Annotated in this window: 52 protein-coding genes and 1 tRNA gene (1 of these 53 running past the window's edge); 33 read left to right on the top strand and 20 right to left on the bottom strand. The window is 40.3% G+C overall.

Features of this window, described 5'->3' with window-relative positions; genetic code table 11:
- The 11 genes from cmk to B2906_RS11480 form a co-directional block, all read left to right on the top strand.
- Positions 1-556: the 3' portion of a (d)CMP kinase gene (cmk, locus tag B2906_RS11530; protein WP_286939754.1), read on the top strand. Its footprint begins 152 nt before the window's first position; 556 of the gene's 708 nt are visible here — the last part of the coding sequence; its start codon lies beyond the left edge, outside the window; the stop codon is at positions 554-556.
- Positions 537-1,433: a 4-hydroxy-3-methylbut-2-enyl diphosphate reductase gene (locus tag B2906_RS11525; protein WP_219957884.1), complete on the top strand. Its 897-nt coding sequence runs from the start codon at positions 537-539 to the stop codon at positions 1,431-1,433. The genes cmk and B2906_RS11525 overlap by 20 nt, the downstream gene beginning before the upstream one ends.
- Before the next feature lie 138 nt (positions 1,434-1,571).
- Entirely contained in the window at positions 1,572-2,927 is a 1,356-nt protein-coding gene (locus tag B2906_RS11520; RefSeq protein ID WP_219957885.1) for a Na(+)-translocating NADH-quinone reductase subunit A, read from the top strand.
- A 5-nt stretch (positions 2,928-2,932) separates the two neighbouring features.
- On the top strand, positions 2,933-4,147 hold the full coding sequence (locus B2906_RS11515) for an NADH:ubiquinone reductase (Na(+)-transporting) subunit B (RefSeq protein WP_286939752.1): 1,215 nt from the start codon (positions 2,933-2,935) through the stop codon (positions 4,145-4,147).
- Entirely contained in the window at positions 4,134-4,901 is a 768-nt protein-coding gene (gene nqrC, locus B2906_RS11510) for an NADH:ubiquinone reductase (Na(+)-transporting) subunit C (RefSeq protein WP_286939750.1), read from the top strand. The genes B2906_RS11515 and nqrC overlap by 14 nt, the downstream gene beginning before the upstream one ends.
- Positions 4,902-4,935: 34 nt before the next feature.
- Positions 4,936-5,619, top strand: a complete 684-nt coding sequence (locus B2906_RS11505) for an NADH:ubiquinone reductase (Na(+)-transporting) subunit D (RefSeq protein ID WP_286939749.1) — start codon at positions 4,936-4,938, stop codon at positions 5,617-5,619.
- A gap of 15 nt (positions 5,620-5,634) precedes the next feature.
- Positions 5,635-6,246 (top strand): NADH:ubiquinone reductase (Na(+)-transporting) subunit E, encoded by a 612-nt coding sequence (gene nqrE, locus B2906_RS11500; RefSeq protein ID WP_286939748.1) that lies wholly within the window; start codon positions 5,635-5,637, stop codon positions 6,244-6,246.
- Between the two features lie 208 nt (positions 6,247-6,454).
- Positions 6,455-7,081 (top strand): 3-keto-disaccharide hydrolase, encoded by a 627-nt coding sequence (locus B2906_RS11495; RefSeq protein WP_286939747.1) that lies wholly within the window; start codon positions 6,455-6,457, stop codon positions 7,079-7,081.
- Between the two features lie 60 nt (positions 7,082-7,141).
- A complete protein-coding gene (locus B2906_RS11490) occupies positions 7,142-7,699 on the top strand; it encodes a DUF502 domain-containing protein (protein WP_091654951.1) in 558 nt (185 codons plus the stop codon).
- Positions 7,700-7,925: 226 nt separating this feature from the next.
- Positions 7,926-9,002, top strand: a complete 1,077-nt coding sequence (locus B2906_RS11485) for a hypothetical protein (RefSeq protein ID WP_286939746.1) — start codon at positions 7,926-7,928, stop codon at positions 9,000-9,002.
- Positions 9,003-9,066: 64 nt separating this feature from the next.
- Complete coding sequence (locus B2906_RS11480; RefSeq protein ID WP_286939745.1) at positions 9,067-10,281, top strand: DUF4221 family protein; 1,215 nt, start codon at positions 9,067-9,069, stop codon at positions 10,279-10,281.
- A 2-nt stretch (positions 10,282-10,283) separates the two neighbouring features.
- Here B2906_RS11480 and B2906_RS11475 read toward each other — a convergent pair whose 3' ends face one another.
- From B2906_RS11475 to B2906_RS11440, 8 genes are all read right to left on the bottom strand, one after another.
- A complete protein-coding gene (locus B2906_RS11475) occupies positions 10,284-11,183 on the bottom strand; it encodes a TolB family protein (RefSeq protein ID WP_286939744.1) in 900 nt (299 codons plus the stop codon).
- Between the two features lie 46 nt (positions 11,184-11,229).
- Positions 11,230-12,270, bottom strand: a complete 1,041-nt coding sequence (selD, locus tag B2906_RS11470; RefSeq protein WP_286939743.1) for a selenide, water dikinase SelD — start codon at positions 12,268-12,270, stop codon at positions 11,230-11,232.
- Positions 12,242-13,297, bottom strand: a complete 1,056-nt coding sequence (gene mnmH / locus B2906_RS11465) for a tRNA 2-selenouridine(34) synthase MnmH (protein ID WP_286939742.1) — start codon at positions 13,295-13,297, stop codon at positions 12,242-12,244. The genes selD and mnmH overlap by 29 nt, the downstream gene beginning before the upstream one ends.
- 65 nt (positions 13,298-13,362) lie before the next feature.
- Positions 13,363-13,683: a thioredoxin gene (trxA, locus tag B2906_RS11460; RefSeq protein ID WP_091654947.1), complete on the bottom strand. Its 321-nt coding sequence runs from the start codon at positions 13,681-13,683 to the stop codon at positions 13,363-13,365.
- Between the two features lie 126 nt (positions 13,684-13,809).
- Positions 13,810-18,096 carry a DNA polymerase III subunit alpha gene (gene dnaE / locus B2906_RS11455; RefSeq protein ID WP_219957895.1) on the bottom strand — a complete coding sequence of 1,429 codons (4,287 nt, stop codon included), beginning with the start codon at positions 18,094-18,096 and terminating at the stop codon, positions 13,810-13,812.
- A gap of 199 nt (positions 18,097-18,295) precedes the next feature.
- Positions 18,296-18,940, bottom strand: coding sequence for a 16S rRNA (guanine(527)-N(7))-methyltransferase RsmG (rsmG, locus tag B2906_RS11450; RefSeq protein ID WP_219957896.1), 645 nt, complete (start codon positions 18,938-18,940; stop codon positions 18,296-18,298).
- On the bottom strand, positions 18,940-19,551 hold the full coding sequence (locus B2906_RS11445) for an RNA polymerase sigma factor (protein ID WP_091654944.1): 612 nt from the start codon (positions 19,549-19,551) through the stop codon (positions 18,940-18,942). Before B2906_RS11445 ends, rsmG begins: the two co-directional genes overlap by 1 nt.
- Complete coding sequence (locus tag B2906_RS11440; RefSeq protein ID WP_219957897.1) at positions 19,542-20,678, bottom strand: glycosyltransferase; 1,137 nt, start codon at positions 20,676-20,678, stop codon at positions 19,542-19,544. Before B2906_RS11440 ends, B2906_RS11445 begins: the two co-directional genes overlap by 10 nt.
- Positions 20,679-20,799: 121 nt before the next feature.
- Between B2906_RS11440 and tgt the strand changes: the two genes are divergently transcribed.
- The 3 genes from tgt to B2906_RS11425 are packed head-to-tail and all read left to right on the top strand — an operon-like array spanning position 20,800 to position 23,920.
- Positions 20,800-21,930 (top strand): tRNA guanosine(34) transglycosylase Tgt, encoded by a 1,131-nt coding sequence (gene tgt, locus B2906_RS11435; protein ID WP_219959371.1) that lies wholly within the window; start codon positions 20,800-20,802, stop codon positions 21,928-21,930.
- A 1-nt stretch (position 21,931) separates the two neighbouring features.
- A complete protein-coding gene (locus B2906_RS11430; RefSeq protein WP_144607344.1) occupies positions 21,932-23,005 on the top strand; it encodes an LptF/LptG family permease in 1,074 nt (357 codons plus the stop codon).
- Positions 23,006-23,920, top strand: coding sequence for a DMT family transporter (locus tag B2906_RS11425; protein WP_144607343.1), 915 nt, complete (start codon positions 23,006-23,008; stop codon positions 23,918-23,920). It begins immediately after the preceding gene.
- On the opposite strand, the gene B2906_RS11420 is transcribed toward B2906_RS11425, so the two are convergent.
- From B2906_RS11420 to ispE, 3 genes are all read right to left on the bottom strand, one after another.
- Positions 23,917-24,174 carry a type II toxin-antitoxin system PemK/MazF family toxin gene (locus B2906_RS11420; RefSeq protein ID WP_255590459.1) on the bottom strand — a complete coding sequence of 86 codons (258 nt, stop codon included), beginning with the start codon at positions 24,172-24,174 and terminating at the stop codon, positions 23,917-23,919. The genes B2906_RS11425 and B2906_RS11420 overlap by 4 nt on opposite strands.
- 223 nt (positions 24,175-24,397) lie before the next feature.
- Entirely contained in the window at positions 24,398-24,652 is a 255-nt protein-coding gene (locus B2906_RS11415) for a ribbon-helix-helix domain-containing protein (RefSeq protein ID WP_144607341.1), read from the bottom strand.
- A gap of 202 nt (positions 24,653-24,854) precedes the next feature.
- Positions 24,855-25,664, bottom strand: a complete 810-nt coding sequence (gene ispE / locus B2906_RS11410; RefSeq protein WP_144607340.1) for a 4-(cytidine 5'-diphospho)-2-C-methyl-D-erythritol kinase — start codon at positions 25,662-25,664, stop codon at positions 24,855-24,857.
- Positions 25,665-26,192: 528 nt separating this feature from the next.
- On the opposite strand from ispE, the gene ilvD reads away from it, so the two are divergent.
- From ilvD to leuB, 9 genes are all read left to right on the top strand, one after another.
- Positions 26,193-27,872: a dihydroxy-acid dehydratase gene (gene ilvD, locus B2906_RS11405; protein ID WP_219957898.1), complete on the top strand. Its 1,680-nt coding sequence runs from the start codon at positions 26,193-26,195 to the stop codon at positions 27,870-27,872.
- A gap of 4 nt (positions 27,873-27,876) precedes the next feature.
- The gene (gene ilvB, locus B2906_RS11400; protein WP_286939739.1) at positions 27,877-29,571 is read left to right on the top strand and encodes a biosynthetic-type acetolactate synthase large subunit; all 1,695 of its coding nucleotides are present in this window, start codon (positions 27,877-27,879) and stop codon (positions 29,569-29,571) included.
- A 6-nt stretch (positions 29,572-29,577) separates the two neighbouring features.
- Complete coding sequence (gene ilvN / locus B2906_RS11395; protein ID WP_144607338.1) at positions 29,578-30,078, top strand: acetolactate synthase small subunit; 501 nt, start codon at positions 29,578-29,580, stop codon at positions 30,076-30,078.
- A gap of 39 nt (positions 30,079-30,117) precedes the next feature.
- On the top strand, positions 30,118-31,161 hold the full coding sequence (ilvC, locus tag B2906_RS11390) for a ketol-acid reductoisomerase (RefSeq protein ID WP_144607337.1): 1,044 nt from the start codon (positions 30,118-30,120) through the stop codon (positions 31,159-31,161).
- A gap of 13 nt (positions 31,162-31,174) precedes the next feature.
- Positions 31,175-32,683, top strand: coding sequence for a 2-isopropylmalate synthase (locus B2906_RS11385; RefSeq protein WP_286939738.1), 1,509 nt, complete (start codon positions 31,175-31,177; stop codon positions 32,681-32,683).
- Between the two features lie 2 nt (positions 32,684-32,685).
- Complete coding sequence (gene leuC / locus B2906_RS11380; protein WP_286939736.1) at positions 32,686-34,092, top strand: 3-isopropylmalate dehydratase large subunit; 1,407 nt, start codon at positions 32,686-32,688, stop codon at positions 34,090-34,092.
- A 110-nt stretch (positions 34,093-34,202) separates the two neighbouring features.
- Positions 34,203-34,793 carry a 3-isopropylmalate dehydratase small subunit gene (leuD, locus tag B2906_RS11375; RefSeq protein ID WP_286939734.1) on the top strand — a complete coding sequence of 197 codons (591 nt, stop codon included), beginning with the start codon at positions 34,203-34,205 and terminating at the stop codon, positions 34,791-34,793.
- A gap of 33 nt (positions 34,794-34,826) precedes the next feature.
- Positions 34,827-36,452, top strand: coding sequence for an alpha-isopropylmalate synthase regulatory domain-containing protein (locus B2906_RS11370; protein WP_422652861.1), 1,626 nt, complete (start codon positions 34,827-34,829; stop codon positions 36,450-36,452).
- On the top strand, positions 36,421-37,494 hold the full coding sequence (gene leuB / locus B2906_RS11365; RefSeq protein ID WP_286939733.1) for a 3-isopropylmalate dehydrogenase: 1,074 nt from the start codon (positions 36,421-36,423) through the stop codon (positions 37,492-37,494). Before B2906_RS11370 ends, leuB begins: the two co-directional genes overlap by 32 nt.
- A 36-nt stretch (positions 37,495-37,530) precedes the next feature.
- Here leuB and B2906_RS11360 read toward each other — a convergent pair whose 3' ends face one another.
- The 5 genes from B2906_RS11360 to B2906_RS11340 are packed head-to-tail and all read right to left on the bottom strand — an operon-like array spanning position 37,531 to position 45,251.
- Positions 37,531-39,075 carry a hypothetical protein gene (locus tag B2906_RS11360; RefSeq protein ID WP_286939731.1) on the bottom strand — a complete coding sequence of 515 codons (1,545 nt, stop codon included), beginning with the start codon at positions 39,073-39,075 and terminating at the stop codon, positions 37,531-37,533.
- Positions 39,072-40,991, bottom strand: coding sequence for a glycosyltransferase family 2 protein (locus B2906_RS11355; protein WP_286939730.1), 1,920 nt, complete (start codon positions 40,989-40,991; stop codon positions 39,072-39,074). Before B2906_RS11355 ends, B2906_RS11360 begins: the two co-directional genes overlap by 4 nt.
- The gene (locus B2906_RS11350) at positions 40,988-41,830 is read right to left on the bottom strand and encodes a hypothetical protein (RefSeq protein WP_286939729.1); all 843 of its coding nucleotides are present in this window, start codon (positions 41,828-41,830) and stop codon (positions 40,988-40,990) included. The genes B2906_RS11355 and B2906_RS11350 overlap by 4 nt, the downstream gene beginning before the upstream one ends.
- Positions 41,820-43,883 carry a cellulose biosynthesis cyclic di-GMP-binding regulatory protein BcsB gene (locus B2906_RS11345; RefSeq protein WP_286939728.1) on the bottom strand — a complete coding sequence of 688 codons (2,064 nt, stop codon included), beginning with the start codon at positions 43,881-43,883 and terminating at the stop codon, positions 41,820-41,822. Before B2906_RS11345 ends, B2906_RS11350 begins: the two co-directional genes overlap by 11 nt.
- Before the next feature lie 12 nt (positions 43,884-43,895).
- Positions 43,896-45,251, bottom strand: a complete 1,356-nt coding sequence (locus B2906_RS11340; RefSeq protein WP_286939726.1) for a sensor histidine kinase — start codon at positions 45,249-45,251, stop codon at positions 43,896-43,898.
- Between the two features lie 130 nt (positions 45,252-45,381).
- Here B2906_RS11340 and B2906_RS11335 point away from each other — a divergent pair, with 130 nt between their 5' ends.
- Positions 45,382-46,392 carry a glycoside hydrolase family 5 protein gene (locus B2906_RS11335; RefSeq protein ID WP_287060674.1) on the top strand — a complete coding sequence of 337 codons (1,011 nt, stop codon included), beginning with the start codon at positions 45,382-45,384 and terminating at the stop codon, positions 46,390-46,392.
- Between the two features lie 13 nt (positions 46,393-46,405).
- Here B2906_RS11335 and B2906_RS11330 read toward each other — a convergent pair whose 3' ends face one another.
- Positions 46,406-46,987 (bottom strand): hypothetical protein, encoded by a 582-nt coding sequence (locus B2906_RS11330; protein ID WP_219957910.1) that lies wholly within the window; start codon positions 46,985-46,987, stop codon positions 46,406-46,408.
- Positions 46,988-47,069: 82 nt separating this feature from the next.
- Between B2906_RS11330 and B2906_RS11325 the strand changes: the two genes are divergently transcribed.
- From B2906_RS11325 to B2906_RS11295, 7 genes are all read left to right on the top strand, one after another.
- The gene (locus B2906_RS11325; protein WP_219957911.1) at positions 47,070-47,855 is read left to right on the top strand and encodes a tRNA pseudouridine(38-40) synthase TruA; all 786 of its coding nucleotides are present in this window, start codon (positions 47,070-47,072) and stop codon (positions 47,853-47,855) included.
- Between the two features lie 103 nt (positions 47,856-47,958).
- Complete coding sequence (gene rimO, locus B2906_RS11320) at positions 47,959-49,272, top strand: 30S ribosomal protein S12 methylthiotransferase RimO (RefSeq protein WP_286939725.1); 1,314 nt, start codon at positions 47,959-47,961, stop codon at positions 49,270-49,272.
- A gap of 77 nt (positions 49,273-49,349) precedes the next feature.
- A complete protein-coding gene (locus tag B2906_RS11315; RefSeq protein ID WP_286939724.1) occupies positions 49,350-50,402 on the top strand; it encodes a toxin-antitoxin system YwqK family antitoxin in 1,053 nt (350 codons plus the stop codon).
- A gap of 111 nt (positions 50,403-50,513) precedes the next feature.
- On the top strand, positions 50,514-51,383 hold the full coding sequence (locus B2906_RS11310) for a glycerophosphodiester phosphodiesterase (RefSeq protein WP_286939722.1): 870 nt from the start codon (positions 50,514-50,516) through the stop codon (positions 51,381-51,383).
- 51 nt (positions 51,384-51,434) lie between these two features.
- A complete protein-coding gene (locus tag B2906_RS11305; RefSeq protein WP_286939720.1) occupies positions 51,435-52,598 on the top strand; it encodes a hypothetical protein in 1,164 nt (387 codons plus the stop codon).
- Positions 52,573-52,767 (top strand): hypothetical protein, encoded by a 195-nt coding sequence (locus B2906_RS11300; protein WP_286939718.1) that lies wholly within the window; start codon positions 52,573-52,575, stop codon positions 52,765-52,767. The genes B2906_RS11305 and B2906_RS11300 overlap by 26 nt, the downstream gene beginning before the upstream one ends.
- 188 nt (positions 52,768-52,955) lie before the next feature.
- Complete coding sequence (locus B2906_RS11295; RefSeq protein WP_219957919.1) at positions 52,956-53,951, top strand: adenosine kinase; 996 nt, start codon at positions 52,956-52,958, stop codon at positions 53,949-53,951.
- A gap of 43 nt (positions 53,952-53,994) precedes the next feature.
- Here the strand turns inward: B2906_RS11295 and B2906_RS11290 are convergent, their stop codons facing one another.
- Both B2906_RS11290 and B2906_RS11285 read right to left on the bottom strand, forming a co-directional pair.
- Positions 53,995-54,141 carry a hypothetical protein gene (locus tag B2906_RS11290; RefSeq protein ID WP_219957920.1) on the bottom strand — a complete coding sequence of 49 codons (147 nt, stop codon included), beginning with the start codon at positions 54,139-54,141 and terminating at the stop codon, positions 53,995-53,997.
- A 59-nt stretch (positions 54,142-54,200) separates the two neighbouring features.
- Entirely contained in the window at positions 54,201-54,932 is a 732-nt protein-coding gene (locus B2906_RS11285) for a nitroreductase family protein (RefSeq protein ID WP_219957921.1), read from the bottom strand.
- A gap of 91 nt (positions 54,933-55,023) precedes the next feature.
- On the opposite strand from B2906_RS11285, the gene B2906_RS11280 reads away from it, so the two are divergent.
- Together B2906_RS11280 and B2906_RS11275 are read left to right on the top strand one after the other, a co-directional pair.
- A complete protein-coding gene (locus B2906_RS11280) occupies positions 55,024-56,511 on the top strand; it encodes a DUF5687 family protein (protein ID WP_219957922.1) in 1,488 nt (495 codons plus the stop codon).
- Positions 56,508-57,203, top strand: coding sequence for an ABC transporter ATP-binding protein (locus tag B2906_RS11275; RefSeq protein ID WP_219957923.1), 696 nt, complete (start codon positions 56,508-56,510; stop codon positions 57,201-57,203). The genes B2906_RS11280 and B2906_RS11275 overlap by 4 nt, the downstream gene beginning before the upstream one ends.
- A 252-nt stretch (positions 57,204-57,455) precedes the next feature.
- On the opposite strand, the gene B2906_RS11270 is transcribed toward B2906_RS11275, so the two are convergent.
- Positions 57,456-57,539 (bottom strand) — tRNA-Leu (locus B2906_RS11270).
- Between the last annotated feature and the right edge of the window lie 132 nt (positions 57,540-57,671).

Raw genomic sequence — 57,671 nt, 5'->3', positions numbered from 1 at the left:
CCCATCCAACCCTCAGGATGTTTCAAAAGGATTGAAATCACTTGAAATCGAATTTCATCCCAATCCTGATACAGGAAAACAAGAAACCTATTTGAATGGAGTCAACGTAGAATCTAAAATACGTAGCATGCGCGTTTCCGAAAAGGTTAGCGAGATAGCTAAAATCAAGGAAATCAGAAAGGAACTGGTAGCGCAACAGCAACGTTTAGGTAAATCAAAAGGTGTGGTGATGGATGGAAGGGATATAGGTTCTGTAGTATTTCCTGATGCTGAATTAAAAATATTTATGACGGCAGATTTGGAGACTAGAGCTTACAGAAGGCAACAAGAAATGCTGGAAAAAGGCGACATGATTGACCTGGATGATATTCAGCAAAACCTAGCCGAAAGAGATAGAATAGATTCTTCCAGAAGTGAAAGTCCTCTGATCCAAGTGGAGGATGCCGTCGAAATAGACACCAGTAATCTCAGCTTTGTGGAGCAAGTTGCACAAATTGTGTATTTGGCCAAGCAAAAAATTAATCCTAGAGAAGATTATGCAAGTAACCATCGATAAGAATTCAGGCTATTGCTTTGGAGTAGAATTTGCCATCAAAATGGCAGAGGATGAAATGGAGCAATCAGAAAAACTCTATTGCCTGGGAGATATCGTTCATAATGATATGGAGGTCAAGCGTCTCGCAGAAAAGGGGCTGGTGGTGATAGATAGAGATCAATTGACTGAACTGAGTGATTGTAAAGTTTTGATCCGTGCCCACGGTGAACCCCCGGAGACTTATAAAACTGCCATAGAAAACAACATAGAGCTGATTGATGCATCTTGTCCTGTAGTCCTAAAATTGCAGCATCGTGTCAAAACCGCCTTTGATAAAATGGAGCGGGAGAATGGCCAAATTGTAATTTATGGAAAAAAAGGACATGCAGAAGTGATTGGCTTGACTGGTCAAACCTTGGAAAAGGCCATCGTTGTGATGGAAGATGCAGATTTGGAGAAAATCGATTTTAATAAGCCGGTTACACTGTTCAGTCAGACCACCAAAAGTACCAAAGGCTTTTATGAGCTTTCTCAAAAAATTGAAGAGAGAATTAAAGCGGCCAAAGGTGAATTGACAGAAGTGGATTTCAATGCAAATGATTCAATCTGTCGACAGGTATCCAACCGAGAGCCTCAGCTTCAGCGATTTGCGCAAGAAAATGATGTGATTTTATTTGTTTCCGGTAAAAAAAGCTCAAATGGTAAAGCACTTTACCAAGTTTGTTTGAGTGAAAATCCCAGAAGTTATTTCATAGAAAACGAAACAGAAATGAATCCAGACTGGTTTCAGCCAACAGATAAAGTTGGAATCTGCGGAGCCACTTCTACTCCCATGTGGCTGATGGAGCAAGTCAAAAGCCACTTGGAATCTATGGAAGAGAATGCATTGCTTGCTTAAACCATAAATCAACCTTTTGGAATCAAAGGGAAACTTTCTATAAGAAATTCAAAGATAAACTTCCAGATACTCTATAAATAAAGAGGTTATTTATTAGATTTGGGGCGTTTTTCAAAAGCTCATAGTTCAAAAACAGATATGTCTAAAATAGTGAAGCTTAAGAAAGGTTTTGACATCAACCTGGCAGGAAAGGCTAAGCAAGAGCTGGCTGATTTTGCTCCCGCTCAAACCTTCGCAATTAAGCCGACAGACTTTATTGGTCTTCAAAGACCAAAAGTACTTGTCAATGAGGGAGATGCAGTGAAGGCTGGTACTCCAATCCTGTTCGATAAGGCCTTGGATCAAGTCATGTACGTGGCGCCGGTATCAGGTGAAATCGTTGAAGTCAAAAGGGGTGAAAAGCGAAAGCTGCTCGAAATCAAAATTTTGGCGGATAAAGAAAACTCTTTTGAAGATCTGGGTAAAATCAACCTAGCCTCTATCGATAGAGATTCTCTAGTCCAAAAACTAACCCAAAGCGGAGTTTGGCCAAATTTGATTCAGCGTCCATTTGGAGTTGTAGCTAATCCGGCAGATACTCCAAAGGCTATTTTCATTTCTGCTTTTGATACGCATCCATTGGCTCCTGATTTGGGATTCACCCTTCAAGGTGAAGATTCCTATTTTCAGGCAGGTTTGGACGCTTTGGCGAAATTGACTGAAGGAAAAATTCACCTCAATGTGGATGGCTCTAATTCAATTCCTTCGATTTTCTCACAGGCTAAAGGTGTTCAGATCAATCAATTCTCCGGTCCACATCCTGCAGGCAATGTGGGTGTGCAGATTCATCACCTAGACCCTATCAACAAGGGTGAAATTGCTTGGACTATTTCTCCGGCAGGGGTGGTACAGATCGGTAAATTGATAGTGAATGGTGTGTTTGATGCTTCTAAAGTCATTGCCATCACTGGTTCAGAATTGACTAAAACTGCCTACGTGAAAACAAAGGCTGGAGCTTGTGTGTCCACTTTTGTAAAAGGAAATTTGAACAGTGGGCATGTTAGAGTGATCTCTGGCAATGTTTTGACAGGAGAAAAAATCTCTATGGAAGGTTATTTAGGTTTCTATCACAACCAGATCACTGTAATCCCTGAAGGAGATTATTATGAGTTCTTAGGTTGGGCAAAGCCTACCACCGAAAAGCTAAGCTATCACAGAGCTTTAGGCTTACTTTCCTTCCTAAAACCAAACAAAGAATATGTACTTGACTCTAATGCTAGAGGAGAGGAAAGAGCATTTGTTCAAACCGGTGTGTTTGAATCAGTAACTCCGATGGATATTCTTCCAGTTTATTTATTGAAAGCCATCATGGCTGAAGATTTTGATGAAATGGAAGAATTGGGAATCTATGAGATCGTAGAAGAGGATTTGGCACTTTGTGAATTTGTCGATGTGTCCAAGCATCCTGTGCAGGAGTTGGTAAGAAAAGGTATAGAATTAATCCAATACAGTTAATCCATATGAAGTTTCTAAGAGATTTAATGGACAAGCAGAAGCCTCTTTTTGAAAAAGGGGGCAAGCTTGAAAGTTTATATTACGCATTTGAGGCGGGTGAGACCTTCCTTTTCTCACCAAATCATACCACAGGAATCAAAGGTGCCCAAGTAAAGGATGCCATTGACCTGAAGCGAATGATGATCACTGTAGTGGTGGCCATGATTCCTTGCTTGTTGTTTGGTATTTACAATGTTGGACATCAAAGCTTGTTGGCCACTGGAGAAACAGCAGGTTTGTGGGAAAATTTCGGAGATAAAGCCCTAATCGGTTTGCAATTGGTTCTTCCAATCATTATTGTAGCTTATGCTGCTGGTGGTTTGGTAGAGGCTACATTCGCTGTGATTAGAAAGCACCCTATCAACGAAGGCTTCTTGGTAACAGGAATGTTGATTCCTTTGGTAGTACCTGCGACTACACCTTTGTGGCAAGTTGCCTTGGCTACAGTTTTTGCTGTAGTTATTGCAAAAGAAGTTTTTGGAGGGACAGGGATGAATATCCTGAACGTGGCCATGACAGCAAGAGCATTCTTATACTTTGCTTATCCTGCACAGATTTCTGGTGACCAAGTTTGGACTTATTTAGGTGATAAAGCCGCAGTTGACGGTTTCTCTGGAGCAACTGCTTTGGCTGTTGCCTATAATGCCGGAGTAGATGGTGTGCCTGTGACTGAAGCTTTAGCCAGTCATAACACTGCACTGGGTTCAGATATGTTCAGCTTCGCTAACATGTTTATGGGATGGATTCCTGGTTCAATCGGGGAGACTTCCACATTGATGGCATTGGTTGGAGCTTTGATTTTGATAGGTACAGGAGTAGCAAGCTGGAAGATTATCGTTTCCGGTTTCGCAGGAGCGTACATCATGGGATTCGTGATGAATCTTTTTGCTGTAAATGAATACATGGCAATGCCTCCTCAATATCACTGGGTGATGGGTGGCTTGGCCTTCGGTATCGTATTTATGGCAACTGATCCTGTTTCAGCATCACAGACAGAAACCGGTAAATGGATTTATGGATTATTGATAGGTTTCTTGACAGTGATCATTAGAGTTACAAACCCAGCCTATCCAGAGGGAATTATGCTAGCCGTTCTATTTATGAACGTGTTTGCGCCTTTGATTGATTATTATGTAGTAAAAGCCAACAAAACAAGGAGGTTACAACGTGCAACAGTCTAACGTTTATATCATCACATTTTCGGTCATTTTGACCGTGGTTCTTGGTCTGCTTCTATCAGGCACTTCCCAGGTCTTGGGTCCTTTGCAGAAAGAAGCTATTGCCTTGGACAAGAAAAAGCAAATCTTGGGTGCTGTGATTTCCGGAGAGGAAATCGACGCGATGAGTCCTGAGCAAATCAATGCTTTCTATGCTAACCGAATCTCATCCGTAGTAGTGGATATCAATGGAAAGGAGGTTACTGAACAAGCTGGTGCACCTGTTAATGCTGAGAATGTAGACATTGCCAAAAACTACAAGAAGCCTGCTGACCAGCGCTTGTTTCCTGTTTTCATTTTCCATGCAGAAGGAGACAATGAAGCGGTTGAGTCCTATATTTTCCCTCTCTATGGAGCGGGTCTTTGGGATGCAATTTGGGGCTTTATTGCTTTGGATACGGATATGAATACCGTAGGAGGTATTACCTTGGCCCATGCTGGTGAAACTCCAGGTTTGGGAGCAAGAATCACAGAGCCAGGTGTGCAAGAAAGATATACTGGAAAAGAGATTTTTGATCAGAACGGAGAATTGGTTGCAATCCAAATGCAAAAAGGAGAAGGAAAAGATTATTCCTCTGATCCTCACAAAGTAGACGGTATGTCTGGAGCTACAATTACCGGAAACGGTGTGAATGCCATGTTGCAGAATTATCTGGGCTACTACAAGTCTTTCATCGAATCCAAAAAGAACTCTCAGGCAGTTGCTGAGGCTCTTTAATCCCATTCTTTCCACCTTTCTAGAATAAAGACCTATGAGTGCTGAAACTATAGAAAAAGCGATTGAAAAGAAGCCAGCAGAGGCTCTTCTTTCCAAGCGCAGAAAAAAACTGGTTACTGATCCTCTAGTAGATGACAACCCGATCACCATTCAGGTTTTGGGTATCTGCTCTGCCTTGGCGGTAACGACCCAGATGAAGCCTACTCTAGTAATGGCAATATCTGTAATCTTTGTAGTGGTCATGTCTAACTTGGCTATCTCTCTACTTAGAAATACTATTCCAACCCGAGTTCGAATTATCGTGCAATTGGCTGTGGTTGCAACTTTGGTGACTTTGGTTTCCGAGGTGCTTAAAGCTTTCGCTTACGACATGTATAAGGAACTCTCCGTATTTGTCGGACTCATCATCACCAACTGTATTGTAATGGGCCGCTTGGAAGCATTTGCTTTGGGTAATAAGCCTTACGATTCTGTCCTTGATGGTTTGGGTTCCGCCTTGGGTTATTCCTGGATCATTCTTGCGGTAGCTTTCTTCCGAGAGCTTTTAGGATCTGGCTCTGTTTTCGGAGTCCCTGTCTATGAATACATTTCTGGACTTTTTGGGCCTGATTTCAAGTTGGCGACCAATGGCTTGATGGTTTCATCTGTGGGTGCCTTTATCATCTTGGGCTTGATCATCTGGGTGCAGCGCACCATAACAGGATATGTAGAACACTAAAAATCGCTTAGAAAAATGGACTTAATTAATCTTGGAATCCGGTCGATCTTTATCGACAACATGGTTTTCGCCTACTTCTTGGGGATGTGTTCTTTCCTAGCCGTTTCCAAAAAAGTAAGTACAGCCCTTGGTTTGGGTGCAGCAGTTATTTTCGTATTAACTGTAACTGCACCTGTCAACTGGCTTTTGAATGAATTTGTATTGAAAGAAGGTGCTTTGGCTTGGGCTAATGCTTCTTTGGCTTCAGTAGATTTGACTTTCCTACGCTTTATCATGTTTATCGCGATCATTGCGGCGATGGTACAGCTGGTAGAAATGGTCGTTGAGAAGTTTGCCCCTTCTCTCTATGGTCAATTGGGTATCTTCCTTCCTTTGATTGCGGTAAACTGTGCGATCTTGGGTGGATCTCTTTTTATGGTTCAGAGAGACTATACTTTCGCCGAATCTGCAGTTTATGGATTTGGTTCAGGTACAGGGTTCTTCTTGGCTATCGTAGCTTTGGCTGCTATCCGTGAAAAACTGAAGTATTCTGCTGTACCTGATGGATTGAAAGGATTGGGTATCACTATGCTTTTGACTGGATTGATGGGTATTGCCTTCATGTCATTCATGGGAATTGACTTATAAAATCATCAAATATTATAGGAAAGGCTCTGGAGAAATTCAGAGCCTTTTTTGTTTTTCCAGCGGTTTGGATAGCTGCTGATTGTAATCGTATATTCATAGATCAAACCTTGATTGTATCCTTATGAAATGTCCATTAGGAAAATTCTCACACAGGGGGATTATTATCCTGGCCATTCCATCTGACCTCTAAAAAACAATTTATAAACAGATGAAAAAACTAAGCTTATTTTTAACCTTTCTACTCATTTGCTCTTTGTCATTTGCTCAATCGACAGATTGGATTGAATTATTTAACGGGAAGAATTTGGATGGATGGAAAGTATCTGAAAATCCAAATTCCTTTCAAGTAGTGGATGGTGTAATTAAAGTGGATGGACCCAGAGCACATGCTTTTTATGTGGGACCGGTGAGAGATCATGAATTCAAGAATTTTGAATTGATGGTAGAGGTAAAAACAATGCCGAAAGCCAATTCAGGAATTTTTATCCATACTGCTTACCAAGAAAAAGGTTGGCCTGAAAAAGGATATGAAGTACAAGTCAATCAATCACATGCTGACTGGAGAAAATCAGGAAGCCTTTATTCTTTCAATGATGTAAGAGAAGTATATGTGAATGATGGCGAATGGTATACTTACCATATTATTGTCAAAGGAGATCAGGCTACTGTCAAAATCAATGATGAGGTAGTTATGGAATATGATGAGTCTGAGGATGCTGACAGGCCTGCCAACGCTGAAGAGAAGAAGTTTGATAAGGGAACCATTGCTTTACAAGCCCATGATCCAGAATCAGTGATTTTTTATAGAAGTGTGAAGATTAAATTGCTGGATTGATACCTTTGAGTATTCGTACTTGATGAATTAGTAATTCAAATCTTTTCTAGATCTAAATCCATGGGATTCACTTATAAAAGAATTCTGTCCTACTTTCTGAGAGGGCTGTTATTCATTACTCCGTTAGCCGTTACGATTTATGTGATCTATGCCATTTTTGTCTTTTTAGACAATTTGATTCCCGTTCCTATTCCAGGGATTGGCATCTTAATGGTTTTAGGCTTGATTACTTTTATTGGATATCTGGCAAGTTTATTCTTTACCAAACCTTTTTTTGAATGGTTTGAAAGAGGAGTATTTAAGATTCCATTGGTGAATCTACTTTATACGTCCATTAAGGATTTGATGGGGGCTTTTGTGGGAGATAAAAAGAAATTTAGCTCTCCTGTCATTGTTCAGATATCGGATACACTTTCACGATTGGGTTTTATAACTCAGGAAGATATGTCCGAGATTGGTGAACCTGATCTGATAGCCGTTTACTTTCCACACAGCTATAATGTGTCAGGGAATGTGTTTTTAGTACCAAAAGACAAAGTCAAACCTCTCCATGGAGTGAAAAGCTCAGATGTGATGAAGTTTATGGTTTCTGGTGGGGTATCCAATCTGGGGCATTGATTGAAGTTTAATAGCATGTCTTTTTTTAACGATAATACCTTACAAAAACAATCCACACTCTCTCCATAATTCTATATCTTCCGGTAAAAGTGTCCCGAATTTGAAAGAAAATAAAAGCCGTTGGATGATCTAAGAACTTCTATTAGTAGGTAGATTTAAGATATTTTTAGTTTTTTACCTTAAAAATTTTGTGCTTTTTTCCGACTCAAAATTCAATTGTTTATCGATGCGATACTTACTGATTCTAGTGATTATTTTTTCATGTGCTAAAAAGGAAAACGCTATTTCTCCAAAGCAATTGGACGCAATTGATTCTATCAGTTTTCAGTTGGACTCTCTCACACCAGATTATTTTCATGGATTGGAGCTGGTCGTTCTGAACGATCAACCTTTTTTATCCTTGTTGAATGACTTGACAAATACGATCTATTACTATGATGTAAGGACAAGCAAGTTCAATAAAAAGTTGTCTTTTAAAGTAGGCGGAGATGGCTTGATGAAAGGTGTCATGACCTTTAAGCATGTGGGAAGCGACTCCATACTCTTATTTGGAAAGGGAAGATACTCTTATCTATCTGATCATTTAGGAAATATTATCAATGATTTTGCGTTGATGGACCTCTCAATTCGCCAAAGTCCCTATGCAACATCTTCAAGTCCACCAATTATTTTTGGCGACTACATTTATTATAACTCAATTGTTTGGGGCGATTATTCGCCAGAGTTTCATCCAATTTTACGTTATTCCATTTCAAAGGGTGATGTTAGTCTTGCTAATCCTTATCCGAGAGTTTATTTTCAAGAGGGGGATTGGGGGGCTCTTCCTTACGATTATATTTATCAGGCTTTTGATAGGCAGAACAATCGTATTATTTATTCCTTTCCAAACTCAAATGTTCTGTATGAACGTAGATTTGGATTAGATTCACTTATTGAGGTAAAGCAATCAGAATTTGGAGAAAAAATAATGCCTCCATTTGAATCAAATAATTATGAATATGATTCTGAGACCTGGCATGAGACTTTAAATAATCTAGCTATTTTCGGTCCAGTCTATATCGATGAAGTCTCTGAAGTGATTCTTAGATTTTATATTTTACCAGTAAAGTCTAATCTTAAATCACCAAAACGAAAGATGAAGCTTATAAAGTATAATTTGGAGGACTTGGAGATTTTAAATGTATATGATTTGCCTGACAAAGATTATGTAGCTACGAATGCCTTTTTTTACAATTCGAATTTTTATTTAAGGAAAAAGTCTGGCGATGAGGATTCTATTTCATTTGATCTGTTTAAATATTAACGTGTTGTGGATCTTTTTTTCTACTCTTTAGAATAGAGTTCCAAATTGAAAATCCAGAAGGACTATGTACGGAATATTCAAAATGTCTTTAAGTAGTAAAATTGGGCAATTTGCCCGATTTTTTATTCTAATTTCTTTAGTATCGTGTAAAAATGATGCCGAGCAAAAGAGTTTGATTAAAAGCATTGCCTACACTGTCGATACGGTAAGAATTAATTTGGATAAAAACCAATTGTATGATTATCCCCGTTTCTCTGTCTTCAAAACTGACTCTATCGATTACTTCTATGGGTATAATCAGTCCCTCCACAGGTTAGATATATTTTCACTTACGGAGGGAGAGTTTATCAATTCAATACCTCTAAATACCGATGGACCAAATGCAGTGGATTCTCCTTTTGATTTTTTTATTTATCAACCTGACTCCATCTTTCTTTATGGAAGAAATTATTCACTGGATATTATCAACGATCAAGGTGTGGTCGTCGCTAAAGAATTACTTCCATTAAGTCGAAATAGTTCTGGTGTCGGAAAGCAAAAAGTAGGGTATCTATCACATTCTGTACATTTCAAACTGTATGTTGATTCGGCATCAAACTCAGTATTTTTCCATTCTTACTCGATGGAGTCAATTCTGAACAAATCAGTCTATTATGAAGTGCCTATTTTAGCAGAGCTTAATCTTCAAACGGGAAAAGTCAAAGATTACCCGTTTCATTTTCCTGATTCGTATCTTCTAGATGGAGAGTATTTAGGAGAATATATGAATCCAAATATAGTCCTAAGTGATTCACTGATTATTTTTTCATTTCCCAATTCACCAGTCGTTAATGTCTACGATAGAAAAAGTGGAAAGCTAATTTCAAGAACAATTGAAAGTGGATTCTCTATAAATACGGTTAAGTCATTGCCAAGTGAAACCTATTCTGAAATACATCTTAGGCTCAACCATCTGATCGAAAACCCCTATTTCTATCATACCGTCTTTGATCCCTATAGAAATTTATTTTATAGAACTCACAGAGGAGAACATCCTAATCCAGATTTGAGTCTGGGAAATCTTAATTTTTCTCAGACCAAAGATTACTTGACAGTAATGGATCACAGCTTAAATCTTCTTCAGGAGATTGAGCTTCCCGCCCATAAGTATGACGCTCTTTCCTTTTTTGTGACAAAAGATGGGCTTTACTTTCCTTATACTCATTATTTAAATGAAGATGTGACGGAAGATAAGTTAGAGTTTCATGTCTATAAGTTTCAGATTGCAAACGAAGACTGATATCAATTAAAATACCTCACAAAAGCTATCCAATCTCCATCCGGAGACCAAGAATGCACATTAATGGAGCCTTGACCTCCATAAAAAACTGGAGTAAGGTCTCTGAGTGTTTTGCTTTCGACATCTAGTAACCGGAGCTTCACATCCTTCCCAAAAGGATGGGCTCCCTTTTGATCTTCTAGATAGGAAATAATCACAGCGCTCTTATTATCTGGGGAAGGGTGAGGGAACCAATTATCCAACTCATCAAAAGTTAGCTGCTCTTGCTGAGCCCCATCTGGCTTCATTCTATAAGCCTGCATTCTGCCTGTGCGGTGGCTGTTGAAATAGATCCATTTCCCATCATAGGAGTACTCCGGGCCGTCGTCCAAGCCTTCAGAATCAGTTAGCCTGATTTCCGTGCCTCCTTGAGTTGAAATCGCCCAGACATCCCATGCCCCATCTCTTTCTGCACAATACACGAGCGTTTTGCCATCAGGACTAATACCATGCCAGTAGCTCGGATACTTGGGAGTGATAAGTTTGGCTTTTCCTCCTTTTGCAGGAATCGTATAAATCCGGGAGCCCATGCCTTCCTCATTTTTGCTGAAGACAAGGGTTTTTCCATCAAAACTCAATCCATGGTCATTGTTTATGCGGGTAATTTGATCCGGGAATATAAAGCCAAGCTTATTCCCATTTAAATCAATTTTTTCCAGCTTTCCGTCGGCATTTATTAATAAATATTTTCCGTCTCGGGTCCAGTTAGGAGCTTCAAAATGCCGTTTTTCCCTCAAAACAACCTTTTCCTCCAGAGTATTTACATTTAAAATGACTAATTCACTTTCAATGGTGGATGGAACTTGGGACATGGCAAATAAGGATGGAAGCAAAAAGAGCAGGAAGCAGAGTTTGAGGTTCATTTTGGCTAGGTTTGATTGGAATCAAGTTACAAAAGCCTATGAATTCCTAGCTTACCTTTACTGTAAAATCCAGTTTTTCACTAAACTTTCCTATTTCCCAGGCTACCTGATTTTCCGCTTGTAAGGTATTTTCAAACCAAGTCTGATTCTCCGGTGCAACAGCAATCAGCAATCCACCACTGGTCTGAGGATCACAAAGTTTGACCAAATCCATTCCTTTCACACCTTCTGTTTTGGAATTAAAGGCATTCCAATTTCTGTACGTATTATCAGGGAAAATGAATTGATTGATATAATCTTGTATTCCTTCAATTAAGGGTAGTCTTTCAATTTCTATTTCTGCCGAAAGTCCAGCACCTTCTGCCATTTCGATCAAGTGGCCCAGCAATCCAAAACCAGTCACATCTGTCATAGCATGAACTTCCTCATGATTTCCCAAAACTGCTCCAATTTGATTTAATCTACAGGCAGTATCCAGTAAGTTGAGATAATCCGTCTCTTTAATTTTTTGGCGCTTGAGGGCAGTGGCCAAAACACCTATTCCCAATGGTTTAGTCAAAAATATCAAATCTTCTGCTTTTGCCCCTTTGTTGGTTTTTATTTTTCTCGGATGAACTATTCCGTTGACCGAAAGTCCAAATATCGGATCTTTGGCAGCGATGCTATGCCCTCCAGCTAGTTCAATTCCTGCGGTTTTACAAATACTTTTAGCTCCTTCTAGGACCTTTGCTGCTAGCTCGGGGGCCAGTTTTTCTACAGGCCAGCTCAAGATTGCATTGGCAAAAATTGGTTTTCCTCCCATCGCATAAACATCAGAAATGGCATTAGCCGCAGCTATTCTTCCAAAATCAAATGGGTCATCGACTATAGGTGTGAAAAAATCAACGGTATTGATGATTGCGATATCCTCCGAAACTTGATATACCGCCGCATCGTCTTTGCCGGAATTACCAACCAAAAGATTGGGATCAGTTTGGCTGAATGAATTACTGGAAGTGAGTATTTGATCAAGAATGGCAGGAGCGATTTTGCACCCACAACCTGAGCCTTCGCTCCATTCAGTTAATCGGGTTGCTTGAGTTTCCATGGATCTTGGATTTGGTTTGAAGTAAAAGCTTTATTTGCTGATTAATTTTTTTGTTGCTCAAGTCCAATGAATACGTTTTTTCGTTGGGATGTCGGTTAAGGTCATATTCGTAAGCCTTGTCATAGTAGATTAAGAGATTTTGAATCCAAGCTTCATGGTCTCCTGATTGGATTGCTTCAATTGCCTGCTCCGTTCTTAATCCTCCCAATTTTTTCTTCAATCGCTTAACGGCAGCTATCAATTCTTCCTTGGGAAGTTTCCCATATTCATCAGCAATATGCGTTATTCTTTCCACATCTGTCTTGAATATATCTATCAGAGGCGCCTCAAGCATTAGCTGAAAAAAATGATCAGGGATAATAATCCTTCCTATTTTTCGGCTTTCGTTTTCCACCCAGATGGTTTGAAGAATATTCATTTGAAGTAATTGCTCGGCCATCAGGTTTTCAAACTGCTCCACAGTAGGTTGAGGCTTTTGCCCTATCGCACCAAATGAGGATCCCTTATGCCTTGCCAGGCCTTCCAAATCAATAACTTGCTCCCCACTTTTAGAGAGCTTCTTTAGTAACAGTGTTTTTCCGGAACCGGTTTTTCCGCCTAATACGATGAGTGTACGAGGTTTTCGAACCTCTTCAAATGTAAAAGTTCTATAGGTTTTGTAGCCACCTTTTAAGCGATACACTTCGAACCCTACCATTCCCAATAGCCAAGATAAAATCTGAGATCTCATTCCTCCTCGCCAGCAGTAGAGTAGGACTTTTCGCTCGGGGAATTGTTGAATTGCTTCTTTTTGGATAAGATGAAATCTAGGGCCGACTAGTTCAAAACCTTTTAAGGTAGCCGCTTCACTGCCTTCATTTTTATAAAGAGTTCCTACTTCAATTCTTTCTTCATTATTTAGAATAGGGAGATTCTGCGCCCCGGGTATATGGCTTTGCTCAAATTCTCCTTCGCTTCGGGCGTCCAGAATAGGTATCGAGGTTCTTAAATCGAAAAATTCAGAAAGAGAAATTAGCTTTTCATTCATCTAGAGTCGAATATAAAAAAAGCCACGGGATTTTTCCGTGGCTTCAAATTTTAGAAAGATGCTACTTATAACTGAGCGTCTAATTTCTGAGCTAATACTGCCTTAGGCACTGCGCCTACTTGCTTATCTACGATTTGTCCATCTTTGAAGAACAATAAGGTTGGAATAGAACGGATGCCAAATGCCTGAGCAACTCCTGGGTTAGAGTCTACATCCACTTTTCCGATTACTGCTTTTCCTTCGTAATCACCGGCCAATTCTTCAACTACTGGTCCGATCATTTTACAAGGTCCACACCATTCAGCCCAAAAATCAACCAGAATTGGCTGATCGGATTTGATTACATCTTCAAAATTAGCGTCGGTGATTTCGATTGCTTTTCCCATTGTATAATTCGTTTAGTTCGATTCTTTTATTCAAATATATGAGAGAAAGTGAATCAATCGGTAATTAGTTCCTACCACTTATCATTTTTTGTCTATGAGCATAGGTAAATACAAAATTCACTTCTCTTACTCTACTTTATAGACTATTTCAGGTATTTCCTTTAGTTCTTTGATCATTTCGGCACTTGGGTCAATTGAAAATTTTTTGGAAAATAATTCAAGGCTGATATTCTCTTTTCGGTCGATCACATCGAAATAGAGTTTTGCCTCTCCTTTGTATTTCTGGGTGATTGTCTCCAGCTTTTCCATCAAATCTAAAGTCAAATCATCCAAGTCAATATTTACCCGGAGGCCTTTGATCATTTTTCCTCGGACCTCAGACAATAACATGATGCTATTGATCTTAAACTCCAAGGAATTTTCATCCCAGCGTTTTTGCCCTACTTCTCCTTTGAGAAACAAAAACCAGCCTGTCATGAAGTACTCCTTATATTTCACATAATCCTCTCCAAACAAAAAGAAAGTAAAGCCTCCTTGATAGTCCTCCAAACTCAAGGTTCCGAAAGGTTTCCCGTTTTTGGTGGTTCTATGAGCGAAAGAAGAAACTGATCCGGCTAGCCTGATTTCTTTCTTGCTACGTAAGGCGTCCAAATCATTCAGGTCAGGCAAAGAAGCGTTCGTAAAGGACTCAATTTCCAAGCGGTATTGGTCCAATGGGTGACCTGAAATATATAAGCCTACTACCTCTTTTTCAATGTTCAATTGCTGCAATTGAGAAAATGGCTCCATAGGTGCAATACTAGGCAGGGGAATATCCATGCTACCACTACTGCCTCCGAATAAACTTACTTGTGCACTATCTTCCTCTTGCTGCACCTTTTGTGCATATTTCACCGCTTTTTCGATCAAAGTCACATCTCCATCCGGTGCTTCCAAGTATTGTCTGCGGTGATGTTCAGGGAAGCAGTCAAAGCCACCGGCCATGGCCAGAGCTTCCATGGTTTTCTTATTCAAGGCTCTGGAATTTACTCTTTTGGCGAAATCGAAGATATTTTTGAAAGGGCCGTTTTTCTCTCTTTCCTTGATGATTTCATCTACTGCTGCGGAGCCAGCACCTTTGATTGCTGCCATTCCAAAGCGGATTTCTCCAGCGGCATTTACAGTAAAGCCATTTTTGGATTCATTGACATCCGGTCCTAATACCGGGATACCCATCCGCTTACATTCTTCCATGAAAAAAGTCACTTGCGTGATATCGTTCATGTTATTGCTCAGAACTGAGGCTAAGTATTCGGCTGGATAATGGGCCTTAAGATAGGCAGTTTGATAAGCTATCCAGGCATAACAGGTGGAGTGAGATTTGTTGAATGCATAAGAAGCAAAAGCTTCCCAGTCTGTCCAGATTTTCTCCAGCTTTTTAGGGTCGTGTCCTTTGGCAGCTGCCTGTTCGATAAATTTGGGTTTCATTTTATCCAAGACATCCTTCTGCTTTTTACCCATGGCTTTACGAAGTACATCTGCCTCACCTTTGGTGAAGCCGGCCAGTTTTTGGGATAGAAGCATTACCTGTTCCTGATAAACCGTAATTCCATAGGTTTCCTCCAGGTATTCTTTCATATCCTCCAGATCGTAGGTGATGGGTTCGGTCCCATGCTTCCTTTTGATGAAAGAAGGAATGTAAGCCAATGGTCCTGGTCTATACAGCGCGTTCATCGCGATTAAATCGGCAAAAACAGTAGGTTTCAGCTCACGCATGTATTTCTGCATCCCAGGACTTTCGTACTGGAAAATGCCGACTGTTTCACCCCGCTGAAATAACTCGTAGGTCTTTTCGTCATCTATCGGAAATGTGTCTGCGTCCAACTCTAAACCGTGACGCTCTTTGACGATTTTGATCGCGTCTTTGATCAAGGTCAGAGTTTTTAGACCCAAAAAGTCCATTTTCAGCAATCCGGCTGATTCTACGACCGAGTTGTCAAACTGGGTGCAAACCATGTCCGAATCCTTGGCCAAGGCCACAGGAACGAAATTGGTGATATCGTCTGGCGTAATGATTACCCCACAGGCATGAATCCCGGTATTTCGAACTGAGCCTTCCAAAACTGTTGCCTGATTGACTGTTTTTGCCGATTCATCCTGCCCTTGAGCAACCCGAAGCAATTCTTCTGCTTTTTGGATCAACTCTCCCTGTCCTTTCAGTTTATCAGAGAGAGCAGCTCTGTTTTTCGCCAGCTCGAACAGTACTTTCAACTTGATGTCCGGAACGAGATTGGCAAGGCGTCCTGCCTCTGCTAAGGGAAGATTGAGCACTCTGGCGGTATCCCGAATCGCTGATTTTGCCGCCATGGTACCATAGGTGATGATTTGTGCGACCTGATTAGAACCGTATTTTTTGATTACATAGTCAATGACTCTTCCTCTACCTTCATCATCAAAGTCAATATCAATATCGGGAAGTGAAACCCTATCTGGGTTCAAGAATCTCTCAAAAAGGAGATCGTACTCAATAGGATCTACATTGGTGATTCCGATGCAGTAAGCCACAGCAGACCCTGCCGCTGAACCCCTTCCGGGTCCCACCGAAACGCCCATTTCCCGGGCTGCCCGGGTAAAGTCCTGTACAATGAGGAAGTAACCCGGATAGCCGGTATTCTCAATCGTTGCCAGCTCAAAATCTAATCTTTCCCGTATTTCAGGAGTGATTTCTGAGTAGCGTTTTTTGGCACCTTCATAAGTCAGGTGACGTAGATAGGCATTTTCTCCCCGCTTTCCGCCATCTACATCATCCTGCTGATCTTTGAATTCTTCAGGAATGTCAAATTTGGGAAGAAGAACCTCTCTGGCCAGCTTGTAGGCTTCACATTTTTCGACGATTTCCTGGGTGCACTCAATAGCCTCCGGCAGATCTGCAAAAAGTTTTTTCATTTCTTCTGGAGACTTGAGGTAAAACTCGTCATTTGGGAAGCCGTATCGAAACTCCCGTCCTCGCTTGCCTACATATTTTTTGGGTTTTTCTACCAATTCCCCATCCTTGACGCAGAGCAAAATATCATGGGCTTTTGCATCCGCTTTATCATTATAATAGGTGTTATTGGCAGCGAAATATTTCACATTATACTTCTTGGCAAATTCTAAGAGAACCTCATTGACTTTTTCTTCTTCCGGGATTCCATGTCGATTGAGCTCTACATAAAAATCATCGCCAAACTGCTCTTTCCACCAGATAAACGCTTCCTCTGCTTGAGTTTCTCCCACATTCAAAATCAAAAATGGAATCTCTCCCCAAAGCCCTCCGGTGGTGGCAATCAAGTCGCATTTGTACTGCACAAGAACTTCCTTGTCTATTCTCGGGACATAATAAAAGCCTTCTATATTGGCGTATGAGGCCAATTTGGCAAGATTATGATAGCCTGCCTTGTTTTTTGCAATTAAGACAGTTTGAAAACCATCGTCTTTTTGCCCTTTGTTTTTTCGATCTCTGCAGAGGTTAAATTCGCAACCTACAATCGGCTTGATTTCTGCGCCCATAGCAGCTTTGACAAAGTGGAAAGCGCCCATCATATTGCCATGATCAGTCATCGCGATAGCTGGCATATTCATGGATTTTGCTTTGGCTACCAAAGCGGGAATTTCTGAGGTTGCTTGCAGAACTGAATACTGTGTATGAACGTGCAAATGGGTGAATGGTATATCCACCAAGTCAGAAATATCTGCTTTTCCAGCCTGCTTTAATACATCTTTAGCAGCGGCTTTTTGGCTGTCTTTAGCCTGCGCAAAATTTGCTTCAGCAAGCTTGGGAGCTTCGTAGATTACTTCTGAAACGGCTACGCCTTCTTCTGGCTTTTGTACACCCTGTGTAATCAATCCAAAAAAGCATCGGGCGGTTGCATCTACGTCATAAGCTGCATCGTGCGCATCCCCAAATCCTTCTCCAAATAATTTTTGATGCAATTCAGTTAGGGTAGGCCATTTGAATTTGCCTCCTTTACCGCCTGGGATCGCACAGAATTCAGTGGAAATATCCTTCGTGTCGAGTGGATTGGCCGTTAATGGCATGGGCAATTCAGCCCGGATAAATTCCGAACCGACCACATTGATATCAAACTCGATATTATGACCGACCAGATGCTTTGCCTCAGCGACATCTTTTTCAAAAATCGCCAAGACCTCTTTCAGGTCATGTCCTTCTGCCAGCGCTCTTTTGGTAGAAATACCATGAACTTTTTCGGCATTATAGGGAATAGTAAAACCCTCCGGTTTGACGATGTAATTATGGTTGGAGATCAGTTTGCCCTGAGCATCATGAAGTTGCCAAGCTAATTGAACCAAGCGAGGCCAGTTGTCCACATCGGACATGGGGGCATTGTAATCTCGGGGTAAACCGGTGGTCTCGGTATCGAAAATAATATACATACAGCACAGAAAATTGAGGCTTCAAATTAGGTCATTTGAAGGAGGCAAAAAAGTCAAGTGGCAGGAATTGTCGGGGAGAGTTAGAATTAAATTCTATAACCAGTTTGGTTTAACATTACCAAAAAAAGGATAATAAAATTAAGTCAATCACAGAAGCCATTTGATTGAAAAAAAGCACTGAAGTTAGTTGTGATTTTTTTTATCTTTTATCCTCCCAAGGCATATAGACCACTTTTTTGGTCTCAAAAAATTCTTCTTTGAAATAGTCTTCCAAATGATAAGTGACATAGGACTTGCCTGTTTCTTCCATTTCTTCATCCACCTCTCCTCCTTTGAGGTAGAGGATACCATTGGGAAACTCGTTGAAATCTTCTTTTTTGATTTTTCCTTTGACCCAAGGATAAAAATTGATCATTCGGGTCACGGCTCGGCTGATCACGAAATCGTATTTTCTGACTAAGGTTTCGGCCCTTACTTGCTGGGCTTCGACATTGCTTAGCTTCAGGGTTTTTGCCACTTCTTTGACTACGGTGATTTTTTTACCAATAGAATCTACCAAATGAAAGTGTGTGTCAGGAAATAAAATGGCCAAAGGAATACCCGGAAATCCTCCTCCTGTACCGATATCCAATACTTTGGTGCCAGGCTGAAATCCCATCACTTTAGCAATCCCCAAAGAGTGCAGCACATGATGCACATAGAACTGATCCATGTCCTTTCGACTGATTACATTGATTTTAGAGTTCCAATCCTCGTACAATTCCTGCAATCGGTCTAATTGCTCGATTTGTTTTTCGGTCAGATTAGGAAAGTAGGAAAGAATCAGCTGAGTGCCTGTATTCATCAGATGTGTTTTTCTTTGCCGGAGGCGATTTCATACAAAAGTTCACGGGAGCGGTGAAGTTGGGCTTTCACAGTTCCCAAAGGCTTCTCGAGTTCTTGGGCGATTTCCTCATAAGACAGCTCATCAAAGTATCTCAGCTGGACCAATTTTCGATATTTCGCAGGAAGCTTATCTACAAAAATTCTCACCATTTCTATACGCTGAGACTTGATAAACTCATCCTGAGGATTGTTGTCATCATCTTCCACATCGATATTGACTGCATTCCCACTATCATCAGACATGGTCGTGTTCAAGCTCATGGTTTTGAGCTTCTTTTTTCGGATGAAATCAATGGTGTTGTTTGTGGCAATTCGAAATAGCCAAGTTGAAAAGGTATAGTCTTTTTTAAACCTGTGTAGATTTTTGAATGCTTTTGCAAAAGCCTCCATCGTCAAGTCCTCTGCATCATCAGCATCCCGGATCATTTTTAGGATCATGAAATAAACAGCCTTTTTGTACCGCTTCATGAGGGTAGCATAGGCCTGCTGATCCTTTTCATCCACTGCCTTGTCTATCAGATCAAAGTCTTCCAGTGCTTTGTTAGAAAATCCGCGCTCGTTTACTTCCATTGAATGTCTTTTGACTGGTGAGAAACAGATCCTAAAACCCAAAAATAACCCAAATACAAAAAGTCATTGATCAGGATATTTGCAGGGACTTTGGAACCGTTGATCTTTTTACTTGCTGAGGTGAAAATTCCCAACAATAAAAATGATCTTACTAGAATAATACCGAAAACGATAAGAAAACGTTCCCAGTTGCCCTCCAAACCAAAATAAATCAATAAGCCAAGACCCCCAATCCAAAATAAGGCATGGGATAAAGCATAAAAGCCGATTTTTCGCTTATCCTCTCCTCTGTAATATTTTCCTGCATGCAGATGCCTTTTTTTCTGAACCTTGTATTCTTTCCAATTTTCTTTCGGTTTGGAAAGTGTATTAGCTTCCGGATCAATTACAACTGCAGTATTTTTCCCTGTTGCATACCGATTTACAAATAAGTCATCATCTCCCCCTTCAATATGCCAAATCCCTTTGAAGGCTTTCACTTCCATGAAAAAACTTCTTCTATAGCATAAATTTCGACCTACTCCCATGAAAGGAGCTTTCCATAATGCAAAGGACAAATAGTAAAGTCCGGTTTTCAGGGTTTCGAACTGAATCCATTTATTGAGGAAACCGCTCACGCGCTCATACCCTGAATATCCAATTGAGAAAACCTTACCTTGAGCTCGTACCGGTTGCGTCATTTTTCTGATCCACTGATCAGATGCAGGCATACAATCTGCATCTGTCAATAATATGACGTCACTTTTGGCCACCTTGATACCCAAGGTCAGCGCATATTTTTTGGAAGTTACGTGAGTGGGAGTGTACTTGATAGTGACTGATCTGAGTCTTGGATAAATCGCCATCATCTCCTCCAGCAACCTTTTGGTTCTGTCGGTACTTCGATCGTTGATTACCAATACGTCGTATTTGGGGTAATCTTGTTCGAATAGCTTGGGGATCAGGACTTTGAGATTTTTGTACTCATTATGAGCCGGAACTACCACCGTTACTGCTTCCTCGTCTGCTGAACTTCCACCAGATTTGGGCAATTTATAGAATGCAGTTCGCCCAAAAATCACCAATAAGTAGATGATCTGAATGAAAATGCCAATACCGAAGAGAAACCAAAGTAAAAATAGGCCCATAGGTCAATTTTGCTGGGCAAATATAAAAGACATTTAGGCATTCATTTAAGAATAAGTGGATATTTTTGCAGGCCAATCCCATCATTTCGTGGATGAAGTCCACATCATTGAAAATCAAGAGATGAAGTTTACCTTACAGCATACTGATCCACAGACCAAAGCCAGAGTCGGTACAGTCGAAACGGATCATGGAACGATTCAAACCCCTATTTTTATGCCTGTTGGAACTACCGGAAGCGTCAAGGCAGTCCATCAAAGAGAACTGAAGGAGGATATTCAGGCACAAATTATCTTAGGCAATACTTATCACCTCTATTTGAGACCGGGATTGGATATCATAGAAAAAGCAGGGGGGCTTCATCGTTTTAATGGTTGGGATAGACCTATTTTGACCGATAGTGGAGGATATCAGGTTTTTTCTTTATCAGGTAGCCGAAAAATAAAAGAGGATGGAGTGATGTTCAAGTCGCATATTGACGGTTCCAAGCATCACTTTACTCCTGAAAATGTCATGGATATTCAGCGGACCATAGGAGCTGATATAATCATGGCCTTTGATGAATGTACTCCATATCCTTGCGAGTATGGCTATGCGAGAAAGTCCATGGAAATGACCCATCGATGGTTAGATAGATGTATCACTCAGTTTGATTCCACCACTGGCAAGTATGGCTATAGTCAGACGTTTTTTCCAATTGTTCAAGGCTCAGTGTACAAAGACTTGCGCAAGCAAAGCGCTGAATTTATTGCCTCTAGAGAGCGGGAAGGGAATGCTATCGGAGGACTATCGGTAGGTGAGCCTGCTGAAATGATGTATGAAATGACTGAGTTGGTGACAGATATTTTGCCTCAAGACAAACCTCGTTATTTGATGGGAGTAGGGACACCGGCTAATATTTTGGAATGCATTGCCTTAGGCGTGGATATGTTTGACTGCGTAATGCCTACCCGGAATGCAAGAAATGGGATGCTTTTTACCTCCGAAGGGATTATTAATATCCGAAATAAAAAATGGGAGGATGATTTCTCTGCAATTGATCCTGCAATAGGTAATTATGCGAGTACTTTTTATTCTAAGGCTTATTTGCGGCATTTAACTATTTCTAAGGAGATTTTAGCTGCGCAAATCGCCAGTATTCATAATTTAGCGTTTTACCTATGGTTAGTAGGACAGGCGAGGGAACATATCCTCGCTGGTGACTTTGCCGTTTGGAAAGAACAAATGGTCAAGAAGGTGAGCACTAGACTTTAATATGAAACTACTCGACAAATTAATCATCAAGGATTTCCTGAAGACCTATTTCTTTGTGGTCCTGATGTTGATTTTGGTGGTTTTGGTGCTGGATTTTACCGAGAAAAACGATAAGTACATTTCCAACCAGGTTCCTGCAGGTGAGATATTGAGATATATGGGTAACTATGGGCTTTATCTCAATAATTTATTGACTCCCATTACTGTATTCATCTCTGTTATTTTCATTACTTCCAAAATGGCCGGAAGAACAGAAATCGTTGCCATTTTAAGTAGTGGGGTGAGCTTTGTACGATTATTAAGGCCATTTTTAGTAGGCGCCGCTTTGATTGGTGGGGTAAGCTTTTATCTGAATGGCTGGGTGCTCCCGTCGGCTACGGAAGGAATGACAGTATTTAAGATGGTCTATTTGGAAAAGGGGGCTCCCAATACAGAGCAAAACATTCATATCAAGGTGGGGGATAATAGTTATGCCTATTTGAGTCGATTTTTTAAGACAAGTAATACAGGGTATAACTTCACTTTAGAAACTATTGAGGATGGTAAACTCTTCGCCAAAATATCATCCGATAGAATAGAGTGGGATACTGCCAAAAATGTCTGGACTTTGATCAATTGGAGATTAAGAGAGCTGAAAGACAGAAAAGAAGAATGGTCAGTTGGAGAAAAAATGGATACTACTTTATCTATTGTTCCAGCTGATTTTGGAGTTCCGGAAAATCATCATGAGACCCTCAAATTACCACAGCTGAGTAAACAAATACGTATTCTGGAAGATAGAGGAGCAGATAATGTGGAGTATTACAAGATAGAGCGATATGTGCGCTTTATGTCTCCATTTGCAGCCTTGATACTGACCTTTATCGGGGTAATTATGTCTGCGAGGAAAACCAGAGGAGGCTCTGGGTTTCAGATCGCGATGGGTTTTTTACTGGCTTTTGTGTACATCCTTTTATTTATTCTGTCCAGAACATTTGCAGAAAATGGAGCAGACTATCCTATATTGGCGGTTTGGCTGCCCAATATTATTTTTGCCCTGACGGGATTAGTCTTGTATAAAACTGTACCTCGATAGATGCAATCCAGCACCATCAAAGATTATTTATTGCTTCATTTCATAGTTTTGATATGGGGCTTTACGGCCATTTTAGGCCTGTTGATCTCTCTTCCGGCCTTGGAACTGGTTTTTTACAGGACCTTGATTGCATCGCTGGGAGTCGCCCTTTTGCTTTTCTGGAGGAAGAAGCCTTTGCTTATTCCGACTCCCCAGATGTGGAAAGTGCTCGGGACAGGATTTTTAATTGCATTGCATTGGATTTTATTCTTTTGGTCTGCCCGTGTTTCGACTGCTTCCGTATGTTTGGCAGGCATGGCTACCACCTCACTTTGGACAGCCTTTGTGGAGCCTTTTTTCAATCGCACTAAAATCAAATGGTATGAAGTTGCCTTAGGTTTAATGGTGATTTCAGGCTTGATTGTCATTTTCAAATTCGAAACAGGATACTGGCTGGGAATGGCAATGGCTTTGGGTTCCGCTTTTTTAGCGGCCTGCTTTTCGGTGATTAATGGAAGGCTAACTCAGCGTCACAGTCCCTATCAAATCACATTTTACGAAATGGCCGGAGCCTGTTTGTTTACACTTTTGTTTATGCCTATTTACGCAGAGTTTTTCACTGAGGGAAAAGGAATACAGTGGGCATGGGTCGGAAATGATTGGTTCTGGTTACTGATTTTAGGTGGGGTCTGTACAGTATATGCATTTTCGGTTTCAGTGGAACTGATGAAAAGACTCACTGTATTTTCTATCAACTTGACGATCAATCTAGAGCCTGTTTACGGGATTGTATTGGCCGTATTGATTTTTGGTGAAAGTGAAAAAATGACTCCGGAATTCTATTTGGGTACCTTGATAATATTGGTTTCTGTTTTAACCTATCCTGTAATGAATTATTGGAACAAGAAAAGGAAAGCTGTAAGGACTTTGGGTTAAAGTTTGATCAGGTCTTCAACTGTTTCGAGTGCCTCTTTTAATTCATCAGAAGTGATTTTCCCCAGTTTTCTTATCAACCGCTCTTTACTCACTGAGCTGAGGTGAAAAATCAATAGTTCTGAACTCGAGCTAAGTCCATTGTCTGGATTCGGAGTTAAAATCGGGTTCCCTTTATACTTTTTGATTTTCGTGGTCAGCGGCGCAATCCAAATAACATTCAAATGGGTATTCATCAAATTGCCGCTTAGGATCACTGCGGGTTTTATTCAAGCTTGTTCCGAACCCCGATTTGAATTTAGATCAATATACCAGATTTCACCTTGCTTCATGATCTTCTACTTGTTTTAACCTGAAATAAGCATTATAAAATCTACTTCGATCTCAAAATACTTCAAAATCAATCGCTTCACTTCACTTTTCGATCTCACCGTAGCGGTGCTACGCCTCGATCTCCAAAGTGCTTGATTTTCTTGCATTTTAATCTCTCGCTACGAATTCTAATGCATAATTCAGGTTTAAATAGGAGGCCATACCTTCTTCAGCCATGGATAGCAAGTCTTGGTCTTGAGATGCTTTTTGGAATGATTTGATATACTCAGCCCTTTTTAGATGGTCCAGATATAGCGAAAGAGCTTGCTCAATCAATTTATTTTTCGGCACTGAAAGGTTTTTGGCTGCTGCTGAGAGTTTTTCCAAAAGGTCATCAGGCAAGGAACTAGTGAAAGTCGCCATGAGATTTATATTTATATTTTATAAATATAAAATTTAAATAAATTTTATGGATATCCGCTTTCTTACCAGTAACAACAAAATACGGCTTATTGTCTGCTAAAAGGATCAGAATCCGGAAGCTTCGGTCTTCGGTCATCGGTCTTCCAATCGGCCAAGCAAAGAAAATAAGGCAACTGGCATGATAGCGGATAATCAGATAAATTTATTTCAAATCGCTTTCAAAAATGAAATAATCCTTATCAATTGAAAAGGACTTGGGTTTAGATTCAAACAGTCCAAAAACTGTAGATCCAGAACCGGACATGGCGGCATAAAAAGCTCCAGCCTCATATAGTTGCTTCTTAATTTTTGCAATTTCCGGATGATTCTGGAAGACACTTGCTTCAAAATCATTAACCAGCTCATCTTTCCATCTATTTCGGTCTGCCAAAACTTCCTCAAGCTTTACCTTAGGTGGAGATGGATTTACTCCTGCATAGGCCTCTTTGGTTCCTATATGGATTCCTGGGTTGACCAGAATTAAATGGCATCCAGTCAGGGAAAGGTCAATGGGTTCTAAGAGTTCCCCGCGTCCTCTGGCAATTTTTGGAGTATTTTCAATAAAGAATGGACAATCACTGCCCAATTGAGCCGCATATTCTTCCAAGAAAAAATTATCCAGATGCAGGTCAAACAGGTTATTCATCAATGTCAAAGCAAAAGCAGCATCCGCGGATCCTCCTCCCAGACCGGCACCCATAGGGATGTTTTTGTGTAAGTGAATCTTTAGATTGGGTAATCCTTGGAAGTCCTTTCGAATCAGCTTTTCCGCCTTGAGAATCAAATTATCCTTTGAATCACCGGGAATCGATAAACCTGTACTTTCCGAGCCACCCTTTTTATCCAAAATCATTTCCAAAGCGTCATAGAGTGGAATAGGAACCATACAAGTTTCGATTTCGTGGTAACCATCCTTTCTTTTGGAAGTGATGTGAAGCCCGAGATTAATTTTTGCGTTTGGAAATGTGATCATCAGAAAAGTCTTTTGACAAAAATAGAGGGATTTTTTATGTGATAAAGGTCTAAAGTAACAATTGAAAAATATGCAAGGATTTTCCTAAAAATTATAGGACTTCGGATGAAAGGATTTTTTTCTTATAAAAAAGGAAACGAAATGAGAAAAAATTTGAAAATAGTGTAAATCAATATATAATTTTGAAAATCGGATTTTTTTAAAATCATATCTTTAAATTATAGCGGTTTAAGAGGTTTATGCAGGTTTAAATTTTGATAAAAATGAATTTACGATACTTTATATTTTGACTTGGAGATAAAAAGGCGAATTAAATATTGTAAGTCTGATATTTCGGGTTTAAGTTTGAATTCTAATTCCTGAAAAGGATGAATCTCAAACCGAAAGATATGTACCCAGTAGTCTTTTTGCTAAGCTTTATTATTCTCATTGGATGTTAATGTGAGGCACTAGACTATTATTCATAATGAAATAAAAATGAAAGTGCCTCAGACCAATGAGGCACTTTTTTTATACCCAATTAAACCTATGACCCTGAAAAAATACAGTTGGGAAATATCAGATAATCCCGAACATCCGGCCGGAAAGGCCATGCTTTATGCCACGGGCATGAGTGATAAAAAGATGAAACAGCCTTTTGTAGGGATAGCAAGTTGCGGATATGAAAGCAATCCCTGCAATATGCACTTGAATGACTTTGCCGGTCTGATCAAAGATTCCTCTCAGGATTATGATCTGACCGGTTTGGTTTTTAATACCATCGGTATTTCAGATGGGACCTCTATGGGTACACTGGGAATGCGCTACTCCTTGGTTTCCAGAGAAATCATTGCAGACTCCATAGAGTCCTTTATACTCGGTCACTCCTTTGATTCATGTGTCGCAGTTGCTGGCTGTGATAAAAATATGCCCGGGGCGATCATTGGGATGCTTCGGATCAACCGTCCCTCGATTATGGTTTATGGAGGAACGATTGCCTCGGGTAATTATAAAGGCGAAAAACTCAACATCGTTTCGGCATTTGAAGCTTTTGGAAAGAAAATCCAAGGGACTATCTCTGAGGAGGATTACGATGGAGTAATCAGAAATGCCTGCCCGGGAGCAGGTGCATGTGGAGGCATGTATACTGCCAACACCATGTCCTCAGCGATTGAAGCTTTAGGAATGTCATTGCCTTACTCTGCTTCCAATCCAGCCAATTCACCTGAAAAAATCCAGGAATGTAAAGATGTAAATCACTACATGAAGATCTTGCTGGAAAAGGATATCAAACCAAAGGATATTATCAGTAGGAAAAGTATTGAGAATGCAGTTCGTGTGGCTATTTCATTGGGGGGAAGTACCAATGCTGTACTTCACTTATTGGCGATAGCCAGAACTGCAGGGGTAGATTTTACTCTAGAAGACTTTAAAGAGCTCAATGCCAAGACTCCGATGATAGGTGATTTCAAGCCTTCCGGAAAATATCTGATGGAAGATTTACATGAGCAAGGAGGTCTTCCTGCATTCATGAAGTATTTCTTGGAAAAAGGATTTTTGCACGGTGACTGTCTCACTGTCACGGGCAAAACATTAGCTGAAAACTTGGAAGGAATTGATCCAATCGTTCCTTCTCGAGTAAATGTGATTCATCCTGTAGAAACCCCCATCAAAGAAACGGGTCACCTATGCATTCTTTCCGGAAATCTTGCTCCAGAAGGTGCGGTTGCAAAAATCACAGGGAAAGAGGGTAGATTATTTACAGGTCCGGCTAAAGTATTCGATTCCGAAAAAGAAGCCAATGATGCAATCCGTGATCATGTAGTAAAAGCCGGAGATGTGGTGGTGATTAGAAATGTAGGGCCTAAAGGAGCTCCGGGAATGCCTGAAATGTTGAAGCCAACTTCCATGATTATTGGAGCTGGACTGGGCGCAGATGTAGCATTAATTACCGATGGAAGATTTTCGGGCGGTACTCATGGCTTTGTAGTGGGGCATGTCACTCCTGAGGCTTGGACAGGTGGGCCTATCGGTCTACTAAAAGGCGGAGATATGGTCACCATAGATACGGATCATCAATTGCTGTCTGTAGACGTTTCGGAAGCTGAATTTGCTGAAAGAAAGAAAAGCTGGTCTCCAAAAGTCATTGAGGACTTGCAGGGTACTTTGAAAAAATACAATAAACTCGTTGCCACCGCCTCTGAAGGTTGTGTCACAGATAAATTCTAATGCTATGAAGGAATCAATGATCAGAGGGGCGGACATCGTAGTCCAGTCTTTAATAGCGGAACAGGCAGAAATTATTTTTGGCTACCCCGGAGGTGCAATCATGCCTGTATACGATGCATTGTATGACTATCATGAACAAATCAAGCATGTACTGACCCGACATGAGCAGGGAGCCATCCATGCAGCTCAAGGCTATGCCAGAGTATCCGGTAAAGTGGGTGTTTGTTTGGCTACTTCAGGTCCAGGGGCAACGAATCTCATCACGGGTTTAGCAGATGCGCAGATCGACAGTACTCCTTTGGTTTGTATTACAGGACAAGTAGCTGCGCACCTATTAGGTACAGATGCTTTCCAGGAAACAGACGTCGTCGGAATTTCTATGCCTGGCACCAAATGGAATATTCAAGTAAGAAAGGTTGAAGATATTGCACCAGCCATAGCCAAAGGTTTTTATATAGCCCGTTCGGGAAGACCAGGGCCTGTACTGATCGATATTACCAAAAATGCCCAAGTTGACTTTGGGGAAATGAATTATGCCCCTTGCATGGGTTTCAGATCTTACAAAACTCATATACCTGTTGAAAAGACGGCCATTCAGGAAGCTGCTGAATTGATCAACAAGGCAGAAAGACCTTATATAGTTTTTGGTCAGGGCGTAGTGTTGGGAAAGGCTGAGACGGAGTTGAAATTCTTTTTAGATAAAACAGGCATTCCAGCGGCATCAACCTTATTGGGTTCAGGAGCTATTTCTCAAGATCATCCTAACTATGTGGGAAAACTGGGTATGCATGGAAATTATGCCCCCAATTTATTGACCAATCAATGTGATGTATTAATCGCAATTGGGATGCGCTTTGATGACCGAGTAACCGGTGATTTGAAACGCTATGCAAAACAGGCCAAAGTCATTCATTTGGAATTGGATCCGGCAGAAATTAATAAAAATGTCAAAGCAGATATCCCTGTTTTAGGAGATTGTAAAGAGAGTTTGTCTCTGTTGACTGCGGCAGTATCAGAAAAGACACATCCATCCTGGATGGCCAAGTTCCGGGAGCTGGAGCAAATGGAGAAAGATGCTGTGATACAGCATGATATTACTCCTACCAAAGTGGGCTTGACGATGGGAGAAGTAATTAATCTTATCAATCAATACAAAGCAGATGATGCGGTCTTAGTCACAGATGTAGGACAGCATCAGATGATAGCCTGGAGGTATTTTCATTATAAAAAGACCCGAACTCAAGTGACTTCTGGAGGTCTGGGTACAATGGGCTTTGCTTTACCGGCTGCTTTAGGAGCACAACTTCATGATTATTCCAGACAAGTGATTTGTGTAGTAGGAGATGGAGGAATTCAAATGACTATTCAGGAATTGGGAACCATTATGCAAACCAAAGCTCCTGTGAAAATTGTCCTTTTGAATAATAATTACCTCGGTATGGTGAGACAATGGCAGCAGATGTTCTTTGATAAGCGCTATTCATTTACCGAACTGGATAATCCTGACTTTGTAAAGATCGCTGAAGCTTACAGTATCAAAGCTCAAAAAGTGACAGATCGAGGAGATCTGAAAGAAGCAATTGAAGATATGCTGATCCATGATGGTCCCTTTTTCTTAGAGGTAGTAGTGGAAAAAGAAGATAATGTATTCCCGATGATTGCCACAGGATGCTCTGTGGAGGAAGTAAGACTAAGCTAAAAACGTATGAAGCGATATACCATATTTGTCATTACCGAGAATTTCATTGGCATACTCAATCGGATTACGATCATTTTTACCCGAAGAGGGATCAATATAGATGCCCTCACTGCCTCAGAAAGTAGGCTGGAGGGAATCCACAGAATCACGATTGAAGTGACTGCTACCGAAGACACGGTAATACAGCTAGTTAATCAGATCGAAAAGATTATTGACGTGATCAAAGCCTTTTATCATGAAGATGAGGCTGTAGTTTATCAGGAAATTGCCCTTTATAAAATCCCGGTTTCAAGATTGGACGGGGGTTTAGAAAAAGTCATTAGACAGCATAATGCCAAAATCATTGCTGCTGAGCCTGATTTTGTGGTGCTGGAACTGACCGGGCACAAAGAGCAAACTCAGGAATTGTTGGAAATCCTCAAAGGATACGGACTGCTGGAATTTGCCAGATCCGGAAGAGTAGCCGTGGCAAAAAGAATGCTTACGATTGACTCCCTGTTAAAATAAAAAATTGAAAATCAATCCATTAAATCTAATAATAACACTATGAAATTGAAATTTGGCAGCGTTGAAGAAAACGTAGTAACCAGAGAGGAATTTCCTCTGGAAAAAGCACGGGATGTATTAAAAGATGAAGTAATCGCCGTGCTAGGTTATGGTGTACAGGGTCCCGGACAGGCACTCAACCTGAAGGACAATGGCTTCAACGTAATCGTTGGCCAGAGAAAAGGATCTAAAACTTGGGATAAGGCAGTTTCTGACGGCTGGGTTCCGGGAGAAACTTTATTTGAACTGGAAGAAGCCTGCGAAAGAGGAACTATCCTTCAGTTTTTGCTTTCTGATGCAGGTCAGATTGCACTTTGGCCAACAGTGAAGAAGCACTTGACTCCTGGGAAAGCCCTTTATTTTTCTCACGGGTTTGGCGTAACGTATAAAGATAAAACAGGAATCATACCTCCGGCGGATGTAGATGTGATACTGGTAGCACCCAAAGGGTCCGGTACCTCTTTGAGAAGAATGTTTGTGGAAGGTAGAGGACTGAATTCTTCCTATGCTATTTATCAGGATGGAACCGGTAAAGCCAAAGACAGAGTAATTGCTTTGGGAATCGGTGTAGGCTCAGGATACCTATTCGAGACAGATTTTTATCGTGAAGTAACTTCTGACCTGACTGGTGAAAGAGGAACATTGATGGGAGCCATACAGGGGATTTTCGCGGCCCAGTACGAAGTCTTGAGAGCAAACGGGCATACGCCATCAGAAGCATTCAACGAAACAGTGGAAGAACTGACTCAGTCTTTGATGCCATTGGTAGCAGAAAATGGGATGGATTGGATGTACGCCAACTGTTCGACCACTGCCCAAAGAGGTGCTTTGGATTGGTGGAAGCCTTTCCGTGATGCGACCAAGCCGGTTTTCGAAGCGCTATATGACTCTGTGAAAACAGGAAAAGAGGCTCAGAAATCTATTGATTCTAACTCCAAGTCTGATTACAGAGAAAAATTAGAAGAAGAATTGAAAGAATTAAGAGAGTCTGAAATGTGGCAGGCAGGAGCTGTTGTCCGTCAGTTGAGACCAGAAAATAACTAAAACCCAAAAAATCATGAGTGACAAGCTGTGGATATTCGATACGACCCTGAGAGATGGGGAGCAAGTGCCGGGATGTCAGTTAAACACCCGGGAGAAAATTGTGGTGGCAAAAGCTCTAGAAGAACTGGGGGTGGATATCATAGAAGCTGGATTTCCTATTTCCAGCCCAGGTGATTTCAATTCGGTTCAGGAAATTTCAAAAGCTGTTTCAAATCCAATCATTTGTGCCCTTTCCAGAGCCGTAGAAAAGGATATTGAAGTGGCAGCGGCTGCACTTAAATATGCGAAAAAAGGACGTATTCATACTGGAATAGGGGTTTCTCCTTATCATATTCAGTACAAGTTGAGAACTACTCCAGATGAAATCATCCGGAGAGGTGTGGCAGCGGTCAAATTTGCCAGACAATTTGTAGAGGATGTGGAGTTTTATGCAGAAGACGCAGGAAGGTCAGAGCCGGATTTCCTTTGTAAAATCATAGAAGAAGTAATCAAAGCAGGTGCTAGGGTGGTCAATATTCCAGATACCACTGGATATTGTCTTCCTGAGCAGTATGGTGCGATCATCGCCAATCTGAAAAATAATGTTCCCAATATCGATAAGGCGATTATTGCTACCCATTGTCACAATGACTTAGGGATGGCTACTGCAAATACAGTGGCAGGAGTGCAACATGGGGCCCGTCAGGTAGAAGTGACTATTAATGGTATTGGAGAACGAGCAGGGAATACCTCCATGGAGGAAGTGGTCATGGCGATTAAATGTCATCAATCAATCCCTGTTCACACAGATATAGTTACTCCTTTGATTTACAAGACTAGTCGATTGGTTTCTAAGCTAATGAACATGCCTGTTCAGCCAAATAAAGCAATCGTAGGAAGGAATGCTTTTGCACACTCTTCTGGAATCCACCAAGATGGAGTTTTGAAGCATAGAGAAAATTATGAAATCATTGACCCTAAAGAAGTTGGGGTTGAGGAATCTTCAATCGTTCTCACTGCTAGATCTGGAAGGGCGGCACTTAAGCACCATTTGGATGCATTGGGTGTTGAATTAGAGGGAGAAGAACTTCGTGAGGTATATGAGGCTTTCCTTTTGTTGGCTGACTCTAAAAGAGATATAGGTCGCAAAGACCTTTTGGAGCTTGTTGGCAAATATATGGATGAGTCCAATTTTATAGAATTGGAAAAAGTGACATATGCTTCTAATGATTCTATCCAGGCAGAAGTAAGCTTGAAAATTGGAAACGATTCTCACCAAGCTTCATCTTCTGGTGTGGGTCCTGTGGACGCGGTTCTCAAATCAATCGAAAAAATTGTCAAACCTCAGGTGGACTTGGAAGAATTTCTGATTCAGGCGATAACCCATGGTTCTGATGATGTGGCTAAAGTTCATATGAGATTGATTAAATCAGAAAAACCCTACTACGGTTTCGCCTCTCACGAGGATATAGTCCTTGCCTCAGCACAGGCATTTGTAGATGCATTAAATAAAATACCAGTCAAAGAATACGTGACTGCCTAATTATGGAAAAGACAACATTATTTGACAAAATCTGGGATGCCCACGTGGTAAAATCCGTTCCGGCGGGACCGGATGTGTTCTTCATTGATAAGCATTTTATCCATGAAGTTACCTCTCCTGTAGCCTTCCTCAATTTGGAAAAAAGGGGCATTGGAGTAAAGTACCCCCATAGAACGATCGCAACTCCGGACCACAACGTTCCCACAGTTGATCAAGATCAGACTATCAAGGATAAATTATCCAGAATGCAGGTCGAAAAACTTCGGCATAACTGCGCTAAATATGGAATTGAACTCCATGACTTAGGCTCGGCTCACCATGGGATTGTCCATGTCATAGGACCTGAATTGGGTGTGACCCAGCCTGGAATGACCATCGTTTGTGGTGACTCCCATACTTCTACGCATGGAGCTTTTGGAGCGATTGCCTTTGGAATCGGTACTTCTGAAGTGGAGATGGTTTTGGCTACCCAATGTATCATGCAGTCCAAGCCTAAAAAGATGCGGATTTCCGTGGAAGGAGAACTTGGCAATGGAGTCACTTCAAAGGATATTATCCTTTACATCATATCTAAGATATCCGCTGCTGGAGCGACTGGATACTTTGTGGAATACGCAGGGTCGGCTATTCGCAGCCTATCGATGGAAGCCCGAATGACCATTTGCAATATGTCTATAGAAATGGGAGCTCGTGGTGGATTGATTGCTCCAGATGAGACGACTTTCGAATTTTTGAAAGGGAAACAATACGCTCCAAGGGGCGAGGAATGGGATCAGGCTGTAGCTCATTGGAAAACACTCAAGACAGACGAGGGAGCTGTTTTTGACAAGGAGCTCACCTTTGATGCGGCAGATATAGAACCAATGATTACTTATGGTACCAACCCTGGTATGGGCATCAAAGTCAAAGATTCCATCCCAACCACAGAAGGTATGGAAGGATCCAACAAGAAGTCCTACCTGAAGTCATTGGATTACATGGGATTTCAGCCCGGAGAACCAATCAAAGGTAAGCAAGTGGACTATGTTTTCGTAGGCTCTTGTACCAATGGTCGAATTGAAGATATCCGTGCGGTAGCACAATTTGTCAAAGGCAGAAAGAAAGCTGATAACATTACCGCTTGGATAGTACCAGGATCCCGAGAAGTGGAAAAATTAGCCCATGAAGAAGGCTTGGTGAAAATTCTGGAAGAAGCAGGGTTTGAGTTGAGACAGCCTGGTTGCTCAGCTTGCCTGGCAATGAATGATGATAAGATACCTTCCGGAAAGTATGCAGTTTCTACTTCCAATAGAAACTTCGAAGGACGTCAAGGACCTGGTGCAAGGACAATGCTCGCATCTCCTCTTACAGTAGCGGCTGTAGCTGTTACCGGACGAATCACTGATCCTAGGGAGGTTTTCGATAATTAATTTAGAGTTATTAGTTATTGGTTAGTAGTTATTAGTGTCTGAATTCAATATGTCGACATCACTGTAACCCACCAATAACAAATAACCATTTTCTAATCAACTAATAAAAAATGGCTTACGATAAATTTACCATATTGACCAGCACAACAGTTCCATTGCCTACTGAAAATGTAGATACAGATCAGATTATTCCTGCACGCTTTCTGAAGGCTACTGAAAGAGAGGGCTTTGGTGACAACCTATTTCGTGACTGGAGATATGATGTAGAGGGAAATCCCAAAAAGGATTTTGTACTGAATGACCCAACTTATACCGGGAAAATTTTGGTTGCAGGCAAGAACTTCGGATCAGGATCCAGTAGAGAGCATGCTGTTTGGGCGCTGTATGATTATGGCTTCCGATGCGTAGTCTCCAGTTTTTTTGCAGATATCTTCAAAAATAACTGCTTAAATATCGGAGTACTTCCTGTGACGGTATCTCCTGAATTTGCTGATAAGTTGCTCTCTGCAATAGAGGAAAATCCGAATACTCAGATTGAAGTTAATCTGCCTAAGCAAAAAATCACTTTGCTTTCAACTGGAGATTCTGAGTCTTTTGATATCAATGAATATAAAAAGGCTAACATGCAAAACGGTTTCGATGATATCGATTACCTCTTAAACATGTCCTCAGAAATCGATGCTTTTGCAGCATCCAGATAATTAATGTCACTTATGGGGGAGGATAAAAATCATATGATCAATCAACCCTCCAAGGGTTCTAAACCCTTGGAGGGTTTGACCCAGCGACGTATAGAGATTATGGACACAACCTTGAGGGATGGAGAGCAGACCTCAGGGGTTTCCTTTTTGCCTTCTGAAAAATTGCAGATTGCCAAACTTTTACTGGATGAACTCAAAGTAGACCGAATTGAAGTTGCTTCTGCCCGGGTTTCAGAGGGAGAGCTTGAAGGTGTTCAGAAAATTACTCAGTGGGCTTCTCAAAAGGGTTATTTGGAAAGAGTGGAGGTTTTGGGTTTTGTCGACACCCCTGCTTCTGTCAATTGGCTTTTGGAAGCAGGAGCCAAGGTGATGAATTTGCTGACCAAAGGATCCCTGAACCACCTGACCCATCAACTCAAGAAAACACAGGAAGAGCACTTTGAGGATATTCGAAAATCCATACAGCATGCTAGAGAAAACCAAATAAACGTAAATGTATATTTGGAAGATTGGTCTAATGGAATGCGAAATTCTCAAGAGTATACTTTGAGTTTGATCGAGTTTTTGACCAAACAACCTGTCCAAAGAATTATGCTTCCTGACACCTTGGGCTTGCTTTCCCCGGAAGAGGTAAAGGAGTATTTTCAGTTGATCATTCCTAAGTTTCCTGATGCCCATTTTGATTTTCATGCTCACAATGACTATGATTTGTCAGTGGCTAATGTGATGGAAGCGGTTTTACATGGAGTTTCGGGAATTCATACTACCATCAATGGCTTGGGAGAGCGTGCAGGAAACGCTCCTCTGGAATCTGTCATTGCTGTGATCAAGGATTTTACAGAACTGGAAATCGGAGTTCAAGAGCAGAAGATATTCAGGGTATCCAAGTTGGTAGAGCAATTTTCAGGGCAACATATTCCTGCGAATAAACCTGTGGTAGGGGAGAATGTCTTTACTCAGACTGCAGGGATTCATGCAGACGGAGATAATAAGAAGAATCTTTATTTCAATGATCTGATGCCGGAGCGATTCGGTCGTCAAAGGAAGTATGCGCTTGGAAAAACCTCTGGCAAAGCGAATATTCTCAAAAATCTGGAAGAGTTGGGGATTTCTTTGGAAAAAGAAGAGCTAGCCAGAGTTACTCAAAGAATTATAGAACTGGGAGATAAAAAAGAGCGGGTAACTACCGAGGATTTACCGTACATTATTTCGGATGTTCTTCAGAATAATTCCATTTCAAAAAATATCAGCATTGAAGGGTACCACATGACCCATTCCAAAGGTTTGAAACCTACCGTTCAGTTGCGTATGAGGATTCATGAGAAAACTTATGATGCTTCTGCAACGGGAGATGGGCAATATGACTCCTTTATGCGAGCCTTACGAAAAATTTATAAGTCAATGGGACGTGAGCTTCCCAAGTTGACAGACTATCATGTTTCCATTCCACCTGGAGGTAAAACAGATGCTTTTGTAGAGACTGTAATTACCTGGGAATACGGAAAGATATTCAAAACCAAAGGTCTGGATCCAGATCAAACAGTGGCGGCCATGATGGCTACCGAAAAAATGCTTAATATCATAGAATCAATTAATTACAATCCAAAACAAGAAGAATCCACCTATTATGGAAATGAATATCGCGCTGCTGCCGGGTGACGGCATTGGTCCTGAGGTTGTAGCACAGGCTGTCAAAGTTGTTAAAGCTGTCGGTCAGAAATTCGGGCACAAAATCACTTTTAAAGAAGGCCTGGTAGGAGCATGTGCTATTGATGCAACAGGTGATCCTTATCCGGATGCTACCCATGAAATTTGCGCTGCATCTGATGCTGTCCTTTTTGGTGCCATAGGTGATCCCAAATATGATAATGATCCCAAAGCTAAAGTTCGTCCTGAACAAGGGTTGTTAAGAATGCGTCAAAAGCTGGGATTATTTGCCAATGTGCGTCCTACATTTACTTTTCCATCCTTGGTTCATAAATCACCCTTGAAGTTGGATCGAGTGGAGGGAGTAGATTTCGTCTTTTTCAGAGAGTTGACCGGAGGGGTTTATTTCGGAGAGCCTAGGGGAAGGAATGAGCAGGGAACCAAAGCCTTTGATACCAATGTGTATAGCAAGGAGGAGATTGTGAGATTGGCGAGAATGGGCTTTGAAGCTGCGCAAAAAAGAAGAAAATTATTGACCTGCGTGGATAAGGCCAATGTAATGGCTACTTCCAGACTTTGGAGAGAAACGGTGCAGGAATTGGCAAATGAGTACCCTGATGTGAAGGTGGAATATGAGTTTGTAGATGCGGTAGCTATGCGTCTGATTCAATGGCCAAAGGCTTATGATGTTCTGATTACTGAAAATTTATTCGGAGATATTTTGACAGATGAGGCTTCTGTGATTTCAGGCTCCATGGGTTTGATGCCGTCTGCTTCTCTAGGTTCTAATGTGAAGCTTTTCGAACCTATCCATGGTTCTTATCCGCAAGCTGCTGGAAAGGATATTGCCAATCCTTTGGCTACCGTACTTTCTGCTGCGATGATGTTTGACTATGCTTTTGATCTAAAAGAGGAAGCTGAGGCAATTACTGGGGTAGTCAATTTATCCCTGGCTGAAGGAGTGGTCACAGAGGATATCGCTGAAGGAGGTAAGTCTTATAAAACCTCCGAGGTAGGTGATTGGCTGGCCTCCAAGGTTATAAAAGCGTATTAATTGAAAAATGCCAGGGTTTAAAATTCCTGGCATTTTTTATTTGATTAATTGTATTACTTGCCGGTACTCATCTTCGTAAATCACCTTTTTAGGCAGCTCAATTTTCAAACTGTCCAACCTTTTTAGGGAAGTGGCCACTATATCATTCAAGTGCAAAGGATGATCTTTTTTTGTCACCAGGATCAAATCCGCATAGGCCTCAGGCTGCTGCAAAGCATGCATGTAATAAGGGCTGAAATGCCCTTCCCAAGTAAAGCTTTTATCCAAAGTAGAGAGCTCAGGGTAGAAAATAGCGTCATCAGCCAAGATATGTGCACTATTTTGATTTTGTAATGCCAAGCTTGCTTTTTCAATGGACTTTAAATTGGGGTCCTCTTTAGGGTCAAAAATACTTGCTGCAAAATGTCTTTCTTGTTGAACTATGCTATTTTCAAAGTAGCCAAACTCCAGCAAGACCGCTAAAACAGGCAAAGCCAATGTCAATACTTTAAGAATTAAAGACCTTGATTTCAATCCATTTTGGGAATAAAAAAAGGCAGCCATAGCAGAGGCTGTAATCAGGGATAGGTTGTTTAAATCCAGATATAGCATCTTGTTATCTGCCGCTTCGGAAATTGCGAAAAGGATGACTAGAATAAGAATAAAGCTTTTTGCTGCTTGTTTTTTACTATCCAGAATTTGGTAAATAGCTGTAACAGATAATAGAAGAATTAAGCCCAAAAATCTTGAATTGATCTGGGCCAAATTAGGCCAAAGGTCTTCATTTATTGAGATTAAAGGGAAGAGAACAGAATATGAATTCCAGCTATCTCCTGTGCTTCTTTCAAAGAAAAAATAACTGCCACTGAATACCTTGTTGATCATCAAAAAAATCAGGTAGCTCATTAAAGGGATAAATGCAACAATCAGAACAGAGGAGAAAAAGCCGGTAAAGAACTTTCTCCGCTGAGAATTATTGCTGAAAATCACGGAAGCCCTCGTATAAAAGTTGCCCCTGATTCCCTTGGCTTTGAAAAAGCTGACAAAGAATAGAACTGGCACTAACAACAAAATCAATTTCATGTATTCCATGTCCATCAATACAAAAAGTCCCATGGTCAAACTCATGAGAGTAAGATGGAAAACTGAATGTGATTCGGTGTATTTAAAGGTCACATAGAATAATAAGTAATACAGGACAAGATAAACTGCCAAGCTTGTTCCAGAAGTGCCGGCAAAAAGAATGACAGGACTGAATAAAATGTACAGGAAGAAAAATTTTGAAGGATATTTCCCTTTCCAACTCTTGAAGAAAAGATGATTAGTCAGGCCTCCAATGAGTAAAGCATTTAAGAAAAAGCTTCCAGGAATGGATGAAATGAAATTGAAGGGAACACTGCTTAAGAAGAAAACGGCAGGACTTGTGAAGTAAAATGTTCGCAAGAATCCTTCAGGAAAGCGAACAAGAATATCAGCTCTATAATCCACAAAATAGGATTCAAGCGTGTAAAAACCTCTGGATGCCAGCCATTGGGAAAGCACCAAATACCCTATGCTGAAAATCAGCCATCCTAGCCAATATGAAATTTTACGCTTTTTCATATAGAACTAGGTTTACTGCTTTTGGTGAGTCCATGATTGGTCTTCTCCCAGTAAAATGGCTTGGTAATGAGCTGAATTAACCCCTTGTATGCGGAAATACTGTGCATGAGCCAGTATAATGGATTGATTAAAGCATAAAGAATCAGCGTATAGGACCGGCGTCTAAAGACTGCCATCATATTGACATAGATCATCATCAAATTCCCCACAGAGAAGTTGAAGATGGCTATGATTACCAACCAGTCCGGGAAGAATAATTGAATAGATTCCAAGATATTTTGACTGACAGAGTAATCCGTCCAAAAGAAGAGATAATCTAAAAGCCCTGTATTCAAGATCAACATAAAGATTAGAAACAGCAGGAGAATGGGATAAACTAAAAATGTGAAAAAGGTCCCGCCTATAAAGAATTGAAATCCAAAAAAACCCTTGACTCCTACTTTTTGAAGTAGCTTGATTGGGTTTCTCATATGCACGAGATAGGTTTGCATATAGCCTTTAATCCACCGAGATCTCTGCCTGATCCAGTTGAAAAAGTCATTATTTGCCTCCTCTAAAGTGGTAGAGTCCAAAACAGTCACTTTATAGCTTTTGGCATAAGCTCTCAGTCCGAGGTCAGCATCTTCGGTTACGTTGAACCCGTCCCATCCACCTAGCTCCATCAATTTGTCGAACTTGAAGTGGTTGCTGGTGCCTCCAAGCGGGATTGGGACATCTAGATTATCCAGGCCGGGAAGCATATAGTCAAACCAATAGGAGTATTCTAAGGTGAAAAGCCTTGTCAGCAAATTTTCCTTTTTATTAAAATAATTCAGGGCACATTGGATCACGACATAGTCATCCGGTATTTTCTTAAATAGACTGGTAACTAGTTTGAGTTGATTGTTATCCGGGATATCCTCAGCATCATAAATAGTCAGGTATTTCCCTTTACTAAAGTATAGGCCATAATTACAGGCTTTGGGCTTAGTTTTAGGCTGGGCTGGCGGGATAATGAGCGGTTCGAAAATACATGGAAAATTCATGTCTTTTACCGCATTGTAGGTCATCGCATCATCAGCCTCTATCAATAGTTTGACATCCAGCTTTTCGAGTGGATAATCAAGGTTTCTTAGATTCCAAACCAATTTATGGATCACCTCAGATTCTTTGAAAACAGGTAATAAGATTGTATAAATCGGCAATTCATCATCATTTACTTTATCCAATTCCGCCTTGCTCACTTTCCTGGAGGTTTCCATTCTGGAACCGTATAGCGTGAGAAGAAATTTGAAACTTATTGAAAGAAATAAAAGCGCATTGAGGATGAGATTGAAGGTAATAGCTACCCCAACCGGGAAAAAATAAAATAATGAAGCACCCAAGATTAGGATAGCCCCAATGAAGATCAGCTGCTTTTTTGTAAATGTTTCAATGGCGCAACTTTCTCTGTCACTATCGTAAATCCTAAATATGGCTTTATCCAGATAGTCTAAGCCATAGGTAATGTGCAAGGCTTTTAGGACATCCAAGTCCTCTGCAACATGGAATTTATCAACTTTTTGGCCCAGCAATTCTTCCACATTGTTGATATTGATACTGTCAGAAGGATCTGATAATACCACCTCTAGATAATCATCAGTTTGCTTTAAAGGGAATACAAGACAGTCTAAGAACCGGTGAAGTTGCGTTTTGACCACCTCTTGATTGGAGATTGCTTCAAGAGATTCAAAATTGAACTGATAAAGTTCAACGCCTTCTTCTATCAAGGCTTTTTTCCAAGCTCTCCTGCTTAAGTAACCATAGTTGAGTGCAATCTTTAAAAAGCTTTTTTGAAGAGACTTTTCCAGAAATTCAATTCTTTCAATCTGGTCGGCCCGCAGATTTCCTTTTTCTTGAAAGAGTGATTTTCTGTAATATTCTTTCGTATGCATCATTTGGAATCAATTCTAATGACCGAGAAGACCTGAAAACCTCTCCCTATACCTGAATTTCTATTTAAAATATCATGGAATAAACCTCCATAAAGCGAGAATTTCGGAGTGAATTCATAACCTAAATTTGCTGCCGCTTTGAGCATGCTGAAATCTGCTACCAGCTGAAGGTTATTTTCGAAGAACTCACTGTCATCGCTAAAGGAGAAAATCCCGTCTAACTCACCCATTAAGACAAAACCCTTGCCCAAGCGGATGCCCTGTGAGGAATAAAGCCTAATTTGAGCTGGGTCACTAGGAAAGAAATAGCGAAAACCGGCTTCGATTTTATGAAAATTGTTGTACTCCCCGAGCCAAGGTGCGGTTCCACTCAGTATCAACCTTCCTTCCATTCCAAATTGGTCATAGCCAGCAAAAGGAAGTTGGTTGTTTTGATAGGCCGGAATGAAACCTGTTACAGAGCCCATCAAATAATGGTTTTTAAGCTCTTTCAGATGAAATCTCAATCCCAATTCTAAATCACCTAGGTCAGTATTTTGTTGCTTTCGCTGTGAATCTTCGTAAGTATTGAAGAACAATGGGATGGAGCCGAAAATATTTACTTTGTAACCACCTAGTGGAAGGCTAAAATAAATTCGTGGATTATAGTTCTGGAATTGCCCATTATTTTCGAAAGGAATTTTTGTCCCATTTCTGTCTCTATAGGCATCAGCCCTGTAATTACTCAAATAAGGAGAAATCAAGGCTTGACCCCTGTCTTGTTGCCAGGGGTTTTGAGCCAAAGTTTCTGTCGCAAAAAGGGCGAAGAGAATAATGAAAAAATAGTTTCTTTTAGCGCGCATCCTCAATATTCTTTTTGGAAGACTCTGATTTTTTGAAAATATAAGAGAGCAATACAATGATAAAGGCAATTACAACCACGATTATGAAAAGTCTATAGGTTTCCCAGAATGAAAGGAATCTATTTTGACTATCCATTTCTTCATCCAGAACTGTTTTGAATCTTAGATCAAAGAAGAAATAACGCTTTGGATTGGATATTAGAACATTCCCTGAATTTGTCAGAAACTGATCCTGCACTCCATTAAGAGCCATTTCCATAGCTTCTGTATTTCTAGCCTGGTTGCTGACCATCATAAACTTGCTTCCATTATGGTTAAAGAGCTGAATGAAAGCCAAATCATCCCCATAACTCACGTTGAAAAAGCGTTTGACTTCATCTGATTTGTAGGAAATACTATCCTTGTAAAATCTGATGTACTGATCTTCCTTGAAAATGTCATTATAATTTTCAGGGGAAGCAGTTAAAAGCACTTTATTAGTGTTACCATCTGCTACCTGATTGGCTGTGCTGACAGCATTGATTTTAGGGAAATAGAAGCCCGATTGGCCCGAATAACGGGTATTGATCAATTGAATAAGCTTTGAAATGCTGGGGATTTCTTGAGGACTTACTGCATAATCATACCAAATTTCAATTGGCGACCCTTCAAAGTTTTTCGGGAATGAGGCAAAAGTCAAAGGAGTGTTTCTATAGAATACAGGGCTTAAAAAGGACTCCAAAGGATCTATTTGAGCATAGAATTCTGAAGCATTAGTGTTGCAGATACCTCCCGCAGGGACGTAAATATATTCAATCCCCAAATAGCTTCCCGTAGCGAATGTAACTCGATTAGGGCTTACCTGAACCTGTAATATACCCGATTCATTCATTCTGTAAGTTCCGATAAGGTCATTGTTGATGTAGATATTGGCAAAACCACTTTCAGAAGCTGATACGGGTTTATGGTTGATCTTGAGTTGCAATTGCAAAGACCTGAGAGTTGCTTTGGACAGATAAGAAGGAAGGGTTAGGTTTTTTCTGATTTTCCCCATTTCGGTCATCATCTCAGTGTCCATCCCCAATTCCTCTAGATTGTAGGTGTTTTTGAGAGTGTAATTATATTGAAGAGTTTTTTCAACTGACTTATTTACTTTTACATGATCCGTAAGTGCGGAGGAAGTTAAATCGCTATTGAATAAAAACTGAATAGCTTTTTCAATGGAGCTGACATCCGGACCAGTTAAAAGCATACTCGAAGTGAAGAAAGGCGTTGCAGTTAAGCTATCAGTTTGTGAGGTGTAATGCATCTTAATTTCACCCTGGCCAGCTGTGTTTCCAAAGGATTTTTCTTCAGAGAAAGCTTTTTGGATTTCTGTTCCGCTGCCTATTACTAGCGCTCTGTGGATTAATTTAACATTGCTTTTATCCAAATATTCTACCGGAAGATTGACTCCAATTCGCTCTCTGAAGAAATAATGGAGGTAGGATGCGACCTCAAGTTGATTTGCTAGACTTTCTTTTGGGATAAGAATTCGCTCCACTTCTGGTAAAAACTCTTCAATAGTCCATGTCGGAAGTTCTTTAGGGTAGCTGATGAAATTTTCTAAAAGGAATGATTCTGGAGTGATTTCCAACCAGATTCCGGTTTCATCATAATCTCTGCAATCTTCATCTCTCAGGAAGAGATTCGATTTCACTTCCAATTTCACAAAGCCTGAAGCCATATCAGATCTTTTTAAAGGCAAATCCACCCGAATGGTATCAGAATACTGCCCGATAAATGTTGAAAGAATAGGTCTGTCCCCAACCAAAAAGGTGATTGTACTTTGTTTTTTCTCGATCAGCTGAGAAGGGATGATTTCCAGATGGACATAGCTGTTTTCATAGTCTCTTCTAGGTTTGTGTTTGAAGTAAAAAACAGTACCTGCCCTTGGACCATAAATTACAGACTGCTCTGGGTAACCAAAATCCGAAAATGGAGATTCATTGGTTTGTCCGTTCGTAAAATTTGAAATTCCAAGAATTAGGAAAAGAAGAAAAACAGAAGTGGCTTTGGTAGAGATTCTGGCCATTAATTTAATTGGTTAAGAAACAGGCTGTGATGATTTAGGGAATTCTAATTTGAAGGTGACACCTTCGGTCATACTAGTGGTGTATTTAAAATAGCCTCCCATTTTTTCTGTCAGGTTTTTGGCTATTTGCAAGCCTAAGCCTTGTGGGGGAGCGAAACTGGATTGAATTTCAAATTCATCCAATGGCTTGAAGATCTGATTTAATACACTTGCAGGGATTTTTGCGGAAGGAGCAAGGATTTCAATCCTCACTCGGGAATCCAAATCTTTGGTCAAAAGGATTACCTTATGGTTTGTTTTAGACCAGTCGATGAGATAATTGAGTATTTTTTCGATCAGGTTCACAAAAACATAAGGATCTGCAAGAATGGATGAATCAGTATTTTCAGTTGAAAAATCTAATTCCACACCTCCTGCTTCCAATCTTGGTTTGAGTAAACTTTTTACTTTTTTGAAACTGGTTTTTAGATTGGTGTTTTGAATAGCCAAACGAAGGTGGATGTCCGAATTTTCCTCGTCATTGCCAAAAATATTATCTACATCAGTTAATAAGTCCGTACTTACTTCTTTTAAAAGTTGAAGGTAATTCTGTTCTTCCTCTTCCAATGCGGTACCACTTTCATCAATGAGTTTGGACAAGCCTAGGATATTGGTGATTTTATTTTTGATGTCGTGACGGAGAATTTGATCTTTTTCGCGGTCTATTTTTAACAATTGTTCAATCTCAACCAATTTCAATTGAACCTCATTGACTTTCTTATTGAGCTTTCCAATGGCTTCATCTTTTTTTAAATCTCTTTCCAGATTAAGTGTATAATTCCTTTTTCTGGCATCAGGAATAAATGCAGTTAAGACTAGAAGTGAAAAAAAGGCATATCCCCCTAGATTTAAGTTGGTTTCTAGGTTGACAAAATCAGCCTGCAATTCGAAGATTATAAACATGATCAAAATGCTGACCACCAATCCAAAAGCAAATCGTGAATTCCAGAATACCAGGTAATTAGAGGAGCCTATGACCAATGTTAAAATGGTAAAATAGAGGGTAACCACAAATCCTGAATGGAGATGAATGATATTAAAGCAGTAGGAAGAAAATAAAAGTAAGTATCCGAAAATCAACCAATCAGGAGATTTGATCTGGGGTTTGATGATATTGTAGGATAAAAAACCCAATAAAATCAAAATCACTTTAAAGATAAATGTGACTTGCCAAGTAGTTTTGAGGACAAAAAACTCGAGGATAAAAAAGCCAATTAAAAGGCTGATAATTCCCCAATAAATATACTCTGCTGCGTCCCAGGTTTTTTTGCTATATGCTTTTTCAAGATCTCCTGACTGAAAAGCTGAGGTCTGTGAAATTAAATTCATTAAGTGCTCGTTATTCTAAAAGTTAATGCTGATTAAGATAAAAAGATTAATTGGTTTATCATGGAGTTATCTCATTTTCCCAAATAATTCCCTTATTGCTTTCCAGTCAAACATCTATTAATTACATACTTTGATCAAATTATTATATCTAATTCTGTTGACTTTCCTTGGCCAATTGACTCAATCCCAAACAATAGGAGATAAGATTAATCTATCAGGTATGGAAAGGTCGTGGGATTCTCCGAGATTTAAAAGTGCTGAACTAATTCGGGAAATAAAAAATATTCAGAAGAGAGGTTACACACATATCAGGCTTCCTGTTGCTCTCTCTTACCATCTTCAGTCTAATCCCAGATTTTTATCTGAGCTTGAGTCCCTTATCCAATTTACAGAAAAAGAAAAGCTCCAAATTATACTTTGCAATTTCGATTCGGAATTGAATGGAAACAATTGGCAATCGCATAGTAGCGTGATTAAATCTAATTGGCTGAGCGTGCTAAAAAAAATAAGTTTTGACACAAAATATCTGGCTATAGAATTAGTAAATGAGCCCTTAGTAAATCCGGATACTTGGGAAAATATTTTGATGGAACTGCTTCCTGAAATCAGAGAAGTTAAGCCAGATATCCCTATCATCATCGGAGCGACCAATTATAATAGCTTGTACGAATTGAGTAGAATGAGACCTTTAACAGGTTTTGGAAACATTATCTACACTTTTCATTTTTATGAGCCATTTATTTTTACGCATCAGGGTACACAATGGACGGGAAATCAAAATGCGACAAAAGGAATTCCATATCCTTTTGAAGAAGGAAAAATGCCTTCATTGAATCCTAAGGCAAAAGGTACAGCCGGGGAAATCAACTTGAGGGATTATTATCAAACAGGAAATATGCTCGCCGTTGAAGATAAAATCAGACAAATTTCGGATTGGGCTCTACGGAATCAAGTTGCTCTCTGGTGTACAGAATATGGCGTCAGTAAAAATGCTGATCCTGAATCAAGAAAAAGATACCTGGAAGATGTCAGTGCCACTCTTGATAAATATCGAATCCCGGGATTTATATGGGAATGGGAAGGTAATTTTGGAATCAAGTCCCTCATCCACCATTCGAAAAGCACTGAAGGTAATAAGTGAGTTTCAACTCACTTTAGTCGCGCTTTGGATTAATCATGATATGAGCACGATGGGTGCCGGGGTCCATGATCCATGGAAGTCCGGGGCCGGCTGGTTTTAAGGGGAGACCGGTACTTTCAGCAGTTGCCCAAGGGATGTAGACCACAGAACGTACGTAGGAATTTTTCACCTCGCCATTTGTCCAGTTTATATCAGATTCATCCGCGGTTAAGGCATGCAGCACACTTCCCTGGTCGGGGAGTTTTAATTTCTTGGCTTTGGCTTCTGCCTCTCTGATATCAAAGATTTCCTGAGCGGATTTGCCTTCCTCTCGTAATTTCCAACCTCTTGCCATAAATGCTTGGGCACTTTTGTGATAGCATGCTACACTCAGCCCTTCCCGGCTGGGATCATCTGCCAAGCAGACCGTTTCATTGTTTCCTTGTCGCAGCAATACAATTTTTCCATCGGCATATCCATATACAGTGGCATTAGCTCTTTGATCTTCCGGAGCGGCCAATACTGCCATTTTTATTTGTATATCCTTGGAAGGTTGAGATTGAGAAAAGGCAGAAAAAGCTGCTAAAATCATAAAAAGACTCAAAAATGCTTTCATAGTCAGTAATTTTGGGTTTACCTTCAATTTACACAAACCTTTAGCTCTTTCAAACCTTGCAAAGGTTTAATAATCAGAAGTTTTGCAGACCAGACCTTTTACTTACCTATTTTCCTTATCCTATTATGGTGCCCGATTCAAAGGATGGGCTATTCAAAAAGGACAACCTACCGTTCAAGGGAAACTAGAGCGGGTTTTTAGATTTGTTTTGGGAAATGACGACTTTACTATCCTTGGAGGAAGTAGAACAGATTCGGGGGTGAGTTGCAGGCATGGTTACTTCCAACTTTTTTCTAAAGAAGCTGTAGATTGGACTATTTATCTCGCAAGTCTGAATGAAAATCTAGCAGGAGAGATTCAGTTGTTAGAAGTGAGGGAAGTAAACAGAGACTTTAATTTAATCGAGCAAATCGAAGCCAAAACATATCGCTACTATTTTTCGACAGGGCCCACTCATTCATTTGCATCAGCATACATGGCTACCCTTTTTGGAGAGTCGGATATAAAGAAAATGAAAGACGCGGCTTCTCTTTTTCAAGGAGAACATGATTTTAGGGCATTTTGTACGCCTTCAGTGAATAAATCCAATTATCGAAGGGAAGTGATTTCCTGTAGAATTTCCGATGCTAATGATTTTCAAGGCGAATTTTTTCCAAAAAACCAGTGGATGATGGAAATCAAAGGAAAAGGATTTTTACATCATCAGGTTAGGAAAATCATGCGGGCTATTTGGTATGTGGGCTCAGGAGAGTGGAAAAGGGAGGATATTACTCAAAGATTGGAAAATCCGACTCAGGATTGGGAAAAAATACCTGCAGCACCTGCCCATGGCTTGATATTGTGGGAAACTATCCTAAAAACTGATTAAAAATTGCATACAAAAATCAGAAACAGTTCTCATTCAATTTCTTGTTTCTGAAACCTTTCCGCATCAAAAATCATTACCTTTGCATCCCAAATCGAGGAACAAAGTGAAAGCGAGAACATTAAAGAAAGACAAAGTCAATATCATCACCATGGGTTGCTCCAAAAACCTGGTGGATTCCGAAGTGCTTTTAACCCAGTTGAAAGGAAATGGAATCAATGCCAGCCACGAGTCCAGCTCAGATGATAATAATATCATTATCATTAATACCTGTGGATTTATAGACAATGCCAAGCAAGAATCTATAGATACCATTCTTCAATACGTGGATGCCAAAGAACAGGGCTTGGTGGATAAGGTATATGTGACCGGCTGTCTTTCTCAGCGTTACAAAGACGATTTGGAAAAGGAGATTCCTCAAGTCGATGCATTTTTTGGAACACGGGATTTGCCTGCCATTTTGAAGAAATTCAAAGCAGATTACAAGCATGAATTGGTTGGGGAGCGCCTACTAACTCACTCGGCACATTATGCATATATGAAAATTTCCGAGGGTTGTGACCGCCCTTGTTCTTTTTGTGCGATTCCTCTGATGAGAGGTGGACACGTTTCCAGACCTATAGAAGAATTGGTGAAAGAAGCTCAGCACAAGGCTGCCCAAGGAACCAAGGAGTTGTTGTTGATTGCTCAGGATTCGACCTATTACGGATTGGACTTGTATAAAAAGCGAAATCTGGCCGAACTCTTAAGACAGCTTTCGGACGTGGAAGGAATCGATTGGATTCGTCTGCATTATGCATACCCAACCGGCTTTCCGATGGATGTGATTGAAGTGATGAAGGAGCGATCCAATATTTGTAATTACTTGGATATTCCTTTGCAGCATGGTTCTACAGATGTATTGAAAGCCATGCGACGTGGAACTACCCGAGAAAAGCAAGAGGAATTGATCTATAAAATTCGCGAAATGATTCCTGAAATAGCCATCCGTACTACCCTAATAGCTGGGCATCCTGGCGAAGGTGAAAAAGAATTTCAAGAGATGGTGGACTTTGTGGAGCGAATGAAATTTGAGCGATTGGGAGTATTTACCTATTCCCATGAAGAAAATACTCATGCTTTTGGTATGGAGGACAAACTTTCTCAGGAGGAAAAACAGGATAGAGCGAATCACTTGATGGAAGTACAGGAGCAAATTTCCTATGACTTGAATCAGGAGAAAGTTGGGAAGACCTTCAAGACCTTAATCGATAAAAAAGAAGGAGGTTACTTTGTAGGCCGAACAGAATTTGACTCTGTGGAGGTAGATAATGAAGTACTAATAGACGCTTCCAAGCATTATTGTAGAGTAGGTGACTTTGTCAATGCCAAAGTAATTGAGGCAACGGAGTTTGATTTGTATGCGGATGTAATTGATTGAAATTCAGACTGTGATTAAAATTGGAGGTTTATTTTGAAAGTGCTATTTTTAATAGTCTTTTAAAGTAACCTAAAATTATGTTTTCATTTATTACTACAATTTTTTTTCTTTTTTATACTCCAGATTCAACAGAGGTAAACTATTTCTATTTTGGGAATACTAATTTGCTGGGAGTAGGCGAGATAGTTAACGACAAAAAGGAGGGGCTCTGGAAAGTGTATATTTCAGATGACCCTATCGATTTTCCCCAGCCAAGTTTGTTACAAGCAGACCAAGAGGTTTTCGAGGATAAATTTTCTCAAGAAAGAATATTGTTTCAGATTCATTTCAAATCAGATCTTCCTAATGGCTTTTTTCAAGAAAATTATCCTTCAGGAGAGATAAAATATCTCACCTTTTTTAAGGAGGGCAAACCGCATGGTGATTTCCGGGAATTCTACAAAAATGGCATAATGAAAGCTCATGGTGCTTTTTCGGAAGGAAAGATAGATGGTGCTTGGGAGGAATTTAATGAAATTGGGAAATTGGTTGTTCAAGGAAATTTTAAAAATGGCATACAAGTGGGTGAATGGGTAGAGCAATTAGATTATATGCCTGGATTTTACAGAAAAGGCAGATATCTGTTGGGATTTAAAGAAGGAGAATGGGTCCTTACTGATGAATCTGGTGAAATCTCTCAAATTGAAATTTTTGAAGATGGGAAATTAGTCTCTGTTGGGACGTTCAAAGTAGGAGACAAAGAATTAAAGGGTGGAAATTTAAAAAAGGGCTCTGGAATAAGAGTTTTCTATGATTTGGAGGGGTATATGGTGGCCAAGGGAAGATATTCCAAAGGAATTCCACAAGGAGACTGGTATTTTTATTTCCCGAAATCAGATAAGGTCTTGGCAGAGGGTAGGTTATTAGGTTCTAACCGAGTTGGTTTGTGGTATTTTTACAGTTTTGATGGAGAAATTATCGATCAGCAAGAATATTATTCAAATTCATTGTATTCCGGCCCCAATTCTCAAGGTTTAACAGTGCAAGATCAATGGAGTCCTAACTCTTCGCCAGATGCTCTACGCTCAGCACATCAAAGTATATTTAATTCCCAATTCAATATGAATGGCTCATTTTTAAGGGCGAATTAATTAATGGTAAGAGATAATCGGTTATGCTGTTTCTCCTGAAGCAGTATTTTTTTTGACAATTTCTTAAAATGGTTTTTCTATTCTTCTAGGAAAAAGACCTTATTTTTAAAGATGAAGAACTTATTCCTTTATCTAGTCGCATTTTTACCCATGTCTGTTTTTGCTCAATACTCTTATGATCTCCAAGGCCATAGAGGCGCGAGAGGACTGATGCCTGAAAACACCATCCCTGCGATGATCAAAGCTTTGGATTTGGGCGTGACCACACTGGAATTGGATTTGGCTATTACCAAGGATGGGCAAGTGATTCTTTCTCACGAACCTTTTATGAATCCGCTGATCTGTCTTGATTCAGGAGGAAATCAGATCGCATCGGGAGATCATTCTTTTAATATTTATCAGTTGACATATCAGGAGATCTTGGCTTATGACTGTGGTTCCGAATTTCACCCGGGCTATCCCCAGCAGGTCAAGTTTTTTGCTACCAAACCACTTTTAGAAGATGTCTTTAAAGTAGCAGAAAAGTATGCAAGCGATATGGGACTTCCTCAGCCTCGTTATAATATTGAAATCAAAAGTAGTCCCGATGGAGATGGAATCTATCATCCTGAAGTTCCAGAGTTTTCAGATAAGGTGGTAAAGCTGATCGCTGAAGAGTTGGGATGGGAAAGAGTCAATATCCAATCTTTTGATTTTAGAGTTCTACAATATATTCACGAAAACTACCCAGAGGTGCCTCTTGCAATGCTGGTAGAAAATGCTGCTACCTATCAAGAAGATTTGAAGGAGCTGGGATTTGCTCCCGATATTTTTTCTCCCCATTTCAGAAATTTGAACGCTGAGATTATTGCTTTTTTTCATCATAAAGGAATGAAGGTAATTCCTTGGACGGTTAATAACACCGAGGAAATGAATAAGCTTTTGGATTTAGGAGTCGATGGCATTATCACTGACTATCCTAATTTGGCTCCGAAACGTTAATTTTTGCCGTTTGCGGATCATGGGTTAATTTAGCCGATTAAAATTTTCTCCATGAAACTGATCGAAGTCACCACACCTGCCCATCAGAAAGAGTTTATCGAAATGGCGGTGCGGCTTTATAAGCATGAAAAAAACTGGATTCGTCCGCTTGATAAGGACATTGAAGGACTTTTTCACCCGGAAACCAATAAGCTTTTTAGAAATGGAGCCAAAGCTAAGCGTTGGTTGTTACAAGACGAAAAAGGTCAGACTATTGGGAGAATAGCAGCTTTTATTAATCCCAAAATGAAAGAAAAGCAACCCACTGGCGGAGTTGGTTTTTTCGAATGCATAGAAGATCAGAGTGCAGCTTTTTTGTTGTTTGATACAGCCAAAGAATGGCTTCAAAGCGAAGGGATGGAGGCGATGGATGGACCGATCAACTTTGGAGAGCGGGACAAATGGTGGGGATTGTTGGTCGATGGCTTTTCTGAGCCTAATTACAATATGCCGTGGAACTTCAACTATTATCGGAAGTTTTTCGAAGATTATGGATTTAAGCTTTATTTCAAGCAATTCACCTATATGCGGCCTGTTCAGAATGTGGGTTTTGATGAAAAAATGATCAAGCGAGCCAATCTGGTCATTGCAAACCCCGATTACAGCTTCCGATATATCAAGGGAAAGGAACTCCAAGAGAAAGCTCCTGAGTATTTTATGACGGTCTATAATAAAGCCTGGGCGCGTCACATGGGGAAGTCCATTGCATTGAAAGAGGCTCAGTTGATGTTTGGGAAAATGAAACCAATCATTGATCCAAGATTAATCTACTTTGCTTTTTACAAGGAAGAACCTGTTGGTTTCTTCATCCAAATTCCTGAAATCAATCAGATTTTCAAGCATGTGAATGGAAAAATGGACTTGCTTGGTAAACTGAAGTTTCTCTGGTATAAAACCTTTTCTCCGCCTAATAAAATGTTGGGTTTGGTCTTTGGAGTAGTGCCGGAGCATCAAGGCAAAGGTGTGGAAAGCGCGATGATTATCAGCTATGATAAAATGAGCGGAAAAGCTTCCTTCCCCTATAAAACCATAGAGATGAATTGGATAGGAGATTTTAATCCAAAAATGATGCGTGTTTGCGAGCAACTATTAGCAGACATATACAAAACACATCACACCTATAGATACTTGTTTGACAGAGAAAAGCCATTTGAGAGACACCCTATATTTGATTGAAAAAAAGTCCGATGCTGGATGTCTGATGACCGATGTCAGGCTGAGCGGAGTCGAAGCCTTTTCTACTTTGAAAAAAGATTTAAGAAATACGATTTACGAGGTTTACTTGAACCTCAATCCTGATTTTCAGCTTAAGCTTGAAAAGTATGATTATCGAATGTCAGGCTGAGCGCCTGCCTGATGGCTAGTCAGGGAGTCTAAGCCTTGTCTTCCTTGAAAATTCGGTTTACGAAGTACGAAAGACGAGGCTTGTGAGAACCTCAATCGTTATCTTTAGGACTTGAGGTTTTAATATCGAATAATGAATTAAACCAACATTATAACCTTTAAACATTACAACTTACCAACTAATTATAAATGAAAAAATACGATGTAACTGGCATTGGAAATGCCCTAGTAGATATTGAATTTAAAGTAACAGATCAGTTTTTTACAGATAATGGCGTAGAAAAAGGCTTAATGACTTTGGTGGATGAAGAGCGTCAAAATCACTTGATGAAAGTGATTAATCATGCAGAAGCAAAAAAACAAGCCGGAGGTTCCGCTGCCAATACAGTTGTGGCGGTTAGCCAATTTGGAGGAAAATCTTATTATAATTTTCGGGTAGCAGCTGATGAATTGGGGCTTTTTTATTTGAAGGATTTAATTGATTCCGGAGTAGAAATTGCTTTGTCAGAAGACAAATTGGAGGCTGGTGTGACCGGAAAATGCTTGGTGATGGTGACTGAGGATTCTGAGCGGACCATGAATACTTTTTTGGGAATTACTCAAAATTTCTCGACCCATGATATCAATGATTCTGCGATTCGGGAATCCAAATATCTCTTTATCGAAGGGTACCTGGTGACCTCCCCAAATGGAAAAGAAGCCATGATGCATGCCAAAAAGGTTGCGGAAGAAGCTGGTACCAAAGTGGCTTTGACCTTTTCTGACCCAGCTATGGTAAAGTATTTCAAAGATAATTTTGATGATGTAATCGGGCCAAGTGTTGATCTCCTTTTTGCCAATGAGGAAGAAGCCATGCTTTACACAGGTAAGGATAATCTGATGGAAGCAAGAGAGGAAATGAAAAAGGCAGCTAAGCATTTTGTCATCACGCAGGGTAAAAACGGTGCGATGATCTTTGATGGGGATACCTTTATCGATATCGAGCCTTACAAGACTACGGCAATTGATTCAAATGGTGCCGGGGATATGTTTGCCGGAGCCTTTTTGTATGGAATCACCAATGGACACAGCTACGCATCCAGCGGGAAATTAGCATCCATGGCGAGTTCTCAGATTGTGAGTCAGTTTGGCCCTAGATTGAAGTGGCATCAAGCCAAAGAGATTTTGGGAAGGTTGAATCCTTAAGCAAAATTGTTAGGCATAATAAGGAGCGAAGCAATCTTATTCACTAAAAGATTGCTTCGGCTTTTTCCTTACATGCCAATGCCATATTGAGTTGAGGATAGGATGTATAGGTCAGTCCCAGCGGAGTCGAGGACCTTTCGAATGCACTTAGTGCGACCCAAATGATAGCTTCAATATTTATCTCTGTCATCTCCAATTGAGCATTTTAAAAATGTTAAGCCTCTCGATGACCCTGAAAAGACTGGATTTTTACTTCTCCACTATCAACTCCGAACTAGGCACCCGAAATCTCGGGCCATAAATCCCTTCCGGAAGGCCTTTCCCACAACCTATAATCATACAAATTTCAGCTGCATCTGGAAGATCAAGTAGCTTTTTTACACGTTTGGAGTCAAAGCCCTCCATCGGACAGGTATCATATCCTGCAGCTTTCATCCCTAACATAAAAGTCATAGACGCCAAGGCAGCACTTTTATGAACGGATATCCGAACTTCAGTTTCTCCTACTTCCCGAACCATGGGTCTGCGCATTCCTACCCACCAGGCGATGAGTTTCTTGAGTAGGGACCAACCCGGATATTTCCCAAATAATTTAGGGATTAGGTTTTTGTAATAATTACCAGCCTGTTTTACTTTATTTTCAGATTGATTTTGTTGAGAATTTAGGATGAAATCATAGTTAGCTTTTGCTCTGGATTTCCAAAGATCTCTTCGTGTGATGATGACAACCAATTCCCTAGCAGTCGTAGCGGCTTTTTGGCGCATGCAAAGTTGGGCCAATGGATCTTTAAGAGGAGAAGATTCAGGAACTCTCACAAACTGATAAAGCTGAAGGTTTGAGCTGTTGGGAGAAAGGATAGCGGCTTCCAGGCAATGTCGGACTATGTCATGGTCAAATTCACTTTCCTGATCAAAAATCCTGACCGACCTTCTTGCTTCTACCGCCTCGAAAAATCTTAATTCCTGTAAAGTATTCTTCATTTGTCCGATTTCTCTATTTTTAAAAGACTGTTTTTTTCAGCTTTATTGATAATTTCAGGCAAGTTAAAATTTTAACCCTAACCATTTACCGATGTTTTTTGAATTGATTCGATTGCAATTTCTGAAAAGTGTGAGGTCGACCTCTTTTGCAAAGAGTGTTTTGACCAATATTTTTTTGGGATTCATTGTATTACTCCTTTTGCTTTATGTTCTAGGAGCAGGATTGCTGCTCAAAGTAATCATTGAAAAGTTGGCAGAGGGCCAAGATCCGCTTACAGTACTTAATAGCTACTTGATTTATTTTTTCCTCGGCGAGTTTATGTACCGGTATTTTATTCAGCAGTTGCCGGTTGTCGAGCTAGAGAGTCTGCTACATCTTCCCATAGGGAAATCCAAAATTATGCACATTCTTTTGCTCCGTTCTTTTATTTCTCCAATTAATGTCATTGCACTGTTGTTGTTTTTACCCTTTGGAGTTCAAGTAATCTTACCAGCCTCAGATGCAGTTGGGCTAATAGGCTGGATTGGTTCTATTGTATTGACCAGCTGGATTTTGCATTGGTTTATGCTATGGTTCAAGCAGCGTTTTGAAGATTCCACAATAGGATTACTCATCGTGGTAGCCGTGTTGTTTTTAGGTTCAGGCTCTAGCTATATGGGCTGGTTTAACTTGGGAGAGATCATGAAGCCTGTATTCGATTTATCCATATCAACTCCAATTCCGGTAATCGTATTGGCTATCCTTTTTGTAGCTAGCTACTGGCTTTGCTTTAAATATCATTTCAACAATGCTTATTTGGAGGATTTATCGTCAGAAGAAAATGTTCGCTTTACGGATCAATCCATTGGTTTCTTTTCCAGATTTGGATTGGCAGGCGAAATGGCTAACCTGGAGTGGAAACTGATCATTCGACATAAGAAAAGCCGGACATATCTAATGCTTTCCGGATTCTTTTTATTGTATGGATTGATTTTTTATACCAATCCAGTTTACGCGTCTGATGAGGGTATTTCCACAATATTCATTTTTGTAGGAGTATTCATCACCGGAATATTTATGATCCAGTATGGGCAGCTTTTCTTAAGTTGGAACTCCGGGAATTTTGATTTCTTCCTCAATAGAAGAGGAGGTGTGGAGGAGTTGATTCGCGGTAAATATTTGCTCTTTATTTCCGTTTCTGTAGTTTGCTTTCTAGCCTCTGTACCCTATGTGTATTTTGGATGGCAAATACTTGCCGTACACTTTGCTACCTTCCTTTTCAACGTGGGCATTTTGGTTCATGCCATTATTTATCTGGCATTATGGAAGCCTAAGCCTATGGATTTGAATAAAGGAGCCATGTTTAATTACGAAGGAGTAGGTGCAGCCCAGTGGTTGATGGTGATTCCAATGATGGTATTGCCTTATTTGATTTACTTACCCTTCTCCTTTTTAGTAAGTGATTATGCTGGCCTGATTGCTTTGTCAGTGTGTGGGATTTTGGGAATCATTTTCTTCAAACCCTTGGCAAAACTGAATGTGCAGCGTGTCATGCAAAATAAATACGAAATCTCATCTTCATTTAGACAGGAATTATGATCAGTGTCAAAAATCTTAAAAAACAGTACAAAGAAGCAGTAGTATTGGATGTAGAAACTTTAGATATCTCAACGTCTGAGTGTTTTGGTTTGGTAGGTAATAATGGTGCTGGTAAAACCACCCTTTTTAGAATTATGCTGGACCTGGTGAGGCCTACGGATGGAACTGTGATTATCAATGGACATCAGGTCAATCAGGATGAGGAGTGGAAGAAATTTACAGGAGCATATTTAGATGAACACATGCTTTTGGCATATCTCACGCCGGATGAATATTTTCAGACTTTGAGAAAGATTTACGGCATGTCAGAAGCTGACTTGGAAGTTCATTTGGGGAAATTCACTGAACTTTTCAATGATGAGATACGGGGGAAAAAGAAATATATCCGAGACCTTTCGAAGGGTAACCTGAAAAAGGTGGGAATTGCAGCTGCCTTAATGGGCAATCCTGAAGTGGTCTTTTTGGACGAACCTTTTGAAAATTTGGATCCAAGCTCCCAGATCAGATTAAAGAAGTTGATCTTGAAAGAAAAAGAAGATAGCCGAACCACTTTCTTGATTTCATCCCACGATTTGAATCATGTGACAGAGATTTGTGATCGGATTGTATTGTTGGAAAAAGGCAAAATCATCCGTGATCTTCAGGAGAAAGAAGCGATGATGAGTGAGTTGGAAGCTTATTTTACGGGCTAAAGCCCAACTACTATAAATTTTATTCTAGAGCCACCAGCTGAAGCTGGTGGTAATTTTCCCCATCCTCTTTGATTGTTGTTGAGGGTTGACACAAAAAAAGTAGGAGAATTACTCTAGCCTGTTCTAGATTATTTTTGAAGAATAAATAAAAATAAGAGCGGCGCTTTAGCCCTTTCATAAATATTTCCACAAGAGTTTACTGGCTTTAGCCAAAAAAACAAAAAAAAGCCCGCATTTCTGCGAGCTTCTTTGTACCCAGGGCCGGAGTCGAACCGGCACGAGTGTAACCTCATTGGTGTTTGAGACCAACGCGTCTACCAATTCCGCCACCTGGGCATGGTGCTTCTAAGCGGAAATTTTGTTCCCAAGTGTATTTTGAAATCATTTCTGTTTTCAATTCCGGCGGACAGGTCCGCCACTTGGACATTTCAATTTCTCCGTCCCTTGCTGAACGGGATGCAAATATGA

Origin of the sequence: Algoriphagus sp. UBA3586 (assembly GCF_002376385.1) — a bacterium.
Classification (GTDB): domain Bacteria; phylum Bacteroidota; class Bacteroidia; order Cytophagales; family Cyclobacteriaceae; genus Algoriphagus; species Algoriphagus ornithinivorans.
The sequence above is the reverse complement of the archived record's forward strand: the minus strand, read 5'-3'. Positions and strand labels throughout refer to the sequence as shown.

Excerpts from the sequence above, each read along its gene's own strand:
- B2906_RS11505 (WP_286939749.1), top strand. The coding sequence starts at position 4,936 with ATGAGTGCTGAAACTATAGAAAAAGCGATTGAAAAGAAGCCAGCAGAG.
- B2906_RS11515 (WP_286939752.1), top strand. The coding sequence starts at position 2,933 with ATGAAGTTTCTAAGAGATTTAATGGACAAGCAGAAGCCTCTTTTTGAA.
- ilvN (WP_144607338.1), top strand. The coding sequence starts at position 29,578 with ATGAAGCGATATACCATATTTGTCATTACCGAGAATTTCATTGGCATA.
- nqrE (WP_286939748.1), top strand. The coding sequence starts at position 5,635 with ATGGACTTAATTAATCTTGGAATCCGGTCGATCTTTATCGACAACATG.
- B2906_RS11355 (WP_286939730.1), bottom strand. The coding sequence starts at position 40,991 with ATGATGCATACGAAAGAATATTACAGAAAATCACTCTTTCAAGAAAAA.
- B2906_RS11290 (WP_219957920.1), bottom strand. The coding sequence starts at position 54,141 with ATGACAGAGATAAATATTGAAGCTATCATTTGGGTCGCACTAAGTGCA.
- B2906_RS11285 (WP_219957921.1), bottom strand. The coding sequence starts at position 54,932 with ATGAAGAATACTTTACAGGAATTAAGATTTTTCGAGGCGGTAGAAGCA.
- B2906_RS11305 (WP_286939720.1), top strand. The coding sequence starts at position 51,435 with ATGAAACTGATCGAAGTCACCACACCTGCCCATCAGAAAGAGTTTATC.
- B2906_RS11315 (WP_286939724.1), top strand. The coding sequence starts at position 49,350 with ATGTTTTCATTTATTACTACAATTTTTTTTCTTTTTTATACTCCAGAT.
- B2906_RS11520 (WP_219957885.1), top strand. The coding sequence starts at position 1,572 with ATGTCTAAAATAGTGAAGCTTAAGAAAGGTTTTGACATCAACCTGGCA.
- B2906_RS11415 (WP_144607341.1), bottom strand. The coding sequence starts at position 24,652 with ATGGCGACTTTCACTAGTTCCTTGCCTGATGACCTTTTGGAAAAACTC.
- B2906_RS11340 (WP_286939726.1), bottom strand. The coding sequence starts at position 45,251 with ATGAATTTAATTTCACAGACCTCAGCTTTTCAGTCAGGAGATCTTGAA.
- B2906_RS11495 (WP_286939747.1), top strand. The coding sequence starts at position 6,455 with ATGAAAAAACTAAGCTTATTTTTAACCTTTCTACTCATTTGCTCTTTG.
- B2906_RS11430 (WP_144607344.1), top strand. The coding sequence starts at position 21,932 with ATGAAACTACTCGACAAATTAATCATCAAGGATTTCCTGAAGACCTAT.
- B2906_RS11490 (WP_091654951.1), top strand. The coding sequence starts at position 7,142 with ATGGGATTCACTTATAAAAGAATTCTGTCCTACTTTCTGAGAGGGCTG.
- dnaE (WP_219957895.1), bottom strand. The coding sequence starts at position 18,096 with ATGTATATTATTTTCGATACCGAGACCACCGGTTTACCCCGAGATTAC.
- B2906_RS11330 (WP_219957910.1), bottom strand. The coding sequence starts at position 46,987 with ATGAAAGCATTTTTGAGTCTTTTTATGATTTTAGCAGCTTTTTCTGCC.
- ilvD (WP_219957898.1), top strand. The coding sequence starts at position 26,193 with ATGACCCTGAAAAAATACAGTTGGGAAATATCAGATAATCCCGAACAT.
- B2906_RS11280 (WP_219957922.1), top strand. The coding sequence starts at position 55,024 with ATGTTTTTTGAATTGATTCGATTGCAATTTCTGAAAAGTGTGAGGTCG.
- B2906_RS11345 (WP_286939728.1), bottom strand. The coding sequence starts at position 43,883 with ATGGCCAGAATCTCTACCAAAGCCACTTCTGTTTTTCTTCTTTTCCTA.
- B2906_RS11445 (WP_091654944.1), bottom strand. The coding sequence starts at position 19,551 with ATGGAAGTAAACGAGCGCGGATTTTCTAACAAAGCACTGGAAGACTTT.
- B2906_RS11440 (WP_219957897.1), bottom strand. The coding sequence starts at position 20,678 with ATGGGCCTATTTTTACTTTGGTTTCTCTTCGGTATTGGCATTTTCATT.
- B2906_RS11485 (WP_286939746.1), top strand. The coding sequence starts at position 7,926 with ATGCGATACTTACTGATTCTAGTGATTATTTTTTCATGTGCTAAAAAG.
- B2906_RS11425 (WP_144607343.1), top strand. The coding sequence starts at position 23,006 with ATGCAATCCAGCACCATCAAAGATTATTTATTGCTTCATTTCATAGTT.
- mnmH (WP_286939742.1), bottom strand. The coding sequence starts at position 13,297 with ATGAATGAAAAGCTAATTTCTCTTTCTGAATTTTTCGATTTAAGAACC.
- leuB (WP_286939733.1), top strand. The coding sequence starts at position 36,421 with ATGGAAATGAATATCGCGCTGCTGCCGGGTGACGGCATTGGTCCTGAG.
- ilvC (WP_144607337.1), top strand. The coding sequence starts at position 30,118 with ATGAAATTGAAATTTGGCAGCGTTGAAGAAAACGTAGTAACCAGAGAG.
- selD (WP_286939743.1), bottom strand. The coding sequence starts at position 12,270 with ATGGAAACTCAAGCAACCCGATTAACTGAATGGAGCGAAGGCTCAGGT.
- trxA (WP_091654947.1), bottom strand. The coding sequence starts at position 13,683 with ATGGGAAAAGCAATCGAAATCACCGACGCTAATTTTGAAGATGTAATC.
- B2906_RS11385 (WP_286939738.1), top strand. The coding sequence starts at position 31,175 with ATGAGTGACAAGCTGTGGATATTCGATACGACCCTGAGAGATGGGGAG.
- tgt (WP_219959371.1), top strand. The coding sequence starts at position 20,800 with ATGAAGTTTACCTTACAGCATACTGATCCACAGACCAAAGCCAGAGTC.
- B2906_RS11295 (WP_219957919.1), top strand. The coding sequence starts at position 52,956 with ATGAAAAAATACGATGTAACTGGCATTGGAAATGCCCTAGTAGATATT.
- B2906_RS11350 (WP_286939729.1), bottom strand. The coding sequence starts at position 41,830 with ATGCGCGCTAAAAGAAACTATTTTTTCATTATTCTCTTCGCCCTTTTT.
- ispE (WP_144607340.1), bottom strand. The coding sequence starts at position 25,664 with ATGATCACATTTCCAAACGCAAAAATTAATCTCGGGCTTCACATCACT.
- B2906_RS11360 (WP_286939731.1), bottom strand. The coding sequence starts at position 39,075 with ATGAAAAAGCGTAAAATTTCATATTGGCTAGGATGGCTGATTTTCAGC.
- B2906_RS11275 (WP_219957923.1), top strand. The coding sequence starts at position 56,508 with ATGATCAGTGTCAAAAATCTTAAAAAACAGTACAAAGAAGCAGTAGTA.
- B2906_RS11310 (WP_286939722.1), top strand. The coding sequence starts at position 50,514 with ATGAAGAACTTATTCCTTTATCTAGTCGCATTTTTACCCATGTCTGTT.
- B2906_RS11525 (WP_219957884.1), top strand. The coding sequence starts at position 537 with ATGCAAGTAACCATCGATAAGAATTCAGGCTATTGCTTTGGAGTAGAA.
- ilvB (WP_286939739.1), top strand. The coding sequence starts at position 27,877 with ATGAAGGAATCAATGATCAGAGGGGCGGACATCGTAGTCCAGTCTTTA.
- B2906_RS11475 (WP_286939744.1), bottom strand. The coding sequence starts at position 11,183 with ATGAACCTCAAACTCTGCTTCCTGCTCTTTTTGCTTCCATCCTTATTT.
- leuD (WP_286939734.1), top strand. The coding sequence starts at position 34,203 with ATGGCTTACGATAAATTTACCATATTGACCAGCACAACAGTTCCATTG.
- B2906_RS11370 (WP_422652861.1), top strand. The coding sequence starts at position 34,827 with ATGATCAATCAACCCTCCAAGGGTTCTAAACCCTTGGAGGGTTTGACC.
- leuC (WP_286939736.1), top strand. The coding sequence starts at position 32,686 with ATGGAAAAGACAACATTATTTGACAAAATCTGGGATGCCCACGTGGTA.
- B2906_RS11480 (WP_286939745.1), top strand. The coding sequence starts at position 9,067 with ATGTACGGAATATTCAAAATGTCTTTAAGTAGTAAAATTGGGCAATTT.
- rsmG (WP_219957896.1), bottom strand. The coding sequence starts at position 18,940 with ATGAATACAGGCACTCAGCTGATTCTTTCCTACTTTCCTAATCTGACC.